This window comes from Paenibacillus anaericanus, from assembly GCF_003994475.1.
GTDB classification, from domain to species: Bacteria; Bacillota; Bacilli; order Paenibacillales; family Paenibacillaceae; genus Fontibacillus; species Fontibacillus anaericanus.
On record NZ_RZNY01000014.1, the window covers coordinates 115,344 to 173,014 of the forward strand.

General features: G+C 40.2%; 54 protein-coding genes and 2 pseudogenes (2 of these 56 cut by a window edge). 41 read left to right on the top strand and 15 right to left on the bottom strand.

Translation table 11 applies throughout. The annotated features are described in order from the left end of the window. Positions 1 to 2,524 carry the 3' portion of an Ig-like domain-containing protein gene (locus EJP82_RS16940; protein WP_170220214.1) on the top strand. Its footprint begins 1,208 nt before the window's first position, so the window shows 2,524 of its 3,732 coding nt (coding positions 1,209-3,732); its start codon lies off the left edge, out of view; it ends in the stop codon at positions 2,522 to 2,524. A gap of 205 nt (positions 2,525 to 2,729) precedes the next feature. Here the strand turns inward: EJP82_RS16940 and EJP82_RS16945 are convergent, their stop codons facing one another. Continuing rightward, positions 2,730 to 4,115 (bottom strand): MFS transporter, encoded by a 1,386-nt coding sequence (locus EJP82_RS16945; protein WP_127193261.1) that lies wholly within the window; start codon positions 4,113 to 4,115, stop codon positions 2,730 to 2,732. A gap of 112 nt (positions 4,116 to 4,227) precedes the next feature. On the opposite strand from EJP82_RS16945, the gene EJP82_RS16950 reads away from it, so the two are divergent. Together EJP82_RS16950 and EJP82_RS16955 are read left to right on the top strand one after the other, a co-directional pair. Beyond that, complete coding sequence (locus tag EJP82_RS16950) at positions 4,228 to 5,109, top strand: LysR family transcriptional regulator (protein WP_127193262.1); 882 nt, start codon at positions 4,228 to 4,230, stop codon at positions 5,107 to 5,109. Continuing rightward, a complete protein-coding gene (locus EJP82_RS16955) occupies positions 5,106 to 5,639 on the top strand; it encodes a hypothetical protein (RefSeq protein ID WP_127193263.1) in 534 nt (177 codons plus the stop codon). Before EJP82_RS16950 ends, EJP82_RS16955 begins: the two co-directional genes overlap by 4 nt. 274 nt (positions 5,640 to 5,913) lie before the next feature. On the opposite strand, the gene EJP82_RS16960 is transcribed toward EJP82_RS16955, so the two are convergent. Further along, positions 5,914 to 6,480: an NAD(P)H-dependent oxidoreductase gene (locus EJP82_RS16960; RefSeq protein WP_127193264.1), complete on the bottom strand. Its 567-nt coding sequence runs from the start codon at positions 6,478 to 6,480 to the stop codon at positions 5,914 to 5,916. 223 nt (positions 6,481 to 6,703) lie between these two features. Between EJP82_RS16960 and EJP82_RS16965 the strand changes: the two genes are divergently transcribed. Beyond that, entirely contained in the window at positions 6,704 to 7,054 is a 351-nt protein-coding gene (locus tag EJP82_RS16965; RefSeq protein WP_127193265.1) for a winged helix-turn-helix transcriptional regulator, read from the top strand. Between the two features lie 418 nt (positions 7,055 to 7,472). Here the strand turns inward: EJP82_RS16965 and EJP82_RS16970 are convergent, their stop codons facing one another. The 6 genes from EJP82_RS16970 to EJP82_RS16995 all read right to left on the bottom strand — a co-directional run bounded on the left by EJP82_RS16970 (position 7,473) and on the right by EJP82_RS16995 (position 12,739). Continuing rightward, positions 7,473 to 8,648, bottom strand: a complete 1,176-nt coding sequence (locus tag EJP82_RS16970; protein WP_170220215.1) for a DUF4179 domain-containing protein — start codon at positions 8,646 to 8,648, stop codon at positions 7,473 to 7,475. Next, positions 8,635 to 9,276, bottom strand: coding sequence for an RNA polymerase sigma factor (locus EJP82_RS16975; protein ID WP_246054208.1), 642 nt, complete (start codon positions 9,274 to 9,276; stop codon positions 8,635 to 8,637). The genes EJP82_RS16970 and EJP82_RS16975 overlap by 14 nt, the downstream gene beginning before the upstream one ends. A gap of 153 nt (positions 9,277 to 9,429) precedes the next feature. Further along, complete coding sequence (locus EJP82_RS16980; RefSeq protein ID WP_127193267.1) at positions 9,430 to 9,756, bottom strand: AzlD domain-containing protein; 327 nt, start codon at positions 9,754 to 9,756, stop codon at positions 9,430 to 9,432. Beyond that, on the bottom strand, positions 9,747 to 10,478 hold the full coding sequence (locus tag EJP82_RS16985; RefSeq protein WP_246054209.1) for an AzlC family ABC transporter permease: 732 nt from the start codon (positions 10,476 to 10,478) through the stop codon (positions 9,747 to 9,749). Before EJP82_RS16985 ends, EJP82_RS16980 begins: the two co-directional genes overlap by 10 nt. Before the next feature lie 174 nt (positions 10,479 to 10,652). Beyond that, entirely contained in the window at positions 10,653 to 12,062 is a 1,410-nt protein-coding gene (locus EJP82_RS16990; protein WP_127193268.1) for a HAMP domain-containing sensor histidine kinase, read from the bottom strand. Then, positions 12,059 to 12,739, bottom strand: coding sequence for a response regulator transcription factor (locus EJP82_RS16995; RefSeq protein WP_341191104.1), 681 nt, complete (start codon positions 12,737 to 12,739; stop codon positions 12,059 to 12,061). The genes EJP82_RS16990 and EJP82_RS16995 overlap by 4 nt, the downstream gene beginning before the upstream one ends. Before the next feature lie 163 nt (positions 12,740 to 12,902). On the opposite strand from EJP82_RS16995, the pseudogene EJP82_RS27990 reads away from it, so the two are divergent. The 8 genes and pseudogenes from EJP82_RS27990 to EJP82_RS17030 all read left to right on the top strand — a co-directional run. Next, positions 12,903 to 13,085, top strand: a pseudogene (locus tag EJP82_RS27990) (hypothetical protein); the annotation flags it as partial. 191 nt (positions 13,086 to 13,276) lie between these two features. Further along, positions 13,277 to 13,750, top strand: coding sequence for a MerR family transcriptional regulator (locus EJP82_RS17000; protein ID WP_127193270.1), 474 nt, complete (start codon positions 13,277 to 13,279; stop codon positions 13,748 to 13,750). After that, on the top strand, positions 13,734 to 14,174 hold the full coding sequence (locus EJP82_RS17005; protein WP_211350151.1) for a hypothetical protein: 441 nt from the start codon (positions 13,734 to 13,736) through the stop codon (positions 14,172 to 14,174). Before EJP82_RS17000 ends, EJP82_RS17005 begins: the two co-directional genes overlap by 17 nt. A 369-nt stretch (positions 14,175 to 14,543) precedes the next feature. Then, the gene (locus tag EJP82_RS17010; protein ID WP_127193271.1) at positions 14,544 to 14,918 is read left to right on the top strand and encodes a BlaI/MecI/CopY family transcriptional regulator; all 375 of its coding nucleotides are present in this window, start codon (positions 14,544 to 14,546) and stop codon (positions 14,916 to 14,918) included. Next, positions 14,915 to 16,438, top strand: a complete 1,524-nt coding sequence (locus EJP82_RS17015; RefSeq protein WP_127193272.1) for a M56 family metallopeptidase — start codon at positions 14,915 to 14,917, stop codon at positions 16,436 to 16,438. The genes EJP82_RS17010 and EJP82_RS17015 overlap by 4 nt, the downstream gene beginning before the upstream one ends. A gap of 123 nt (positions 16,439 to 16,561) precedes the next feature. Beyond that, complete coding sequence (locus EJP82_RS17020; RefSeq protein ID WP_127193273.1) at positions 16,562 to 16,801, top strand: hypothetical protein; 240 nt, start codon at positions 16,562 to 16,564, stop codon at positions 16,799 to 16,801. Positions 16,802 to 17,112: 311 nt separating this feature from the next. Further along, positions 17,113 to 17,352 carry a hypothetical protein gene (locus tag EJP82_RS17025; RefSeq protein WP_127193274.1) on the top strand — a complete coding sequence of 80 codons (240 nt, stop codon included), beginning with the start codon at positions 17,113 to 17,115 and terminating at the stop codon, positions 17,350 to 17,352. Continuing rightward, entirely contained in the window at positions 17,352 to 18,068 is a 717-nt protein-coding gene (locus EJP82_RS17030) for a DUF3994 domain-containing protein (protein ID WP_127193275.1), read from the top strand. The genes EJP82_RS17025 and EJP82_RS17030 overlap by 1 nt, the downstream gene beginning before the upstream one ends. An 86-nt stretch (positions 18,069 to 18,154) precedes the next feature. Here the strand turns inward: EJP82_RS17030 and EJP82_RS17035 are convergent, their stop codons facing one another. The 3 genes from EJP82_RS17035 to EJP82_RS17045 all read right to left on the bottom strand — a co-directional run bounded on the left by EJP82_RS17035 (position 18,155) and on the right by EJP82_RS17045 (position 22,017). Further along, positions 18,155 to 19,294: a toxic anion resistance protein gene (locus tag EJP82_RS17035; protein WP_127193276.1), complete on the bottom strand. Its 1,140-nt coding sequence runs from the start codon at positions 19,292 to 19,294 to the stop codon at positions 18,155 to 18,157. 277 nt (positions 19,295 to 19,571) lie between these two features. After that, the gene (locus tag EJP82_RS17040; RefSeq protein WP_127193277.1) at positions 19,572 to 21,260 is read right to left on the bottom strand and encodes a vWA domain-containing protein; all 1,689 of its coding nucleotides are present in this window, start codon (positions 21,258 to 21,260) and stop codon (positions 19,572 to 19,574) included. A 13-nt stretch (positions 21,261 to 21,273) separates the two neighbouring features. After that, positions 21,274 to 22,017, bottom strand: coding sequence for a hypothetical protein (locus EJP82_RS17045; RefSeq protein ID WP_127193278.1), 744 nt, complete (start codon positions 22,015 to 22,017; stop codon positions 21,274 to 21,276). A gap of 730 nt (positions 22,018 to 22,747) precedes the next feature. On the opposite strand from EJP82_RS17045, the gene EJP82_RS28665 reads away from it, so the two are divergent. The 5 genes from EJP82_RS28665 to EJP82_RS17065 all read left to right on the top strand — a co-directional run bounded on the left by EJP82_RS28665 (position 22,748) and on the right by EJP82_RS17065 (position 28,615). Then, positions 22,748 to 22,876 (top strand): hypothetical protein, encoded by a 129-nt coding sequence (locus EJP82_RS28665; RefSeq protein WP_281278201.1) that lies wholly within the window; start codon positions 22,748 to 22,750, stop codon positions 22,874 to 22,876. A 681-nt stretch (positions 22,877 to 23,557) separates the two neighbouring features. Beyond that, positions 23,558 to 25,819, top strand: a complete 2,262-nt coding sequence (locus EJP82_RS17050) for a sensor histidine kinase (protein ID WP_127193279.1) — start codon at positions 23,558 to 23,560, stop codon at positions 25,817 to 25,819. Between the two features lie 16 nt (positions 25,820 to 25,835). Then, the gene (locus EJP82_RS17055) at positions 25,836 to 26,456 is read left to right on the top strand and encodes a DNA-binding transcriptional response regulator (protein WP_127193280.1); all 621 of its coding nucleotides are present in this window, start codon (positions 25,836 to 25,838) and stop codon (positions 26,454 to 26,456) included. 21 nt (positions 26,457 to 26,477) lie between these two features. After that, entirely contained in the window at positions 26,478 to 27,065 is a 588-nt protein-coding gene (locus tag EJP82_RS17060) for an HNH endonuclease (RefSeq protein ID WP_127193281.1), read from the top strand. A gap of 2 nt (positions 27,066 to 27,067) precedes the next feature. After that, positions 27,068 to 28,615 (top strand): Eco57I restriction-modification methylase domain-containing protein, encoded by a 1,548-nt coding sequence (locus EJP82_RS17065; RefSeq protein WP_170220217.1) that lies wholly within the window; start codon positions 27,068 to 27,070, stop codon positions 28,613 to 28,615. Between the two features lie 782 nt (positions 28,616 to 29,397). Here the strand turns inward: EJP82_RS17065 and EJP82_RS28875 are convergent. Then, positions 29,398 to 29,757: a Crp/Fnr family transcriptional regulator gene (locus EJP82_RS28875; RefSeq protein WP_425464353.1), complete on the bottom strand. Its 360-nt coding sequence runs from the start codon at positions 29,755 to 29,757 to the stop codon at positions 29,398 to 29,400. A 263-nt stretch (positions 29,758 to 30,020) separates the two neighbouring features. Beyond that, a pseudogene (locus EJP82_RS28465) lies at positions 30,021 to 30,248 on the bottom strand (alpha/beta fold hydrolase); the annotation flags it as partial. Here EJP82_RS28465 and EJP82_RS17080 point away from each other — a divergent pair. From EJP82_RS17080 to EJP82_RS17095, 4 genes are all read left to right on the top strand, one after another. Next, positions 30,210 to 30,761: an alpha/beta fold hydrolase gene (locus tag EJP82_RS17080; protein WP_211350158.1), complete on the top strand. Its 552-nt coding sequence runs from the start codon at positions 30,210 to 30,212 to the stop codon at positions 30,759 to 30,761. The pseudogene EJP82_RS28465 and the gene EJP82_RS17080 overlap by 39 nt on opposite strands. Positions 30,762 to 30,895: 134 nt before the next feature. Continuing rightward, positions 30,896 to 31,210 (top strand): MazG nucleotide pyrophosphohydrolase domain-containing protein, encoded by a 315-nt coding sequence (locus EJP82_RS17085; RefSeq protein WP_127193284.1) that lies wholly within the window; start codon positions 30,896 to 30,898, stop codon positions 31,208 to 31,210. A gap of 84 nt (positions 31,211 to 31,294) precedes the next feature. Then, complete coding sequence (locus EJP82_RS17090) at positions 31,295 to 31,753, top strand: OsmC family protein (RefSeq protein WP_127193313.1); 459 nt, start codon at positions 31,295 to 31,297, stop codon at positions 31,751 to 31,753. A 90-nt stretch (positions 31,754 to 31,843) separates the two neighbouring features. Then, positions 31,844 to 32,389: a GNAT family N-acetyltransferase gene (locus tag EJP82_RS17095; protein WP_127193285.1), complete on the top strand. Its 546-nt coding sequence runs from the start codon at positions 31,844 to 31,846 to the stop codon at positions 32,387 to 32,389. A 120-nt stretch (positions 32,390 to 32,509) separates the two neighbouring features. On the opposite strand, the gene EJP82_RS17100 is transcribed toward EJP82_RS17095, so the two are convergent. Then, positions 32,510 to 33,349 (bottom strand): YitT family protein, encoded by an 840-nt coding sequence (locus EJP82_RS17100; protein WP_127193286.1) that lies wholly within the window; start codon positions 33,347 to 33,349, stop codon positions 32,510 to 32,512. 912 nt (positions 33,350 to 34,261) lie between these two features. On the opposite strand from EJP82_RS17100, the gene EJP82_RS17105 reads away from it, so the two are divergent. The 11 genes from EJP82_RS17105 to EJP82_RS17155 all read left to right on the top strand — a co-directional run bounded on the left by EJP82_RS17105 (position 34,262) and on the right by EJP82_RS17155 (position 45,149). Beyond that, positions 34,262 to 34,957: a stalk domain-containing protein gene (locus EJP82_RS17105; RefSeq protein WP_127193287.1), complete on the top strand. Its 696-nt coding sequence runs from the start codon at positions 34,262 to 34,264 to the stop codon at positions 34,955 to 34,957. 204 nt (positions 34,958 to 35,161) lie between these two features. Beyond that, on the top strand, positions 35,162 to 36,133 hold the full coding sequence (locus tag EJP82_RS17110) for a MerR family transcriptional regulator (protein WP_246054213.1): 972 nt from the start codon (positions 35,162 to 35,164) through the stop codon (positions 36,131 to 36,133). Beyond that, complete coding sequence (locus EJP82_RS17115) at positions 36,134 to 36,745, top strand: DUF6273 domain-containing protein (RefSeq protein WP_127193289.1); 612 nt, start codon at positions 36,134 to 36,136, stop codon at positions 36,743 to 36,745. It abuts the gene before it with no gap. A gap of 618 nt (positions 36,746 to 37,363) precedes the next feature. Continuing rightward, complete coding sequence (locus EJP82_RS17120) at positions 37,364 to 37,918, top strand: MarR family winged helix-turn-helix transcriptional regulator (RefSeq protein ID WP_054403100.1); 555 nt, start codon at positions 37,364 to 37,366, stop codon at positions 37,916 to 37,918. A 108-nt stretch (positions 37,919 to 38,026) separates the two neighbouring features. Further along, positions 38,027 to 39,835: an ABC transporter ATP-binding protein gene (locus tag EJP82_RS17125; protein ID WP_127193290.1), complete on the top strand. Its 1,809-nt coding sequence runs from the start codon at positions 38,027 to 38,029 to the stop codon at positions 39,833 to 39,835. Between the two features lie 12 nt (positions 39,836 to 39,847). After that, positions 39,848 to 41,056, top strand: coding sequence for an MFS transporter (locus EJP82_RS17130; protein WP_246054215.1), 1,209 nt, complete (start codon positions 39,848 to 39,850; stop codon positions 41,054 to 41,056). Between the two features lie 266 nt (positions 41,057 to 41,322). Continuing rightward, positions 41,323 to 42,006 (top strand): response regulator transcription factor, encoded by a 684-nt coding sequence (locus EJP82_RS17135; protein WP_127193291.1) that lies wholly within the window; start codon positions 41,323 to 41,325, stop codon positions 42,004 to 42,006. Continuing rightward, positions 41,993 to 43,087 carry a sensor histidine kinase gene (locus tag EJP82_RS17140; protein ID WP_127193292.1) on the top strand — a complete coding sequence of 365 codons (1,095 nt, stop codon included), beginning with the start codon at positions 41,993 to 41,995 and terminating at the stop codon, positions 43,085 to 43,087. The genes EJP82_RS17135 and EJP82_RS17140 overlap by 14 nt, the downstream gene beginning before the upstream one ends. 91 nt (positions 43,088 to 43,178) lie before the next feature. Continuing rightward, entirely contained in the window at positions 43,179 to 43,847 is a 669-nt protein-coding gene (locus EJP82_RS17145; protein WP_127193293.1) for a hypothetical protein, read from the top strand. A 4-nt stretch (positions 43,848 to 43,851) separates the two neighbouring features. Further along, on the top strand, positions 43,852 to 44,574 hold the full coding sequence (locus EJP82_RS17150) for a cytochrome c biogenesis CcdA family protein (protein WP_127193294.1): 723 nt from the start codon (positions 43,852 to 43,854) through the stop codon (positions 44,572 to 44,574). Between the two features lie 17 nt (positions 44,575 to 44,591). Beyond that, a complete protein-coding gene (locus EJP82_RS17155; protein ID WP_127193295.1) occupies positions 44,592 to 45,149 on the top strand; it encodes a peroxiredoxin family protein in 558 nt (185 codons plus the stop codon). Positions 45,150 to 45,290: 141 nt separating this feature from the next. Here the strand turns inward: EJP82_RS17155 and EJP82_RS17160 are convergent, their stop codons facing one another. Continuing rightward, on the bottom strand, positions 45,291 to 45,956 hold the full coding sequence (locus EJP82_RS17160) for a FadR/GntR family transcriptional regulator (RefSeq protein ID WP_170220218.1): 666 nt from the start codon (positions 45,954 to 45,956) through the stop codon (positions 45,291 to 45,293). A gap of 288 nt (positions 45,957 to 46,244) precedes the next feature. Between EJP82_RS17160 and EJP82_RS17165 the strand changes: the two genes are divergently transcribed. The 9 genes from EJP82_RS17165 to EJP82_RS17205 form a co-directional block, all read left to right on the top strand. Beyond that, on the top strand, positions 46,245 to 47,198 hold the full coding sequence (locus EJP82_RS17165) for a sugar kinase (RefSeq protein ID WP_127193297.1): 954 nt from the start codon (positions 46,245 to 46,247) through the stop codon (positions 47,196 to 47,198). 12 nt (positions 47,199 to 47,210) lie between these two features. Further along, on the top strand, positions 47,211 to 47,855 hold the full coding sequence (locus EJP82_RS17170; RefSeq protein WP_127193298.1) for a bifunctional 4-hydroxy-2-oxoglutarate aldolase/2-dehydro-3-deoxy-phosphogluconate aldolase: 645 nt from the start codon (positions 47,211 to 47,213) through the stop codon (positions 47,853 to 47,855). 13 nt (positions 47,856 to 47,868) lie between these two features. Further along, entirely contained in the window at positions 47,869 to 49,020 is a 1,152-nt protein-coding gene (dgoD, locus tag EJP82_RS17175; RefSeq protein WP_127193299.1) for a galactonate dehydratase, read from the top strand. A gap of 123 nt (positions 49,021 to 49,143) precedes the next feature. Beyond that, positions 49,144 to 52,155, top strand: a complete 3,012-nt coding sequence (locus EJP82_RS17180; RefSeq protein WP_127193300.1) for a glycoside hydrolase family 2 TIM barrel-domain containing protein — start codon at positions 49,144 to 49,146, stop codon at positions 52,153 to 52,155. Positions 52,156 to 52,286: 131 nt separating this feature from the next. Next, on the top strand, positions 52,287 to 53,999 hold the full coding sequence (locus EJP82_RS17185) for a sensor histidine kinase (protein WP_127193301.1): 1,713 nt from the start codon (positions 52,287 to 52,289) through the stop codon (positions 53,997 to 53,999). Next, the gene (locus EJP82_RS17190; protein ID WP_127193302.1) at positions 53,957 to 55,159 is read left to right on the top strand and encodes a response regulator transcription factor; all 1,203 of its coding nucleotides are present in this window, start codon (positions 53,957 to 53,959) and stop codon (positions 55,157 to 55,159) included. The genes EJP82_RS17185 and EJP82_RS17190 overlap by 43 nt, the downstream gene beginning before the upstream one ends. A 169-nt stretch (positions 55,160 to 55,328) precedes the next feature. Next, a complete protein-coding gene (locus EJP82_RS17195; RefSeq protein ID WP_127193303.1) occupies positions 55,329 to 56,651 on the top strand; it encodes an ABC transporter substrate-binding protein in 1,323 nt (440 codons plus the stop codon). A 33-nt stretch (positions 56,652 to 56,684) separates the two neighbouring features. Then, positions 56,685 to 57,569: a carbohydrate ABC transporter permease gene (locus tag EJP82_RS17200; RefSeq protein WP_127193304.1), complete on the top strand. Its 885-nt coding sequence runs from the start codon at positions 56,685 to 56,687 to the stop codon at positions 57,567 to 57,569. A gap of 14 nt (positions 57,570 to 57,583) precedes the next feature. Next, positions 57,584 to 57,671, top strand: the beginning of a protein-coding gene (locus EJP82_RS17205) for a carbohydrate ABC transporter permease (RefSeq protein WP_127193305.1). Its footprint extends 776 nt past the window's final position; only the first 88 of its 864 coding nucleotides appear in the window; it begins with the start codon at positions 57,584 to 57,586; its stop codon lies beyond the right edge, outside the window.

The window sequence follows — 57,671 nt, forward strand, 5'->3', positions numbered from 1 at the left end:
TGAATTTAGTGAAACGGTTGTAAAAGGTGCAGGCTCCATCTGGATAAAACCTATTGGCAGTAAGACTGCACAAGATATAAAGACAAACTTTTATGTCGATGGTACGAATACAACTATAGTCCATATTACTCTCCCAACTGGAGTGAGATTAGAAGGTAGTACCAATTATTATATAGAGATAGCTTCTGATGCTATTGTAAATTTGGCTGGAAATACATTTAGCGGGATTCAGAACCAAAACGAATGGACTTTTAAAACGATAGCCGTTGATACTATACCGCCAACTGTAACCAAGCTGGAATATAGCGGAAGCACGATTACGATGACACTTAATGAAGATTTAAATGGAAACTCTATTCCCGCGGTAAGCAGCTTTTATATTACGGTGGATGGCGTGAGTCGTCCCGCAACAGCGATATCAATCTCGGGCGCGACAGTGAAGGTAACGTTGTCTAGTGCCATAATGAATGGACAAGTAGTTAAGCTCTCTTATTCGAAACCGTCGAGTGGTGGTATTCAGGATTTATTGCAAAATCAAGCACTGGATATTTCTAATCGTGATGTTACACCATTAGTGGGTCCAATAGCTCCCACACTAGTAAGTGGTTCAGTCTCTGGAAATACGATTACATTGACGTTCAATAAAGAACTAGCTACTGCAAGCAGTAACGCGTATCAACAGTTCAGTGTCTACATAGCTGGAAATTATTATAGTGCGAGTTCACTCAATACAAGCGGCAGAGTTCTGACGTTAACTTTTAACGGTACAATAACGGACAGACAATCGGCATATATTACTTATTTGCCAAGCACGCATCCAATTACCGATACAGATGGCGTTAATGTCGCAGCATTTAGCAGTTATAGCTTGGCGAATGCGACTTCATCGTCTAATTCAAATTCGGTATACACGCCAGTCAGCACAGGTACAAGCTCTTTGAATAGCGCAATTGTAATAGGCAAGACGCTTACGCTAACATTTAATGAAACGTTGAATACGAACTATATTCCTTCCGTTAATTCTTTCTCGATTATGAGTCAGAATGTAATGCTTTCCGTTGAGAAAGTCACCATAAGTGGTTCTGTAGTTACATTGACACTAAATTCTTCGCCAAAGATTGGTAAAGCCGTGTACATTTCCTATTACCCAAGCGCTAATGGAATTCACACGACAAGCGGGCAGACAATTGAAGGGTTCGCATCCACTTCAGTTGCTAATCAGACGACTTTAAACTCCTTATTGGGGGAATACACTGAAGCCGTCGGAGGTGGAATTGATTTAAAGATTTCCGCAGCTACAACGACTTCAGCTGTATCGCCTGCAGGCACTTCTACAAACAAATATTCCATCTCAGCACTGCCAATCAATAATGCCTATGAAGCGGCAAAAAGTGCGGGGATGAATAAACTGCGTGTAGTATTTAAGGTTCCCGATACCGAGCGGGCTGCAATCGTAGCTGTACCTCTTAGCACCCTTCAGAACGCCGCCAACTTTGGCAAAGGAGCAAGCTTTGCAGTGCAGTATAACGATATTACGTATGAGATTCCGGTCCAGTCTTTGAATTATTCCGAAATATCCAGAATACTTGGATCAAGCGAAGTAGTGGGTGATCTTCTTATCAAGATCGACCAAGGGGAAACTGGTCTGATAAACTCACTGACGTCCGCGATCAATCGTTTAAATGCATCTATTCTAGCAGGTCCTGTTCACTTTGAGGTAGTAGCAGCCTTTGAAGCGACAGAGAAGAAGATACCAAGTTTCAGTGGTAATGTGTCTCGCTCTATGGATACTGTAACGTCGATAGAAGCAAAGTCTGCTGCTGTAGTATGGTATGATCCGGAAGCTGATGCATTGTCGTACGTGCCTACTCTATTCACCACTTCAGGGGGCAAGACGGTTGCTACCTTTAAAAGTAAAGGCAATAGTGCTTATGCTCTGGTACGAGGTTCTGCAAATTATACTGATATTGGCAAGCATTGGGCAGGGACTACTATCCAGGCATTGGCCCGTAAGTTTATTGTTGAAGGCCGAACCACGACAAAGTTTGAGCCTGAGCAATCAATGACCCGAGGCGAGTTTGCGACTTATATCTCGAAGGGCCTAGGTCTGTCCGGTAATAAGTCTGCGGCTTCCAAGTTTAAGGACGTGAATACAGGTGCTACAATGGCTGCTTACATCGGTGCTGTATCGGAAGCAGGTATTGTAATGGGGAACACAGACGGAACCTTCAAGCCTGATAGTCTGATTACACGTCAAGAGATGGCGGTCATGATGACTCGTGCGGCAGCTACAGCAGAGGTGACAGTATCATTGCCGTCTTCTGCCTCATCATATTTGGAGAAGTACAATGACCACAGTAAGATCAGTAGTTGGGCTAAGAATGATGTAGCCAAAGCGGTGTATACTGGTGTTATTTCAGGCCAAACAACCACCACTTTAAGTCCATTGACCCATGCTACTCGCGCTGAAGCGGTTGTTATGATCCAACGTTTGCTAGAATCGGTTAATCTTCTCGAAATGTAATAGATAAGAAACATAGGCTGCCCGCGATCATACGTGATCTTGGGGAGCCTTTGACTTCGATTCTGGAATAAAAACGGGTTTGACAAAATAATAGGAATCTACGGAGATAAAGAATACCGTGAGAATACAATTTCCGTGATTGGACTCAAGAAAGAAATCTTGTAGGAAATGATCGATACTCCATCTAATTTGAATTTGGTGGAACCTACGACTCATGCGATTGCCCTGACTTCTGGTGTCTCCGACTCATGAATACCAGAGACAATGCAATTACCGTGAGGATAATCCCCAGCACTTGAAAACCCTCAAAGTTGAACTTACCTCCCATTACAATACCTATCAACAAGGAAGAGAGAATAGTTCCCAGATATCTTGATGTATTAAATAATCCGGATGCTACCCCGATTATTTCTTGTGGAGAACTTTGGAACAAGGCCGCTTGCATACCTACATTGTTCAATCCGTTGCTAATACCAAATGCAGCTAAAGCGAAACACACGCTGATAACCGGTGAAGTTTGATTCAATGTCACGAGCCACACCGATCCAAATGTCATCAAAATAGCGGACACTAGCAATGCCGGCCCTGGTCCTGATTTATCGATCCATCGACCTGCTATTGGAGAAGTAACTAGTGAGCTGAGGCCTAAGCTTAGCATGAGAATCCCTGTTTGGAATTCGCTGACATGACGTACCATTTGTAAGTAAGACGGGAGCCCGAAAAAGAGCGAGTAATAAAGTACGTTAACGAGCATGAATTCGACATTAACCCAAGTCATTGCAGGATATTTGGCGAATGTGCGTAAAGGAATGAAGGGTGACGTCGCTCTTAATTCATGTCGTATGAATGCTCCCAGTAGAGCGAGACCAATCAACAAGGCAATAACATTCCCTAATGAGATATGCCCAGATGATTTTGCTGAGAGTAATGAAGCGAGCAGGGCAACCAGACCTACTGTGAAGAGCAAAATCCCTGACGCATCAATCAAATCAAACCATTTACGCAAGGACAAGCCACGTGAAACGGATGATGATGGTTTGTCTTTAGGAATATTCCTCCAAGATAATAGAAAGCTAACTAGCACGAATGGAATATTGATGAAAAATATAGCTGACCAGCCCCACCAGTGAATGATGACTCCACCAATAAAGGGACCAATGGCTGCTGCCCCGGATAGGAATATGGACAAAATGGACAGCGCAGTCGCCTGTTTCTCCGTAATATGAATTCGCACAAGTGCCATTCCAACCGCTACCATCATACTTGTTCCGATGGCTTGCATAATGCGGAACACAATGAGCCATGTAAAGTTTGGTGATAGTGGAGCTAATAATGATGCAATGAAAGCAACAACAAGACCCGTAAGAAATATCTTCCTACGACCGAATAGATCACTGGCTTTTCCCATGATAGGCTGAGCGATGCTACTTGCAATGTAGAAAGAAAAAATAATCCAGGAAACACCTGTATAGTCAAGGTGAAACACATTTTGCAGCCTTGGAATAGCAACTGAAACCATTGAAGAATTTAAAGGGTTCAATAGTATTCCAAGGCCAATGGAAATCATTAGCCACCTGCTGCGAACATTCATCTTTGGTCCCCCTATAGTGTATTAATGTCATCGTACTTGAAATCGTTTATTGATTCCAACGCATTTTATGTTATGATTTCATTGATTTGAGGGAATGAATGGAGGGTGCAAAATGGAACTTCTTCAACTGCAATATTTTCTCGCGGTAGCTCGTTTGGAACATGTGACCGAAGCTGCACGAAGTCTACACGTTACTCAATCGTCACTAAGCAAAACGATTCAGCGCTTGGAAGAGGATCTAGGGGTCCCTTTATTCGATCGAACAGGCAGGAAGCTACGATTGAATGAGTTCGGTAGCAGATTCCTTCGCCGTGCAGAAAGAGCTTTGTTTGAATTGGAACAGGGGAAGCAGGAGATTAGTGATTTGTCTAACCCGGAGCATGGCACACTCGAATTGGCGGTGACTACTGCTAGCACGTTACCCAATATCCTTCGGGAGTTTCGGAAAAAGCGGCCAGATATCCAATTTCACGTGCAGATGCTCACCATGAAGGAAATGGGTACGCTGCTACATAGGGGAGAGGTCGATTACTGCTTGTCCTCACCACCGTTACAAGGGGATGATATTGAATGTGAAATCGTGTTCGTGGACCCGATCCTTGTAGCTGTTCCAAAGGGGCATCGGCTGGCAGACCGAAGCAGTGTAACCTTGGCAGAATTAAGGAATGAATGGTTTGTCGGTGTTAAGCGAGGCTACGGTACTCGTGATCTAGTGGACAGTATTTGCAAATCGGCGGGCTTTGCTCCTAAATATGTGTATGAGGGAGATGAACCTGCAAGGCTAAGCGCTCTGGTTGAAGCAGAAATTGGCATAGCCTTCATCCCAAGCACGGCAAGGAATACACGGGAAGATATCAAATATCTCCAAGTAGAGAATCACGAATTGGTTCGGGAGATAGCTTTATTATGGCATAGGAGCCGGTACATTTCGCAGGCTGCTCTGGAATTCCGTGAGGTCGTCATAGAATACTTTGGATCGATGGAGGGAAAATGAGCAAAAAACTAATTACTTTAATTCTCATAATCTTATTAATTGCAGGTTTAGCTTTTAATTATTTTTCACCATATTCAGAGAAATTGACGAAATCTACAAACCTTTCTAATGAGTCTATTGGCGGTGTGAAAATACACGAAAGTATAAATAAAAGTAGTTTTATAACACAGTATGGCAATCCTTTAAGCAAAGAAGATAATGACTTATATGATTATTACTATTGGAAAGGCGGATTAGAAACAGCTTCTATTCATTCTGGTAAAGATAAAGGTTCTATAATGCGGTTAATAATAACTGGTACGGATAAGAACCAATTTGATAAACCTCTCCACACTGCAAAAGGAATCGAATTAGGTGATGCAAAAGAAAAAGTTCTTTCTTTGTATGGAAACAACTATTACAAGAGTAATGAGCAAGGAGTAGACATTATCGGTTATATTGATCACGAACAGGATATAACCTTAGAATTTTGGTGTACTAACGTTGGTGAAGTTGCTCAAATTCGGTTAGATGATTCAAGTGTTAAGTAAATAATGCCACTGTTGCATTTAAAGAATACTAAAGAGACAGAACCCTCTGTCTCTTTTTGAATATCCATCCTAAAGTGGTACTTGTTGACACTCATAGTTACGAGACTAATTAAACAACATCACTAATCTTTTAACAGAGCTTGCTCACTGTTGGTCAGGAAAGACTAATAGTTAGAGATGTATTGGTGGAATCGATATGGGGCTGTCCTTAAAGTCATTGATAAAGATTTGGGACGCCCCTATTGTTATTTTTTTATACAAAATGTACATAAAGTTAGGATGGGACAGCTAACACGGAAGAGCTTGGGTCACTGTTATACTTAAAGATATAGTTGATATATTCTATTGCACTTTGATTGATCTCCTCATCGCTAGCTTGAAATGAAGCTCCGAAGACAGCAAAATAGGGTAGTTCCACTGCGCCCACATGTACTGTACTGGCTTTGAAAGGCGTAGTCACTTGATCCACGGTAAAAGAAACAGAGCCCTCTGGCAGATAATTTTCTTTTTTGTCGCCGATGGACATGGCAAGCCCTAACTTTTTCCCTTTAAGCTGGTCACCATTTGATCCATAAGCCCATCCGTAAGCAAAAACATCGTCAAACCACTTTTTCAATAATGGCGGATAACTGTACCAATACAACGGGAATTGAAAGATAACATGGTTATATGCTTCCATTAGATTTTGCTCTCTAGGAACATCAATATCCCAGTCAGGATACTCTTTATAAATCTCATGAATTGTAATATCGTTTGGATATTGCAGTAGTTCTTCTTTCCAGCGCTGGTTCACCCTAGAATTCTCAAGGCCCGGATGCGCCAAAATTACCAATGTTTTCATTATGAATCTCCATTCTCAGGCTGCATATATTAAGCGTGTTTCCTCAAAATGCTTTGCCTTATTTTTATGAATATCATCATTATCTTGCAGGTTTAAAAAAAAGAAAATACACACAATAAAGTAAGATGGTTACTTTGAAGTGTGTACTGGACGCAGAAAAAAATATATGCAACAATGAAATTTTGAGTAAGCTTAATGATCAGTATGAACGAGGTGTAATTCTATGAAACAATATAATCTAGGTATAGAGGCAACACTAGAAATCATCGGCGGAAAGTGGAAATCTTTGATCATTTGCTTATTGATGTCTGGAACCAAAAGAACAAGTGCATTACAACGCAGTATACATGGCATTTCACAAAAGGTTCTGATCCAGCAGCTTCGTGAACTTGAGAGGGATGGACTTGTCAAAAGATTCGTATACCAGCAGATGCCGCCAAAGGTCGAATATAGCCTCACGGAATATGGAGTTACAGCCAATAAGATCGTGGACGTTATGTGTTCTTGGGGGAAAGAAAATATTAAAATAAGACAAGAACGAGGAGAAGAGATCGTCTTGTTGGAGGACAAGTAGCCGGAGAACTTTGATTAGAAAGCGATTACTGCCACATCAGGTTTGTCCATTTTACGCAACCCACACATGGGGAGTGCTGAATATTGATGGTTCTAAGTGAATAAATGAGATGTGACAGTATCGCTCAAGAATATTATTAATAGGTTAGTTGGGAGAGCGCATCGCTTGTGCGCTCAGTGGTTCAGTCAGCGCGGACGTTTTGCATGTGGATATTTCCTTGAATCTGCTTCATAAACGAGCACGGTGCCTTCGTTAGAGCGCTCCAAAATCAAAACACTAGAGGGGCAAGATGACTTGAGTTAGGCCAGACAAGGGTTAAAGTCATTTAAATAAAAAGACGAAGTCAATTATGGCTCCGTCTTTAGTAGGTTTGCATACCCTTTTAATCCTAGAGAATAAGGTCCTTTTTACAGATGAACTATTGCACCGAAAATACAGTCTCTAGCTCAGGGATGTATTCCTTGACCATATTTTTGTCTTCCCACAGTCCTTTAACCCCAGCTGGGGCTTGACCTTCGGATACGACTAAGTACGGTTTGATAGTTACGGTACTCGGTAGAGTCTTGAAGGGTTCAAACCGAATCTTATAAGACTCGCTAACGGGGTGATCACCGATGGGCTTCAGTTGAACGCCATGTTCATCCACAATGTCATACTGAAGAGCGATGATGCTTCCATGCTCGTTAGATTTCTTATATTTCGAAGGGATAGAAGCGAGCATTTCTTCTATGCTCTGGCCCGGTTTGGTTTTGTACTCAACGGATAACTGCGTTGTGATTGGGGTGATTTCCAGCTTACTGTTCAGTAAGTTAATGTTATCGTGATGCTTGGTCTCCTCTGAAGTTAGAACGGTAACGGGCGTTGATTTTGTAATAGGCAGAACGAATTGGAACAGGACATCGTAACCCTTTAACGTTACATTTACAGTCAAGTCAAACTCATCAGGGAACTGGACAGTCTGTGTTGTTGTGCGCGGCTCATAATAAGTACTAAGAACCTCAACCATTATGCTGGAAGCAGCCTCACCGTCCATGTGTTCGTAACTCCAGAGCAGAGGTTGACCCTTATAGAGAACCTCAAACTTATCCACCGCCCCTTTATTGGCATCGGAAGGAGGTGAATTGGGCTCCGAAGCCAGAGTGTTTCCAGGAGTGGTTATATTCATAAGAATTCGGGTCCCGTCAAATAACAACGTTGGAATGTTCATAGTCACATTGCCATGGGTCACGCTTTGGTTTACGTTTGTGATGAGTTCCTCGGCTTGTTGAAGACCGGGATCTAAGTTTTTTTCGCCCCATAATGAATAGATTTGTCCCAGAACCGGAATTTGCTTGAGTGCATCTGCCATTGCGGGTGATACAAATCCGGAAGCAATGAGGGTAAGTCCAAGGAATGCAGCGGCTGCAGTGGAAACCCACCATTTATTAAAAGTTCTTGATACATTTGTCTTTCTCTGAATGGGGGGAATGGAATTGTCGGTTTCCCTGATGATTTGGTATGTCTCATTTAGCTTGGAGCGGGTAATATCAGATAACTGATCGGGAAGTAGGCTCTGGCAGTTCTTTAATTGCTCTTCTAACTTAGTGTTCACCATGTCGCAACTCCATTTCATGATTGATTTGAGATGAATGCTTTAGCTTTTTGCGGGCGCGGTGCAGACGGGTCTTCACGGCTACCTTAGAAATTTCGAGAATGTCGGAAATTTGACTGATCGGCATGTCCTGTAGGTAATGAAGGAGAATGACAATCCGTAGGTTCTCCTCAAGATGTTGAACGGCATCCCATAATTCGATTTTCTCATAATCCTTGGAAGTGGAAGGGACGTCGGGAAGCTCTCCGTAAGGGAGGGTTCTTGAGCTGCTTTTGACCATTTTGTTGCATTCATTAATCAGAATCCGGAAGATCCACGTTTTGAAAAAAGCGGGCTCTCTGAGTGTATGGATGGACTTAAAGGCTTTAAGCATCGTCTCCTGGAGAGCATCTGCACAATCTTCGTCTTTGTTGACGATGGACCTTGCAGTTCTATATAACGGTAACTCTATCTCTTGCATCAACTGCATGAATGCTTCAGGGTCCCCAGCTTTGGCTTTGACGACAATAGGATCTGTATGCAAGGGTTCACCTGCTTTCTTGACTAGAAGTATTAGAATGTTTGTAACGTTACGTATATTAGATCGAGTAGGTAGCTGGAAGGTTACATGGAAAAAAACCAACGCATTCAAGGACTGCACCCCGTAGCTCGTGTTTACTCTGCCATAATAAATGGAGGGTTACTCTTAAGGCATTTGGAATAAACGGCCTAGGAGTAACCCTCGTGTTATTCTAATATATACAGAATTAATATGCTGCCATTGTTGCATTTGTTAGAGTCTCAATTATAAAAACATACGCAACAGCATCACCGATACAATGCCTACCAGTACTGTTCCTAATAAGCTTCGAGTTAGAATTGCGGTCAAAAAGGTTGGTGCTGCTGCGATTAACTCGATATGATTTTGAAAAGAGGAAAATTTCCCATCTACCAACAATAACTCTTCTCCCACCAAGGCTGCCATTACTGCGACTGGAACATAACTTAACCATCGCATTGCCCAATCAGGTATATTTATGCGACTGAGTACCATGAGTGGAAGCACTCTTGGGATCAGAGTCACAATTGATGCACCAATAATTATTAAAAGAATATGCCATCTTATTTCCATTTTTCCACCACCATTCCTAATGTAGCAGCAATAACGGTAGCAGCGATAATAGCCATACTTCCAGATAAGAAAAAACTTGTCCCCAAAACAATGACTACGGCACTTATAGCTACAACTATATCTTTAGTGAATTTCCCTCGACTTACGATCTGGATGACAAGAAGCCCGATAAACATAGCGGGCAATGCAAAATCCAAACCAAACTTTTCAGGGTTTGTAATCCACTGACCCAAAAATGCTCCGGCTAAAGTGGCTACAATCCAATTTAGATAAGCTGTTATATTTAGACCGTGCATCCATTTTTCACTAAGATGATTTTTGTTCGTTGTCTTATTAATCGCAACACCAAATGTCTCGTCTGTAAGTAAAGAACCTATTAGCAAAGTTTTAACTGGAGTAAGACGACTGAAATACGGTGATAAGGCTGCACTAAGTAAAAGATGCCGAAGATTTACGATAAAAACAGTGAGAATAATTGAAGCCGGCGATCCATGAGACGCGATCATTCCAGAAACGATAAATTGGGCAGAACCAGCATAGATAAGTAATGACATGAGTGTGATTTCAACAATGCTTAAGCCAGAAGTATTTCCTACAACACCCGCAGCAAATCCAATGCTTAAGTAACCCAACAATGTTGGAATGCAATCTTTTACACCTTGCAAAAAGCTATCCTCACGTATATTAACATCCTGTTTATGTAGTTGAATATTCTCTTGCACTTTAGGTTGATCTTCCTTTCACTTGTTGTCGTCTTAACATTAGCTGCGTAGTCCATTCGCTATTTTCCAAAGGTTTGTTTATTATAACATACGATATTAGAGGGTTACTCTGAAGGCGGTAGGAAACTGCCGAGGAGTAACCCTCGTTTTGTTGTAAATAGGAAAGACTTAGCGTTATTGTTCAAGCTGACGGTTTGGAAGTTGGATCTCGAACACCGTTTTTTCAAAAGGGACACTCGTCAAGGTAATTGATCCGCCATGGAAGGCTATGATTTCTTTGACAATGGACAGTCCAATGCCAAGCCCTTCGCCTTTTCTGCTGGTATCGACACGGTAGAACCGTTCAAAAACTTGTTCTTGATCCTGTAAGGGAATGCCGCGCCCTTTATCAATAACCATCATGAATAGGGTATCATCCTTTTTCGTAAGGACAATCTCAAGATAATTGCCCTCTGATCCGTAACGGATCGCGTTGTCGAGCAGGTTTCGCAGCGCCCGTTCGATTAGGGGAGCATCAATCCAAGCTTGGATATCCTCATCAGGGATATTTGCTACAAAAGTGAAGTTCTGCCCCTCAAGAAACATCAGGTATTCCGCAGCAATTTTGCGCATCAATTCAGATATACTATGCACTTCAACATGAAGCTCAAAATTCCCCTCATCCTGCTGAGTGATATCTAACAATTGATCTAACAGCTTGTCCATATAACGAGAGCGCTGCAGCAGAATCTTAGCACTTGTTTGCAGTTCTTGCTCATCCTTATACAAGCCAGCGCGAATCGTTTCTGCATATCCTAAAATCATCGTTAGTGGGGTGCGTAGATCATGGGAAAGATTAGACAGTAGCAGCGTACGCCTCTTGTCAAACTGTTTGATTTGGTTAGCCTGATTGTGAAGGCGGAGAGCCATCTCATTATAATGCGTAGTGAGTTGGCCAATTTCATCCTTGTTCGTATCTTCTAGTACGGTGATTTCACTTTGGAAGTTAAGTTGCCCCATAGCATGATTGAGCTTATTAATGCGTTTGTTCATGGAAGAGAAAAACCACAGAGATAGCAGATATGGAATTAAGAAAGCAACAATTAACGGCAACATAAAAGTTAATAAGATTTTAAAGGAGCGGATGAAAAAATAAACTTGCCCCTGTTTCATAGCGTCACTGGACAAACTTATCAATAAATAATAGGGTTGTTCATCTTGGTTAATAGAAAAAGTGAGCGTAATCGGCTCATCGCCCCCCCAAAGGTTCTGGGGCATACTAAGCATGCGATTTGCAAGCTGCCCAAAATCATAGTAATTCTTTTCCCCTAAGGTATCATATATTGTTGATCCATCTGCTGCAATCCATTCATAGCGAATATCAGGATGCTTACTATGAGCATCTTCCAAGATGGGAGTTATGTCTGCGGCGTCATAAGCTTGTTGCTTTGCTACCGTATCAAGGACTTCTTGCGAGAGGGTGTTCAAGGCATTCAAATTATAACCCTTACTTCCTACCATAACGAGGCTAAGTGAAATAAACAGCAAAATACTGATGATTGCACTAATGAGCATAAGTAGCCAAAGCTTAGTTTGATTTCTCATTGTCCATCTCCAGAGAACCGATAACCGATTCCACGTATGGTGTTAATGTAAGGAGGTGAGCCTTCTGTGGGTTCAAGAATACTTCGCAGTCTACTTATAAAGACGCTTAAATTGTTATCATCAAAGTATTCATGATTCCACACCTGCTTGTAAATTTCTCCTTTGGTTAAAACGCGGTCAGGATTTTGCATGAACATTTCTAAAAGCCTACATTCTACCATGGTTACAGGAAATGACTTACCGTCATTTCGTAGAACATAATTGTCGATATCCAGCTCTAATTTATTTAAACGTAGAACCTTAACAGGAAGGGGGCGATGTCTTCTTATCTGTGCTTGCACGCGAGCAACTAATTCCACTGGGCTAAAAGGTTTAGTGACGTAATCATCGGCCCCTAATCCGAGCGTTAAGGTTTTGTCTTGAACTTCTCGTCTAGCACTAAGCGCAATAACTAACGATCTAGCATTTGTCTCTCGTAAATATTGCAGCACTTCAAACCCGTTGCCATCATCCATCATGAGGTCTAGGATCAATAATTCTATAGTATTTTCTTGCAAGCATTGAATAGCTTGCCGCCCTGAGCTAGCTTCTAAGACTTTGAATTCCGCTTGTTCTAAATGCATCCGAATTAACTGACGAATTTCGAGTTCATCATCTACAATTAATATCTGATTGATAGGGAATCATTCCTCCTACCTCATATGGAATTAAATTCATCTTGATCAATCGATCATATCAATAATAGATTTAAAAATATATCTGTATTTTTAATAAAGTAATAATAACTATAATAATGGAATGATTTTTGAGTTAATTGAAGAGCATAGATGATGAATATGAGAGATTACCGAAGATCAGGAAATTACCGTTAAAGAACGTTTGAAGTCGAAATGGTCTCGTCTAGAAGCAATAACTGGTGCTGAATCACGAGTGAAACGACTAGCTGAAGATATTGATACGCATTATGAGGAACGACAAGAAGCGATGTTCGGTAAGTCACAATGGCACTCGGATGATGACGATTAAGCTAACAACAATACTTGTTGGCAGGTAGGTTCCATCGGTTTCATTGCAACTTTTCGATATGAGTTTTCGCAACCTGATAAGGGTTGCGTTTTTCATTTTATGTGGACTTTCCTTCCAAGATATCCGGAGGAAAATAGCAAATAAAATTGTCTTGACATTGAAGTTAACTCTAATGTTATTGTGAGTTTATGAAAAAACTTTATTCAATACAAGAGGTTTCGCAGATACTTGGAATTCCAAAGGATACGCTACGGTACTATGACCGGATTGGAATCGTATCGCCGTCTCGGGAGGATAATCGGTACCGCAGGTATTCGAAGGATGACCTCGTCGACTTGATGAATATTCAAATCATGCAGTATGCGGACTTTTCACTTGACGAAATAAGGGGGAAGTTTGGTTTCCACAGGATGGAAAATATAGCCCCCGCTTATTGCGAAGAGGTTGCCTCGTTCCTCGATGCCAAGAATGCAGAAACGCGCAAGAAGATTTCCCATCTGGAAAAGGTTAGTTGGCTGCTCAATGTAGCAGCCGAAACGTTAAGGAACTTTGATTCTGAAAGCGACCAACAGTTGGCAGGGATCGTTCGTGAAATTTACCAGAATATCCGAAAGAATGAATCGGGAATTTGCGGGGAGGAATGTAATGAACATCAAAGTTAGGAATTATTATTATCTGATTGCAGGCATTCTTGCGATGTTGTTTGCTATCACGCACGCATGGAATGGGCAATCCGCTGTGCTGCCAACGCTCGAGGTAGGGTTGATATCTCTGGAGACCCGGACGGTATTCACGTATGTATGGCACATCATCACGGTAGAGAATCTGGTCTTCGGCATCGTATTCATTCTTATGTCATTGCAAAGTGAGCGATCAAAAATTCTTATTTCCGTATGGATGATCGTGTCGATTCTAATCTTCCGACTGATGGTCATTCTTTGTGTAACGGCATTTCATGAGGCTTCTGCACTTACGGATACGTTAATCGATTCAATTACCATCGTAATCTATATCGCCATCATCATAATGGGTACGAGGAAAAATCAGTACGGAGGTCAGTCACCACAATCCAGTATCGGGCAGTGAAACTGGCTACGGCGGGGATTATGCATCGTTGCAGCGATACGGTGTTCGATCCGCGCGGACGGAGTGGATGAATAGCTTCCTTAATCTGCCTTACGCAGGAGCACGGCGTCTGAATCTACCGCTCTATATAATGAAGCTTAGGAGGTTAAGTAATAAAAGAATATTAGATTTGTATACTGGTCTAGTTCTAAAAAAAGGAAACTTCTCTCGAAAGTGAGAAGTTTCCTTTTTTTATGCTATTGAATCGTTATTCGCTATGTAATCGGAGGGAGACTTCAAACTACTGCAGTAGTGTTGACATCATCAAACTACCGTAGTAGTATGAAATCAGAACACAAACTATTGCAATAGTGTAAGGAGCTAATCTAAATGACCATTAAGCTTTTTGATTCTGAACTTAAAGTTATGGAAGTGTTATGGAAGACAGGAGATATCACTGCTAAAGAGATTTCCGATATTTTGAAGGACGAGATTGGTTGGAATATGAACACGACCTATACTGTTATCAAAAAATGCATAGCGAAAGGCGCTATAGAGCGCCGTGAGCCTAACTTTATGTGTCATGCATTAATCGCAAAGGTGCAGGTACAAGAAATGGAGACAGATGAGTTAGTCGACAAGGTGTTCGATGGTTCTGTTGATAAACTGTTTGCCTCGCTACTTGGACGAAAGAAATTGTCTACTGGGCAGATTGAGAAACTCAAACAGATTGTAAACAACGAAGAATTTAATGATGACTTATGAACACCTTTCTTAGTATGAGTTCTTCGGCAGCGTTGATGATCTTGGCCGTCGTAGTCATCAGGGCACTATTCATCCACAAGCTTCCCAAGAAGACCTTCATGATGTTATGGGGAATTGTCGTATGCAGACTGCTGCTTCCCTTCACAATCTCGTCACCACTAAGTATCTATACTTGGATCGATCGTTTACGTCCTGAAGAATTAACTACCGTTAATCAATCATCTCCACCAATAACCTCACAACTAACTATACCAATGAGCCTCCCAGATTCGACATCAGAGCTACCACCGATCAGTGACCAAATAATAGCGTTTGTTTCACCTATCGTAGTCATTTGGATTGTTGGTGCGGCTATCTGTACCTTGTTCTTTACGATTACTTATGTAAAATGCCGAAGAGAATTTCAAACCTCTTTGCCTGTTCATCACCCATTAGCTTTGAAATGGCTCGACGAACACAAGTTGACTCGTTCAATACAGATTCGACAATCGCATCGCATTCGGTCACCCCTAACCTACGGGATTAAGCATCCAGTCATACTTTTGCCTAAGAACATGGATTGGAGTAATGTCGAACAGTTACAATACATCCTTGAGCATGAGTTTATACATATTCGACGATTCGACCAGGTGTCGAAGCTACTGTTAACGGCAGTTCTCTGCATCCATTGGTTTAATCCGTTAGTATGGGTCATGTACATGCTTGCGAATCGTGATATTGAACTTTCTTGTGATGAAACGGTCGTGCGATCATTTGGTGAAACAACGAAGAGAGGCTATGCCATGTCGCTAATCACGATGGAAGAACGAAAGAATAGGATCACGCCTTTGAGTAACCATTTTTCAAAAAATGCAATTGAAGAAAGGATTGTTGCTATTATGAAAATGAGAAAAACGACTGCGGCAGCTACTGTTCTGGCCCTTGCATTGATTGTTGGTGCAACGACAGTCTTCGCAACGGGGTCATCTGGCTTGAAACAAGATATAGACACAGCTTATGCAATTGAAGGAACCGTTACTAATAAACCTCCACTTAGTGAACAAGAGCAAAGGTCAGAGATGAAAAAGGTATTAGCTCCGTATGAAAAATTCGGTTTAATCTATGATGAAGAGTCGGGGAGAAGCACCTATAACGGGAAAACGGTCCGTCAGTTTTTTGATGAAATTGCACATCTTGGTTTCTCAGAGCTCACTGGTGAAGTAGATTTGGATGCGGAATATACAAAAGGTGAGTTAAGTGGGTTAATTCCTGCAAGCCAAACTGAATTCGATTCGAGGACGAAGGAAATTCAAAGCATGCCAATCGATGCTAATGCAACTGAGGTGTCTCAGTCATTTGAGATTTCAACGCTCTCGCTCATGTCCCGAGTAGACAACGGTGCAACACAATACTCGACCGACGAAGGGAAAACGTGGATGACACAAGCTGAATTAGATGCAATGTATCCAGTACCTAAGGTAGAATGGTGGACTTATGATGAATACAAAGCATGGCTGGATAATGAAACAATAGAACTTTAGAAATTAATTGGAGAGAAATCATGGACCTCTGGGGATGGCTGGTTCACATGGTCACAGAAACGAGTAGATGATGCGATTACTGGGTATGAGGAAATTCTTTCGAATATTAAAGAGGGGATGAAGGTGTCAAAAACCGTGGATGGTCATAATGATTTTATGATGATCTATAATCCAGGTGAAATATCAAGAGCTACTAGCTATAGCCTAGATATCACATTGGACAACGGTGAGACTGCTACCTTTGGTCCATATGACACGAAGGAAGAGCTTCTTGCTAAGATAGAGCCTTACTGCGAGCAACAAGTGAAACAAGGGAATATGACGCAGCAGGAAGCGGAAGAGATATTGAATCGATATAATTAAGAAATCATCAACTTTGAAACCTCCCGTAAAACGGGAGGTTTATTCATATGGCAAGTGCTATTGGATTGTGACGGCTTTGATGACATCATGGAAGAATTAAAATATGTCAAAGCGGCAGTCCAATCGCCGTTTCAATGATCGTTTAATAAAGTCCAGTCTATATATTTAGTTTTAGAGGGTTAGAAGGGTATCTAAGTTACAAATTACGACAAATATGTTCTATTTGGTATATAAGTTAAATGTTAAGTATAATGGGGTAATCTACTCTTATATTGATAGAAGACATGTCACTGAAAAGCGAGGGATGTTTATTGAAGATATTATTCAAAGTTATGATTTTAGTAGTTTTGACAATGGTGTTGTTGGCGGGTTGTGCTGGTATAGCAAAAGATTCAGGAGTGAACCAGAAGTCAAAAGATTCGGAGGTGTCGTTGAATTTGGCTGAAGAGAAGGAAACACCACAGTTAACTAAGATCGAGTACATAGAAAAACTCAATGATTACAGCAAAGAAATGGAGCAGGAGTTTAATCTTTTGGAGAGGTTTCTGTAATGCCTGAGAAGGTCGATAAAGCATGGATTGATTTGAATATTAAGCATATCGATAGAATCAAGTCTGTAACTTCAAAGTATGCATTGTTGAATGCACCAGAAGAAATGGATCAAATTCATGCAGCCTACATAGAATCTGCGAATATGTTTTCTACTTCTTTGACGTCTATGGCTGATGCCTTAACATCAGGAGATAATGCTGCATTGCAAAATAGTTACACAGATTTATTAAGAGCCCAAGACTATTGGAATTATGCGTATGCTCTGCTCCAATCCGTTGCTGACGTACCACTGAATGGTGGAGATGGGACAATCACCAGTGATGATCTCAAATCCCTTGATAAAAAAGCAGGGATTGATAGAGATTCAGTGTTGAACAATATTTCTAAGGATGGTAGAGAGTTAGCTGGCGAGTGGGGTAAGAGGAAAGCAGATGGTTCAATCGACGTTATAGTCGTTTTTCGCGAGGATGGCGCCTATGAGGGGTACGGGAGTAACGAATACCCCAACAAAGACGATGCGATGATAGGTACGTGGTCTTATGATTACATTACACGCAGCTTGAATATTGTAAATGATACTGTATATTCGAGTGGAGTAGAGGTTGATGTTGTCAGACCTAGCATGACAATGGAGATACAGTCCTTTAATGGGTCTGAGATCCAAATGATGGATGTGGATTCGTTAAATACGTTTAAATACGAGAAAAATAATTAGCACAGCTTTGATTCATTTTGTACAGATAGAACCCCTTGGTCAGATGGTCAGATCGAGGGGTTCTGTTTGATAACTTAAGGGATACACTACAAACCCAACCGATGCCCCTTCTCCAGCCGCACGATATGCTGTTCCCCGGTTTCAGCCAGCTCCCTAAACTGATTAATGGTCTCACGCATTTTGGGGAGGGCTTCTTGCTTATATGTGCTAATAGAATCTAAAGCCGAGAGGACGTCGGTGAAAGCTTGTTTTAAAGTATCAACTGAGATACTCGTCTCAAGAGATTGTTTGTGGATCGCTGCGCCTTGATCTTTTAACATTTTGGAGGTGCCGCTGATTAGGCTGTCAGTGGTTTGATTGAGAAGTTCGATCTTTTTCAGGACAATCCTTTGATTGTAGAGGGCACTGGCGACGGTAACTGAGATTTTGAGGGCGGAAACGGTAACGTTTCTAGCTCGGTCTACGCCACGGATCAGCTCTTTGTTATTTCTGATGACAACTTCGATGGCCATGATTCCCTGTTGATTAACGACTAACATTTGTTGTAAGTCCATGACACGTTGACGCAAAGGGAACAACACTTCTTCTGTAATGAACCGGATTTTATCCTCAGACTCATTACGTAATTTTGCCGCTTCAATTTGTGTCTCAATCTCTTCGTCCATCAACATACCAAGCTGGATTTCTTTTTGTAGTTTTTTGGTCAAATCTCTGAGAGACTGCTGTTCAAACTCCAAAGTTGTATTATCATTTTTTAGTACAGACTTACCCTTATCCAAGGATATGATAATGTCCGAAATGACAGCATCAGCTTTTTGGTACTTGGCAAAGTAAGTACGAAGTGGGTTAAAGAACTTACCTAGAAGTCCATTCTTCGCAAAATCTACTACACTCGGGTCTAGATCTTTCAACTGTAGCTGCAATTCCGTCAAACCCTTGGCTACTTGCCCGCCTTCATCACCTGTTTTGGATAAATTGCCTACAGATACTTGTAAGAGCGAATTTTTATCTGAGGACGACTTCATTGAACTCATCCCGAAGCTATCGATGGACTGCAATACCGATTGTCGTTTCTCTAATGACTCGATATCTAACTCTAGGATCGCCCCGACATTGTTTGCTGCCAACGCTTTGAGTTGTTTGACTTCCTCAGGTTCAGGTTTAACCTGCTCTTCAATAACCGACTTAAGCTTTTCTGGGCTAACCACTTCCATTGAAAAAGACATCAAAATCCCCCTTTTAAGTTTTTGTGAAGGTACAGCATAAGTTTCAGATAGAGAATATACGGCGCATACCTGAAATCAGTGTTTGACAAGAACAGCGTATCAGTGGAGTTTTGGAGGAATGTGAACAAGCAAAGCGTTCGCCTTTAAATGAGAATTTCAACCACTAAAATCGTAAATTTAGGAAATTCTCATTTAACAGCGATGGTAACATCCTTCAAAACGTAACGTTACTTCCCGATTTATTTTGTCAAGCTCTGATTTTGGTTTTGAGCCTAATTTACATTTGCACATTGAGTAAATTACTAATTTTATATACAACATCATCTGTATCTGCATTGATATTCGCTGCCTCATTAATACTTGAAATGCTTTCGAGCGCCTTGATATTTGCGTTATAGCCAATTGTGTAGATAGGGATTTTGTAGGTCTCAATTAGCCCACGGATATCATTAAGTGAATGCCCTTCATTCGTTTCCCCGTCACTTAGCACAAAGATCATCGGTCTGACATCAGGGTGAAGGACTATCTCATCTTGAAGCATTTTCATGGCTACGACGATACCATCAAATGTGGCTGTGCCCCCATCAGCTTGAAGGCTGTTGATCGATCCAACAAACATGGATTGCTGATTTGTATCGTACTTCCCAATTGGAAGATTGATCGTTACATTATTCGAATAGGAAACAAAACCGATGCTATTTTCCCTACCCAAGTATTTTTGACCCGTTAATAATGACTTTTTCAATTGATTGATGGGTTCACCATTCATACTCCCGGATACGTCGGCTACAAATACCGCTGCGATCGGTTTATTTCCGTTTTTCTTTTCCTTCCATAACTTCTGAGCAGAGGATAAGAGGGATCCATCGACTTCTGCAAGCTCAGAATTATAATCATCAAGACCATTAAACCCTTTTTCCTTAGCCAAACTTTGATATTTGCCTTGTTCAACAAACTCTGCAAACTTCTTAATAATATCTAACTTTTCTTGAGGTACATCACCAATAGCATAAAGGGGGCTGTCATGCCTTACGCCAAACGGAGTAAAGACATAGCCACTCTTGAGATCTGGCGCATTGACATACATTTGATACTCTAAGACAAAAGCATCCAGCATTCCGGTCTTCGCTGCATCACGCATTTGTAAAGTGGTGGAGGCAATAAAGGGGACATTGGCTTGGAATTTCTCAAACCCTTGAACCGCTTTTTCTCCGAGTAAATCAGAGCTATCAAAAGTTCCTAGAGCTGCCACCAGAAAGTTCAAACCAGTGGAACTAGCGAATGGATCTGTGTACCCCATAGCCAACTCGTTATCCGAAATAGCATCTGTAATCGTCTTGACGTTTAAAGAACCGTATTTTTCTACTAACTGATCGTACTTGGTCTTATTGGTAACAACACCAGCAATATTCCCGACAAGACGCTTAGATACTAGTTCAGTTTGGATGCCTTGTGACTTCACCATCTCACCCCATAACTCATTGGACGGCGTAAAAGCATCTGGCACATACTTCCCGGACCTTATGTAATCTGTGGCTGTGCCTGAAGGAATATTGCGAATTTTAACAGAAACGGGTCTCCCATCGATTTCAAAGTTGGATGCATTAAAATCTGTTGCGACCTCGTTCAACCAACCATCATTTCCAGTTCCTGATTTCTCTGTGGAGGAGAAAATCTCTACGAAATTGTCCGTAGTATTTGTTACAGAAATAGGGAACTTCGAGATATCGGGTAATGAGTCACCGACAGCTACAGGATCAAGGTCGATTTGCCCCTTTATTTGTTCAGCAGTAGTTACGGAAATATTTCTATAGAGTTTATCCAGTTGTTTGCTTGCGTCTTCTGAAGTGATCTCCGTCTTGGATTTGCCAAAATTAGAGGTTAAGTTAATCCCAAAATAGACAAGTGCAAAAACGATGACCGCAATCAACCCTAACACGACAAACGCTTTACCTTTGCTAGCCATATTCATCTTCCTCTCATTGCTTATAGAATTTCGTCTGTTTGATCAATGCATCAATTTCCTGCATGCACGGCATCTCTTCAACATCTTTATAATCTGTACTCCCTAATAGAGAGATCTCCAACAGCAATTTGTCTAACTTGAGCAAAATCTCTTCATTCGCCCCAAGATACCCTGCTACGTAGGCTAAGTACTCATTGTAAAGATCCGTTTTTTCTTGGATCAGTTTTTTAGAAAATTGAGTAGGTCTTTGCGAACTGGCAAAAGTAGAGAACTCTGATGCATCGAACACACTGAGTTTGTTAAGGATTCCACGGATGTTCAGGTAAAAAAGTTTTTCGACCTCATAAATGACAGAGATGAACTTCTTATAGCTTAATTCCGCGGGATCAAATCTTTGAAGAAGGACATCTAACAAGGTTTCTTTTTTCTTAGCTATTCGCTCTAACTGATCTAAGGCAAGGGAAACATCCTTCTTAAACACTTTTTCATTTCGGAAATGGCTAAGTGCTTCTATATAATCTTCATGCGTTTTGATGTCTTTGACAGGCGTCACTACCGGAAGTTTGAAGAGTGAAGAATAACTTCCATAAAGTACAACAAGGAGACTAATAAACAATAAAGTTACGCCGAAAGCTGTCTCAAGGACATTTGCTCCGCCAATTTCCACCCCTAATAACCCAGGTGACAGGACTACAATGTTCAGAAATACAACACCAACAATAAGTCCGAGCAGTTTGATGGCTCTCGCAATATTCAAAAATACACACCTCCAACACTTATTGCGCTAACGGATAATATAGTCCACTTCCAATATATAGATTTATCAATTTATTTATGCGAACAAGGTGAACAAGGTACAAGCAATGTGGTTGTACTAGGACTTGCTTGAGAAGGAGTTTATGATCGTTCATTTTGATCAATGGGGAGCGGGAAAGCATATTACTTTTTTGAGTCTAAATAAGCAACGAGCTTACTTATTAGATGATGCATAGGCTACTCATTTGGTACGTACATAGGGGTTCAAGGTGCTGCAAAAGTACTTGTAAAATATATAGGTTATATTGAAATCTGACAGGTTGCCGACATTACAAAGAGTGAAGGAGATAGTTTTGAAAATGTCTTAAGGGAGGTAAGGACAGTTGATAACAAACAAGATATAGAAAGACTAGAATAACAGCCATCGTTAACTCTAAGAGTTTTTGCTAGAAAATTTGGAGGAGCGGGTTACTTTACCAAATTTTCTGGTTGTCATGTTCGATGTTGTGTCATCAAAAATACTCAACATTCTACTTGGAAGATGGCAGAATACTAATACGTTTGGAGTAGAGAGACTTATGGAGAGCCGAGCAATTTAGCACTTTGCCATTTATATATGATAATCACGAAATGATGGTGAAAATGATGTTTTATTGAAGTATAAGGCTTCCCTTCTGGGCTTGGTCGAGAATCTAAATTGGACCTATAGGATATATAAAGAAGTGGGGAAGATGGCAGTCAAGGATCAACTGGAAACGGTGGATTTGAAAGATCAAATTGAACAACGGGGAAGAGGAAACGGCTTTACGGAAACAGCAGAAGTTAGAGAGAAAAGTGAACTCGTAAATTATAGTTCTTAACAGAGGGTTTAAAGGTCTTTTTCGACAAATTCAGTTTGATAGTGAAATGCTAAATAGAAATGATAAAAGAGAAGGAAGATGAGGTATCAAGAAACAAAGAGGTTATTAGACTTGCGGAACAAGGACTTCATTCTAAGGAGATAGAGCAGTTGAATTCAGCTCTCCAAACTTATATCGCAGTTTGGCGAGAATTATTCAAGGATGCTTATACGCCTAATAGGAAAATGATATTTAGCACGATTATTGGATGCATCAGGGTCTACAGAGATTTAGTAGAACTAGAGCTGAAAATAGATATCAATTCATTTTAGTCAACCGTTGGTGCAAACAATATAATGAAACGTTAAAAATGACGATACGAGTAAGATTTTGTTGCATCGAAATAATGTAATTAATAGATTATTAGTGGATAGTGATAGGTCCTTGGAATCATGCGGGCTTTTTTCATACCAAAACTATCCAACCCTATGGTATAGTAGAGAAAAATAAAGGGGAATTATAGAATTTTTAGGAAGAAAATCAATTATTTTTTTAGGTACATAGTCCTTTAGATTTGATTTTTCAAAAATTAGAATGTGCTAAATTAATAATCAAATATCGTAAGAAGATTGGCCTAAAATCTGTGTAAATATAATTTGACAAATTTCTAAATTTTTAAATTTAATTAAAGGAGAGAGACTGATGCCTAAAATACCTTTTAATGTTCATGCTTATACTGCTCGACTAATAGGAAGGGAGAATGTATCAAAATTAGAAGGCGCAGTGCTAGAATTGGTAAAAAATACATATGATGCAGATGCAGCGATTTGTGTACTTTATTATGAAAAATCGACAAAGACTCTATATCTAGCGGATAATGGAATTGGTATGACAGAAGGAATCATAAGTACTCATTGGATGACTATAGGGAATTCCTCGAAAGTTAATAACTATATGACTCCTAGTGGAAGAATTCAAACAGGAGCAAAGGGAATTGGTAGATTTGCATTAGATCGGATTTCTGATGTATGTCAAATGCTTACTATTAATGGGAGTACTAATCTCGAGTGGAATGTTAACTGGAGTGACTTTAATTCCGGCAAGACTATAACTGAGGTTTACGCTGATCTAAATCCAGTAACCTATTCTATTAATGATTTTTTTAGTAAAACTAAAAACACTTCATTGAAAAAACTTGTAAGAGAGAACTTTAAATCAACAGGAACCGTATTTAAACTCAGCTCACTAAGAGACGAATGGTCGGATACTTTAGTAGAAAGAATAAAAAACAACCTAGCAACGCTAATCCCTCCGGAAATAGAGAATATTTTCAAAGTATACTTTTTTTGCGAAGATACAGAGGAAGAAAAGGCAAAAGTAAGTATGAATAACGGTCTTTTTTCTTATGATTATAAAATGGACTTTTCATGTGAACTAGATGGAAGAATCATTACTAAAGTATATCGTAATGAATTTGATTTTAAAGGACAATTTGAAACTATAATGCTTGAAGCAGGATTTAACTCTAAAGATAGGGATTATTTTAATGGAGATCCAATAATTTTTGAAAGAACAATTGGCGAAATGCTGCCCAGTAAAAATGTAGAGACACCTAACACAATAGGAAAGTTCTCTGGTGTTATGTATTTCTCTAAGCAGACCTCTACCTTAGATGAAAAAGAAAAGTACTTTTATAAGGATTTTTCTAATAGAAAGGACTATAGAGATACTTTTGGTGGGATAAAAATGTATCGGGATCATTTTAGAGTCCGTCCTTATGGTGAGCCAAAGACATCAAATTATGATTGGTTACTATTATCAAATAGAAAAACGAAGTCTCCTGCTGCGATCTCTCATACAACTGGAAAATGGAGAGTCAATTCAGACCAGATGATAGGAACGATATATATATCCAGAACAAATTTAACTTTACCTGATCAATCAAACAGGGAAGGTATAGTAGAAACAAAAGAGTTTGCTGACCTAAGAGAGATATTATTAGGAGTTCTCAAATTTTTTGAAGAGGATCGTCAATATGTATGCAGATTATTAAGTAAATACTATGATGCTACTCACTTTACAGAACAATATGAGAAAGAAATAAACGACAAAGCGAGTAAAGAAGAAAAAAACAAGAAAAAAAAGCATGGGAAATATTCATCCGCTCCAGAGTATATTGAGGTTTCAAAGGTAAAGACAGTCCTTGAAAACAAGGACATTAAAATTCGTGATCTTGAGGATGAAAATAGATTATTAAGAACTTTGGCCACTACAGGGATTGTAACAAATACCTATATACATGAAATTAAAGACTCTACTCATAAATTGAGTATGAAAATTATTATGGCTAAGGAAGCATTAGAATTTGATGATAATAAAGAAGAGGCCATTGAATATATTAACGCTGCTAATGAAATAAAAAACTCGTTCAACTCATGGTTCAAAGTAACAATTGAATCTGTCAGAAGAGACAAGCGATCTATGAAAGAAGTCAATCTTCAAACATTAATACAGGAACTTATAACTTCATGGAATGAAGTGGAAGAGGATAAGGGTGTCCATATTGGACTAGAGATGGAAGAAGTGACATTCAAGTGTTTTCCATATGAAATTGAAAGCCTATTAAATAATCTACTCACTAATAGTTTCACCTCCTTTAGTAGTGTTAGGGTAAACAATAAAGAAATCAATATAAAAGTAACATCTGCAGAAAATAATGGGATTATTATAGATTATCATGATACTGGTGTTGGTCTTAGTGCTGCGTATAAAAGCAACCCGGAACGAATCTTGGAGGCATTTGAAACTGACAAACGAAACGAACTCGGTGAACAAATAGGTACTGGTATGGGAATGTGGGTAATTGTGAAGACTGTAAATGAATATAATGGGACTATAGATCTTTCTAAAAATTCATCCAGTGAGAATGGATTTTACATTAGTATTGTACTAAACGGAAAGTGATTAAGGGGGGCAAGAAATGTGCCGAGTTGGTTTCGTAGATGATGACTTTGATGAATTCGGGAATTATAAGAAAAGACTTGCGCGTAGAGGTATTGATTTGCATTTTGTGGATAATTGTTTATCCTTGCATGATATTCTAGATTGGGTATTAAACAACACGATCGAATGCTTACTGGTTGATCATAAATTGACTGCTAAGTATGATTTTTACGGAACGAAGGTAGTTGCTTTTATTAACAATCACTTGCCAGATCTCCCATGTATCATTTTAACAAACTTTCCTGGTGACTCAGCCGACGACAAATTAGTAATGAAAAATCTTATATTTGATCGAAATATTCTATCAAGCGATGGTGAGAAATTCAATAACTTTTGTGAGATAGTCAAACAATCAACAGAGGTATTTAAAAATCGATTAAATCTTCATCTTGATGAGTATGCTGTGTTATTAGAAAAGAAGACTAATCAAGAAATCACAGCTGAAGAAGAAGAAACTTTTCTACATCTTTTTAAAATTTTAAAATCTTACGGTGAAGTCGATGATGTAGCTTCTGAACTACTAAAGCCTGACATTAATCGGAAGATGGACAATCTATTAAAGAAACTTGATCATTATATCGACCTTAATAAGGAATAGTAAGATGCTTGGGGGAAAGTCATGCGACTACATGGGGATGTTAAATTAGTTCGACGAACAAATCTAGTGCAAGAAAATGATTATGCAAAATATAGAACGTCTCTATTGGAAGATTTTGGTGATATTTGCGGATATTGCGGCAAGAGTATAAGACTTGCTAACAAAGGTTTTGAAATAGATCATTTTGTACCCGTTTCAATAGATAAAACTAGAGAAACAGATTATACCAATTTGGTTATGTCTTGTTTTGTTTGTAATAGAAAAAAAGGGAAAAAATGGCCTACCAATAACAAAGAGTTGTGCCATGACGAGAGACAAGGCTTTGTTGATCCAGTAATTGAAGAGTTCGATACTCATTTAGGACGAGATCAGTCTGGTGCAATAGAATATTATACAGATGTAGGGGCATATATGTATGGAGTTTTTAAATTTAAGCTTAGACCAACCTCACATGTTTGGAAATCTATGGAACTTGTTAAGTGTAAAGAACAACTATATCAAATTAAAAAAGAGAGCATTCAATTTTCGGTAGATGAAATGGAACAATTTATTGATATACAAGAAGAATTAGACAATCTACTAGAATATTTACTTGGTAAAGGGGAATAAAAGTGGAAGACAAGCAGACAGGGTCATTTTATACCCCAAAATCCTTAGTTAGTTATATGTCTGAGTATGCTATGCAAAAAGTAAATGCACCTACTATATTGGAACCATCGGCTGGGGATGGGAGATTTATAGATGTTCTTACTGATTATGACAGTTCAATTGATGCTATTGAAATAGATGCAAATAAAATTGAGTATTTAAAAAGTGTTTGTCCAAATAATAACGTCCAATTGATATGTGCTAACTTTATTAAGTATTCCCTTAAATCAAATAAAAAATACAATTTGATTATTGGTAATCCACCCTATATTACAAAAAAGGTTCTCACTGAGGATGAAAGAGCAATTTCAATAGAGTTGATAAAATATTGGTCACTTCCAGATTCTATTTTTCAAAATTTATGGGTATCCTTTGTTCTTGGGGCATTGAAATTACTAAATGAGAATGGTGCTATATTCTTTGTGCTTCCTTTCGAATTTCTACAGGTTCATTATGCGGAGAAGTTAAGAAACTTTCTCGAAGAAAAATTTAATTTAATAGAAATAACAACATTTAAAGAAAGTGTATTTCCAGACATCGAACAAGATGTTTGCCTAGTATATATGACAAATATATCAGGTATAAAGCCTATAGTAAAATATACAACAGTAAAAAACATAGATGATTATAACCCCATAGAATATAGTGAGATTAGAAGAAATAAACCACTTAAAAAGTGGTCTAATTCGATTCTCAACGATGATGAAATTGAGTTACTGATGAATTTATCTAACCAGTACACTAAAGTCTCAAGTTTAGGTAACATTTCTCCTGGGATAGTCACAGGTGCTAATGATTTTTTTATTATCAACGACTCAGACGCAGAAAGACTAAATTGTAAAGAATTGCTAATACCTATTATACAAAAAGGCTCAAGTGTATCTAAATTATTGCTATTTGCAAAGGATGATTTTTTAGAGTTAACAGAATTAAATAAGAAGGTTTGGATGCTTAACCTATCAAAAGTTGATATAACCAATATATCAGGTGACTTAAAAAACTATTTATCAGAAGGAATGATACGAGAGCTACATAAACGTTATAAGTGTGGACAACGAAAAAGATGGCATGATGTTCCTATAATATCTTCAGGGGATCTTATGTTTTTTAAAAGATATAACAAATTACCTAGATTAATAGTAAATAGTGCAGATGTATATACAACTGACATTTCTTATAATATCAGATTAAATAATGAATTTGATGCACATTCAGTCGCATTTTGTTTTTACAATTCTCTAACTTTGACTTTGTGCGAGTATAGTGGTCGCTTTTATGGTGGTGGAGTAGCTGAACTTGTTCCAAGCGAGTTTAAATCACTTAGTATACCCTATAAACGTATTCATAAAAGTAGTGTGAAAAAGCTAGATAGAATGTTAAGAGAAAATAAAACTATTGAAGAAATAGTAAAGTATGTAGATGGTATTGTATTAAATGATTTATCTCCTAATGATCTTGATGTACTTAAGAAAATTAGAGAGAAATATTTGATACGCCGCTTAAAACAATAATTATTAGATGTGAGGTAAGTGTAACAGTAAGTGTCACAAAGAAAAATCTTTATCTGCTTAAAATTATGTATTGAACTTAGAATAACTTCGTGAGTCTGTAAATAGGACGGATTAAATGTAAATATTGATATAACAGGATGATGAGTGGAAGAAACGTGAAGATCTAACCATATAAAGTTCATGAAGTGATTAAGTATTACGATGGAAGAGCTATAATTATGCAAGTAAGTTTATTTGAATGACTATGAACAAGTATTCAGATAAAATGGAATTTTGTTTCATATGGCAATATGACATAAAATGGGCTGTGTAAAAGCTCCGGGACTTAAAGGTAGTCAAACCCAAGGATGACAGTCCCAACGGCTTATGTAAACTGAGTAGCCAATAGATTGCCAAGGAAAAGTCGCCATATTTACTGCAACACCGCACATAACCCGGCACACTGATCTCTTGGTCAGATGAGCTTTAGAAGTCGCCGTACGCGAGAACAAACCAGCATAGCTGATGTTTATTGACCCATACGTATCTGTCATTAATGAGATGTCACAACGCGTTGCGATTGCAATAGCTCTTACTTCTAGATCCAGATTTTGCTCCTTGATGAGCAATTTGAAGCACTAGACGCTATTACGAAACGACATATGCAAGAGTCGAACATGGTGATGATAAACAAGAATGCAATCTTCCCAAGCATTGCGAACAGCGGTATCCACACTTGAGCATATGTAAAACAAAGCGATCAACATCAAATTTAAGATCAAAAGACTTGCTCGAAGTCATCGTTACTTTGAGCAAGTCTTTTGCTGTTCATAGACGTATCCTGAACCTACAATGCACGTGTGATCCAAGCAGGCTTGTTCGCATAATTCAACAAGTGCGTCGTAATCTTTTACAATCCAGGGCCTTGGGTTTGTGCTTAAGATATTACCAGCAGAGAACCGGCTCAGTACACGAGTGACTGTAACTCTCGTCGTTCCAGCATGTTTGGCTAACAGTTCGTGGATTACAGGGATCGTGATTACTATACCTTCCGTATTTGATATGCCGAATTGGCTAAGCAATCGGAGAAGATATTTAAGGACACGTGTCTTCGCACTATAATAGGAATCTCCCATATGTATAGCTAGATTGCGGTGAGTCATTTCGAGAACGCGATATAGATGAACAAGGAGCTTTGGTTCAGATTCGACCTGTTGGAGAAATTGAATTTTATCGATGACAATTACTTTGCTAGGTTGTATGGCTTGTGCATCGGCAATGTAACCAACATTGAACAATGTGTTATGACCAAGAATGTCACCGATTCTGATCTTTGTGCATGGCGGGCCAGGTTGTTCGGAAATACCAAGACTTGCTTGAGCAGAATTTTACGATAGTTCATTATGATCAACGGGGGAGCGGGATGTCCGATTCCAATATAACCAGCAAATTTGTAAGGTGCTTTTACAGCAGCCTGGATCCCTATGTAGGTACCAAATGAATGGCCTACTAGTAAAACTTTATCTTGTCCAAATTTCTCTATAACATAATCTGTTAGCTCCAATAGATCATCTATTAGTAAACCAGTTGATAGATTAGAATAGCCCTCAAAAAAATGATACGACAAGTTGCTGACACTGTACAAAGTGAACTTGATAGTCTTGAATATTCGTTAACAGAGGCAGCGCTTGCTGGAAATACAAAAGATGTGGAAAGACTAGAGCAACTACGGGGTTCAATTGAAAAGGGAGAGTCATTCACACCAAGAGATTTGGTTAGAAAATACGGCGGTGCATCCAGATTAATTGACGATAATAAGGATTATACGACAGGGTTTCTCTTCAATCGTGAGTATAACTTACTTGATGTGATTCGTTATTTAAAAGGTGTGAGTGTCTCGCAAAATATCCTGATACCCGAGTTATTCGAAAAAAATATACCAAGCATCGTCGACAATTTAGACATTCCCACGTATTTCGTAATGGGGAAATATGATTACATGACCTCCGTAAGTGCGGCACAAGAATACTTCGATATGCTGAAAGCTCCGGAGAAAGAGTTTGTTGTGTTTGATAAATCCGCTCATTATCCTCAGTTTGAGGAAAAGGAGTTATTCGCTGAGTGGTTGAATAAAACTTGGAGTGAGCTTGAGGGTAATGGGATATAAAAGCGAATGATTTAACTCTTCAAAACGGGAAAATATTCAAAAGGGAGATGGACATGTCCATCTCCTTTTTGCTATGTAATATGGTCTTTTATTTAGTATAATGATATTTCATTCTTGTTTAGGGGGATCAGAAAATGGATGTAAATGCATTTCAAAAATGGGTGAAGGATTATTATGAAGAACGTGGCTGGTCAGAACTCGATATTTTCATACGCATAGGTTTTTTGGCTGAGGAGACGGGAGAAGTAGCGCGTGCTATTAGAGCGTTAGAAATAGGTAGAGATCGTCCAGATGAAATTGTCGGTACATACGCTGAAAATAAACAAGAGCTAATAGAAGAACTTGGTGATGTACTAGGAAACGTGATAGTGATCGCAAACAAGTATGACGTTAGTCTTGAGGAGATTTTCAAGTCTCATCAAGAGAAATTACATGACCGTTATAAGTAAATGAGCAGCAGGTCAATACTTTATATGACAAGTTATAGAATGTATCCGGGACTGAACCGGAGATTATTGAAAGGAATGAGTGCGATGAAGCATCCTTTTCATCTGAAAGCGGTATGGAATGGTGGACGTAATAGTGAAGGACATATTGATACAGGCGGGTTAAAAACGATTATTTCGATTCCGAAGGAGATGGGTGGTCCGGGAACAGGTACTAACCCTGACGAAATGCTACTGGGGGCATCGTCGACCTGTTATCTGATAACCTTGGCAGCGATGCTTGAGCGTTCGGATATTACCCCACAGGATCTAACACTGGAGTCTGAAGCGATTGTGGATGTAACGAATAACGTGTTTACTTACGAACGGATCGTGCATAAACCACGGATTGTGCTCAAAGCGGGTGCAACAAAGGCTGAACTGAGCAAGGCAGAGCTATTGGCACATAAGGCAGAAGAGTCCTGTATGATCTCCCGAGCAGTAGCAGGTAATGTCTCCATAGAGACACAGCCTACTATTGAAACAGCAGGGGTTAACGCGGTGTGATGTACACTAGAGATCGATTGCTGCAGTCGAGGATGTTGTAATATATAGTTATGATTTGTCAGGATGAATGAGAAAAGGTGGAACAATTAAATGACGACCAATGCAGGAGAGATTAGAGAGGCAATTTCTGAGGATCTAGAACAAATTGAACAGATATTGTTTGAATGTAAACGTCATTTGGAACAGAAGGGGATTTACCAGTGGAATGATCAGTATCCCAATAGAGCCTATTTTTTGGAGAAACTAAAGCATGGAGAATTGTTCGTAATTGAGTATGAGAGCGAGATTGCTGGATCATTTGTAGTGGATGAAAATGCAATGCCTGAGTGGGGTCAGGTGAAGTGGCAGTATGAGAAGGGAAGATATCTCCTCTTACATGCTTTATTCATTAATCCGCTGATTCAAGGAAAAGGGTTAGGGAATAGAGTGCTGGATTTTCTTGAGGATATGGCTGTGAAAGGACAATATGATGGTATTCGTCTTGATGTATTTTCCAAGAACGAGAATGCATTAAAGTTCTATGTGAAAAGGGGATTTAAGCATCGAGGAGACATCGTTTTGCCGTTTAAACCAGTAGATAATCAAGTTTACGCATGTTATGAAAAAATATTGCGGACAAGCTCGCTGCATTCCTAATGCCTCTTTCTTAAGCAGCTGTTGTAATGAACAAAACCTAAACGGCTCCAATTCCTTCGATTTGAAGCCGTTGCATAACATAAATGAATACAGAAATGAGCTCATACCTGGATTTTTTCCTTATTTTGATAACTCTACAAAACCTTCTCCAAATACATCTCTTACATCATGAATGGTGAGGAAGGCTTCTCTATCCGCATTTTCAACGATTTTCTTGAGTGTGGACACTTCTTGTTTGCTAATGACAATGTAGAGCACTTCTTTGGGCTCCTGGGTATAGTAACCTTTTCCTTGCAGAACGGTCACGCCTCTGTCCATGATCAAGTTGACCTGTTCGGCGATTTTGTCTTGCTGCACGGAGATAATTGTGACTGCTTTTTTAGGGTTCAGTCCTTCAATAATAAAGTCCATCACTTTTGTGCCGACATAGAGCATAATGATGGTTAACATAAGTTTCTCTGTCCCGATAATGAAGAAAGAGCAAAATACAACGATTAAATCAAAAAATAGGAGGGCGTAACTAATATTCCAATTGAGATATTTATTTGCTATTTTTGCGAGAATGGTGGTACCTGCGGTACTGCCCCCAACCCGAATGATCATCCCAATGCCTGTTCCGACAAGTATGCCTCCAAATATCGCATTCACTATCAATTCATTGGATTGAATATTCCAATCGTGAGTAAGGTGCAGAAACATGGAATTCAACAACACGGCAATAATTGTATAAATAATCATCTTTTTATCCAGAAATCGATATCCGAAAATTAGCAATAAAGCATTCAATATTAAGTTGACTAGACTGGGAGACCATTGAAATAAATAATAAAAGATAATGGAAACCCCTGTAACTCCGCCCTCTCCCAGTTCATTGGGAATGACAAATACGTTGACTGCTAAGGCAAACAGAAATGAACCAAGTACTAAGTAAAATAAATCGTGAGTTAGTTTCTTTACCATCGTTACCATCCTTACATTTTGCAATAATCAAAATACTATATCTCATATTGGTGAGCTTAGGCAATCTCTTTTTTTCGAAGACTATGAACTCATAGAAATTTAAAGATCTCTAATAGATTATGAATATGCAAGGTTCTGTATAAAAGTCAAGGTAGAAGAGCAGGAAGTGAAGAAAAGAATCGGGCGTTAAAGAAGCTGGTGGACAGGATTGTGTATAAACGGGAAGAGAATAGGGTGGAGTTGACGGGTTGTTACAGGTGATAATGCATGAAGAGATATGAAGTTAAATATGAGCCTCTGGAAATATTTCCAGAGGTTCTTTATATGGAGAAATTTAGTTCTTTTGGAAGGGGGGAAGAGAACCATGTCGAATATTAAAAAGAGAATAGGATAATGGCGTTTTTTGGAATAATTTCCGCAAGAGTTTAGAACTAAAATCATATATTAATTTATTTTAGGATGAATATTAGAAATGGAACTAAATACGGTATTTACATTAGTTCAGAAGTTCATTCAGGATGTTCCTTTATTTTGATGGGTACTGCTAGAACAATTCCTTATGGTACTCCCGGCATGTTCCAACTCTCGCAAGACCTTATCCTCAACTAAGCCTAAATATAATTCGGACAAAGAATGGGTTAAATTTCAGGAGCATTTAATGGGATGATCTAGAAACAGCACTGACTGGGTTAATTTTACTGAAAGAGATTATGTATGATATTACGAGAAGTACATGGGAGTTGATCGTTTGGCGTTGTTGTTCAACTTCATGATGAGATTGTAGGAATGGGGAAATAGAGGAGAGGGGAAAATCTATTTTTACGTTCATTGATGCATGAACATCAGAACAAGGGGATTAGTCAAGGCGGCAGTTATCGAACAGATATCTTCAGGTCAAGGAGTGTGTCATTAGTGAACAAAAAGTTAATGCTAATAATTTTTCTTAGTATGTTTTCAGTATTATGCCTATCCATTACGGTCTTTGCGGCCACTGCAGGATACTCCTTAAGGGTAAACGGGATTGATATTAAAGGAGAAGCTAAGGTCATTGATGGAGTGACCTATGTACCTTTGCGCACAGTTATTGAAGGTTTGGGAGGGTCATACCACGTCATGCCTGAGTCGAATACAATCAGTATTCTGAGAAGAGACATAGGCATGTACGGCGGGTACACTGAGTCCAATCCATTACGTTCCGGTTCAAAAGCATATTTTGAAATAAATGAAAATTTTGATAAATTCGTTGGTTCAGTCTTCATTGAAGAAACGAGCACAGGAAAGGATGCTTTGAAAATCCTTCAGGAGAAAAAAGAACATGCCCCAAGCGGTTATACCTATGTTCTTGTAAAAGTGAACCTTGAAATCTTAGCATCTGAAAAAACTGGGGAATCGCTGTCAATAAATAATTATAGGTTTCAGTATATTGACCCGGTAACTCAAAAGAGAACTCCTTCTTTTATGTTCTCCCAGTATTCGCCCAGCGTATCAGAAGGAAAACCTTTCAACGGTTGGGTTGGATTTTTAATTCCAGAAGATCATCAATCTGGAATGATAGTTTTATCAAGTCCAAGTGATCGGCAGAATGCTTTATGGATGAAAGTACAATGACATCGTGAAATATCTGCGGTGTGCATATCAACGGTAGGAGAGTTTGAAAATTTATATTATCTGCACGGCAAGCATAATCTTGGTTTTCCGTGCGTTTTTTAAAACGAATTTTATTGGGTTTCTCTCTTGACTTTAACGTCGCGTTAACCTGTATATTTATACTCTGAAGGAGGGATAGTCATCGAACTTCAAACCATTAGTCAAGTGTCAAAGCACTTTTCAATTTCAACCCGTACACTTAGGTATTACGAGCAAATCGGGTTGATTACTCCTACGAAAAAGGAAGATTCCGCATACCGCGCATACGATGCTGAAGCCATCACACGTCTGCGTCAGATTATCGTTCTGCGTAAACTGCGGATCCCGCTCAAACAGATTGCGGAGGTTCTGCAAAGCGAGGAAGCGCGCGTTGCCATCGAAGCCTTTGAGCGTAATCTTGCGGATATTGAGGACGAAATCACTGCGCTCTCCACCATTCGCAGCGTGATCAAAGCCTTTGTCGAATATCTGAATCTCGGAGGGGCGAAATTTGCGCTGCCTGACGACGCAAGCTTGCTGGAGGTTGTGGATTCCTTGACTGTCTCGAAAATCAATTTCAAGGAGGAGAAGTCAATGGAAGATTTAAACAAGGCCAATGAAAATTTAAACAAATTGGCGGACAAGGATGTGCGGATTGTCTATTTGCCGCCTATGACGGTGGCTGCTGCTTACGCTTCGGGAGAGGGCTGCGAAGGGAAAGCGGGTGACATGATATCGCAATTTGTTAATGACAGCGGATTGCTTAGAATCAAACCGGACGCCCGGAGTTTTGGCTTTGACTGCTCTAAGGAGGCGGTGGTACTCGGAGAACCTTCGCATGTCTATGAGGTTTGGGTATCCATTCCGGCCGACATGGAGGTACCCGCGCCTTTAGTCAAACGGACTTTTGACGGAGGGGTATATGCCGCCCATGTGCTCAGGGCGTGGGACTTCGAGGACTGGCGTTTGTTAAGAGAATGGGTGAACGCAAGCGATAAATATGAGAACGACTGGAATTCCCCACGCTGGACATCGCTGGAAACGGTTGCGGGGCAAGGCTTTGAAGAAACGTTGAATTTTTTTCATTTTATCCAAAAAGGCAGTAAAATGGAAGATTTGCAGCTTGATTTATTATTTCCAATTAAGGAGAAGGCTTAAATGGAAGAGATAAAAATCGGCTCAGCCTTATCATTCGGCGGTTATAATTGGCGTGTGCTTGACTTACATAACGATAAGGCTTTAATTATCACTGAGGATATTATCGAACAACGCCCTTACCATAGTGCTTATAAGGATATTACATGGGCTGACTGCGCGTTAAGAAACTATCTTAATGGTGAATTTTATGAGAAATTTAACGTAACGGATAAATCCAGAATCATTCCGGTCATTAATAAAAATCCTGACAATCAGTGGTATGGTTCAAAAGGCGGAGCAGATACGCAAGACAGTGTATTTTTATTATGCATTGAGGAAGTGTGCAAATATTTCGGTGATAGCCGTTCAAACCTGCAAAACCGAGGAAAAAATCAAAGATATTGGTTTGAAAGAAAAGATGAAAACAACAGTAAGCGATTAGCAAAACTTCTGGGTAAAGAGTGGGGTTGGTGGTGGTGGCTTCGGTCGCCCGGCCGCGTTAATGTAAAAGCCGTGTACATCTTTGGGACTGACGGTAATATAGGTATCCAAGGCAACAATATATTGAAAGGCAACCTCAGCGATGGCAAATGTACAGGCGGTGTCCGTCCTGCTTTGTGGTTGAAGCTATAATTTGAATCATGTCTAATAAGCAAACCACAAAGTAGGACTAAAATACGGCACAACGCGTGATTAATTGGATTAGAACGCTCCCCCATAGGACAAGGCTTTTATGGCTTAGTCCTTTTTTTTATGCTCGAATGGTGCTGTTTCCACCGCTTGTACCGCCCTTGTTCGCCTTTTTTACATATCAATGTCCATATTTACCCGCACGGAAAGAGGATAAAGGCCATCACAGGCCGATATATTCCCCGACTTAAAAAGTTCCTCGTGACAAAAAAACTAAGGAGTAGTTGCTGGGACATCGGCACCATTTAACCGCATCGTACCTATCACTACGTGACCTTAAGGTGGTGGGGCGCCGGGAATGCAAAAACGTTGTCTAAACCATCTAAAGGAGACTGTTTTATGAAAGCAACTCGGAGATATCATTTTTGTACCTGCTAATGAATTCAAAATTACAGATAACATAACAGCATATGAATTTGCGGGTGAATCTATGATCTGAGGTTAGGTAAGTCTGCCTCAAGGGTTACCTTTGTTTCTTAATTTGGTTTGCAAAAATAAAAGAAATCAGTTATATTCAATGTAATTAGATAATCTAACTATAGGAGTAAGGAGGTATACAAATTGAAAAGGAAGCCTGCCAAGGAATATACGACCGAGCAACAATTACCGAGACTTGGAACATCACCTTATTTAAAATTGATGGAACGTACAGCCTCATCCGATACAAATCTAAATTCAGCGCATCTGGGACTAATTATGCTCTGGCTGGGAGATAACATTTTAGACATGGTGGATATTGATTTAGCTGCTTTTGACATCACGGAGAGCAAGCTGGATCTATTACTCCTATTATCCCTTCACGCAGATCAGGAGTTGGTTACACCTTCATCCATAGCAGACCGATTGGGGATTCGTCGATCGTCCGTAACATCCTTGTTAATATGGCTGGAGAAAAGAAATTTGATTGTTCGTGAACCGTATGCCAAGGATGGTCGCATGACTCACGTTCGTATTAGCGCTGAAGGCAGTACGCTTGTGAATCAAATATTGCCTACGTTCTGGTCTACTTGCGCATCCCTTGTTGATGAATTAGATAAAGAGGAGCAAGCGGTGTTCCAAAAAGTGTTGGTTAAACTAAATGCAAGCTTAGAAAAACGACTTGGATCGGGTAGATAATTTTTTTGGTCATATAGTTAGATAATCTAATTACATGAGATCAGAGATGGATATGATCTGATTTGATAACCGTGATGGATATTACAACATGAAGGTATGTGATTCAAAATGAAACAAACTCGGCATTCCGGGGACCAGCAGCAGAGTCGTGAACAGTATTTTATTTCGCTGCGCATCATGTTTAAGGAGATGTTCTTGCACACAAGGACGCAATGGGTCTTGCTTATGCTTGGTGCCGTCACAGTGATAGCCATTTCCATTCTTGAATTTATGATCCCTCAGTTAACTAAAGTGATCATAGACCAGATCATCCCTGATAAAAGGTATTACGCGCTACTAGAAACGGGAGGTCTTATCCTGCTAGCTGCATTGCTGCTGGGGATATTTAACTTCAGTAGCAGTTATGTAATGACAATTGTTAGTCAGAAGGCAATTCTCCAGTTGCGAAACAAATTGCACAAACACACATTAAGTTTGGATTTGAAATTTTTTGATCGTAATCGGACCGGGGATCTTATGGCAAGGTTAACGAGTGATGTAAATCAACTACAGGAACTGGTTTCTGCCGATAGCCTGTCCATTATAGCGGATGTCATAACCTTCGCCGCGATCGTGGGGTACTTATTATATACGGACTGGCAACTAGCATTAATTACACTTATTACCTTGCCTTTCTTATTTGTAACATCACGATATTTCAGTCTACGCATGAAGAATGCCTATCGAGCGGTTCGTCACATATCAGCTCAGTTAAACAACTCACTTCAAGATACGTTGTCAGGCATAAGGATGATCAAGTCTTTTGCAAGTGAAGATGCGGAAGCTAAGCAGTTCGAGGCATTGAGTGAACAGCATCGGATCGCCGCAGTCTCTGCTTCACGGTTGTCGGCGACTTTCTCGCCAATTATCGATTGGCTGAATTATGTAGGTATGACGTCGGTGCTCTTGTTCGGAGCATGGCAGGTTATGCATGGAAACATGACCGTTGGTGATATCGTAGCTTACTTAGCTTACTTGCGCTTGTTGCAAGCGCCCATCCGCTCCTTTAGCAGAATGATTACCAAAGTGCAGCAATCGGCAGCAGCATTCGAGCGCATTCAAGAAGTCTTAGCAACCGTTCCAGAGGTTTACGATAAGGAAGGAGCGATTGTTCTACCGCCAGTAAAAGGACTAATTGTGTTTGATGATGTCGAGTTTGCATATGAAGAAGGACATCCCATTCTACAAAACTTTCAATTGCGGCTTCCATGTAACCAAACTACGGCTTTGGTTGGTTCGTCAGGATCAGGAAAGTCAACGATTGCTTATTTGATTGCCCGTTTGTACGACGTTCAGCGAGGGGACATCTATATTGACAGTTATCCGATAACGGAAGTGACGGTGAAGTCGCTTCGTCAGCAGATGGGGATCGTATCTCAGGACGTAATCCTCCTCAATGGCACGATACGTGAAAATATTGCGTACGGTAAACCTCAGGCCACAGATGATGAGATTAAAGCGGCCGCCCATGCCGCAAATGCCCATGAGTTTATTTCAGCTTTTCCAATGGGATATGATACGCCCATCGGTGAAAGAGGGGTCAAGCTTTCCGGTGGACAAAAGCAAAGACTGTCTATCGCCAGAGCTTTCTTGACCAACCCTCGCATTCTTATTTTGGATGAAGCTACGGCTGCCCTGGATACGGAATCTGAACAACATATTCAGCATGCGTTATCTGTGCTTCTACCAGGCCGTACTTGTCTGGTTATCGCCCATCGTCTTTCCACGATTCAAAATGCCGATCAAATTGTTGTGTTGGAGCATGGACAGATTGTGGAGCTGGGAAATCATGAAAACCTACTCCGCCGGAATGGGCGATACAAGGAACTATACGAAATGCAATTTCCAGCGAAATCTAACTTTGAACAAATTTTATAATTGAGGTGTAATATGAACAATCCAATCAATGCTACGGATGCAACTAGAAATTATCCGCTTATGACCATCATTCTTTGCTGGACCGGCCTTGTAGTCATGTCCAGTTTATACGTAACGATTCCGCTAATTACATTGTTTGCACAACTTTTTGGAATTTCCACGACGAATGCTGCCGCTGCGGGAAGTACTTTTTCGATAGGTTTTGCCATTGGTTGCTTAATCTATGGCGCGCTGTCCGATAAATACGGACGGAAGACTGTTATATTTGCAGGGCTCCTTTTCCTGACATTGATCTCATTAATTTTGGGAACCGTTCACAGCTTTGCATGGATCTTGGTTTTAAGAGGACTACAGGGAGCAGCAGCAGCAACCTTCTCTCCAGTAGCGCTTGCCTATGCGGTGGAGATGTATCCAGCGGAAAAACGGGTAACTACCATTGGTTTTATCAGTACAGGATTTCTGATTGCAGGTATTGTTGGTCAAGTGGTTAGTAGTATGCTCAGTGAGCATTATGGCTGGAACGCTGTTTTTTATATTCTTGCCGTTGTTTATGCGGTGACCGCCACATTAGTGTTCTTCTTCCTTCCCAAAGGAGGTATCCAGCAGGCACACGCCAATATCTGGGAGCCTATTAAGCAGATTGGCAAAGTGTTTGTTCAAAAACAATTGGTATTATGTTATCTAGTGGCATTCGTTCTGCTTATGTCTTTTGTAAGCATGTATACAGTGCTGGGTAACTATCTAAGTACAGCTCCATATGAGCTAAGCAAGCAAGAAATTCTTTCTGTCCGTTTAATCGGCATATTAGGCATGCTCGTTTCTCCATTCGCGGGAAGAATATCCAAGCATGTAGGCGTAGGTATAACGCTTCGCGGTGGATTGTTGCTAGCGATCATTGGTTTGGCGTCGATGGGGATGATTTCTAATCTGCCACTTCTTATTGTGATGAGCATCCTTTTTGTGGGGGGAATCGCACTAGCCGTTCCTTCACTTGTTTCGCTTGTTGGGCAAGTGGGCGGCAAGATGCGCGGGATAGCTGTATCCGTATATACTTTTATATTGTTTACAGGCACAAGCTTCGGTCCGATTATCTCGCTTCAATTGATGAATAGTGTAAGTTATTTAACTACGTTTCTTCTATTGGCATGTATTCTGTGTATTGGGTTGCTAGCAGCATGTCTTATTCATCATGAGGAGGCAGGGGAGTTAAACAGCCAGTAAATTTGTGATCAATAAACAAAAAACGATGAAATGACATCATAACGATTGCTTATTAATGGTAACTTCATTTGAAGTTACCTTTTTTATTCCCTTGCTGAGATTAACGATTACTCATCTGATTTCAATTCAACAACTGGACAAAATCCTGGATGGGTCATGCGCTCTGGCTTGTTAAATTTTTTTAAGTTTTTCAATTTTCCGTCTTTAACATTTCTTTAAATTAGTCTTGTATAATGAACCTTTAGTTCAAGAAAGGGTGAAATAGTTTGCAGAAAGATATCTTAATCGTCGAGGACGATATGAAAATAAGAAAGCTCTTAAGGATATATTTGGAGAAAGAAGGTTATGGCGTATTGGAGGCTCAGAATGGGGAAGAAGCCAGAGCGATATTTCAACAAGATGAACCCTGTTTCGTGATCACTGACCTGATGATGCCCAAGTTCAGTGGTGAACAATTATGTAAGTGGATTCGGCATGAACTGAAAAGCGATATCCCTATTATTATGCTCACAGCTAAAATTACGGAATCCGAACGTATCGCAGGTCTGCAAATGGGTGCGGATGATTACATTATCAAGCCATTTAGCCCTCAAGAAGTAGTTGTACGGGTAAATACGGTACTCAAGCGGATGGCCAATCGCTGCAGCAAGATTAGTTACAGAGGTCTAACGATCAAGACGCTATCCGGAGAGGTTAAGTATAAAGGGGTCGATATTGCTTTAACACAGCATGAATTTAGATTGCTGCATTTCTTTATGAAGCATCCTAATCAAATCTTGTCCCGTGAACAAATTTTAAATGAGCTCTATCCCAATGATGAGAGATCTGTGATTGACCGTACGGTTGACGTCCACGTCGGCAAGCTGAGAGAGAAGATTGAGGCATCCTGCCAGGCACCGACCTTCTTTCAAACGGTTCGTGGAATGGGGTATCGCTTTGTTACCTACTAAGAAACTGCAAATACGGAAGAATTATGTCGCTTGGAAGTTGGTTGCGGTTAATGCGTTGGTGATGCTCATTGTGATCTGGTTGGCAGGTGTGTCAGTGAAAGATTTTGCGTGTGTGCTGGTGGAAAAGTATCAGCTTGTGGGTGACGCTAAAACCGATTTTTTTCAACGCACCATGCAGTTCTATCTGATTAGGGCAAGTCTGCTTGCTGTCGTTGTTGCTACACTCATTCATTTTTTCTTTATCAAGAAGATTCTGTCTCCTTTGAAAAAATTGACAGAGTCGACACGTCAGTTAATAGAAGGATCCTATCCTGAACCTATTGAAGTAAACTCTGAGGATGAGATCGGAGAATTAACGAAACGCTTTAATGCGATGACACTAACCCTGCAGCGATCGGAACAAAATCGTAAAGTAATGCTTAGTAATGTATCACATGATTTAAGAACACCGCTCAGTAATTTAAATGGTTATTTGGAGGCGTTAAGTAACGGTGTGATTGAGGGAGACCGAGAATTGTATTTATCCCTGTTGGAAGAGTCACAGCATATTACACGACTTGTTGAGCAGCTCCACCAACTATCCCTTTGGGAGGACAAGGGAACTGACAGTATGATTTTCAACCGGATACCCATCGATGAGTTCATTACACGTAGTTTGCAATCTTTTCAACTAGAACTCCAGCACAAAGAGATAACATTAGATATTTCGCTTGAAGCACTTGACATAATTAGCTCTGAAGACGGCTTACGTCAGGTCTTAACCAATCTGATACAGAACGCAATTACTTATAATTCTGGACATGTGATTTGGATTTCTGGAGTAGCCGACCGGGATGATTATCGACTTACAATAAGCAATTTGGGAGAGTCTTTGCCAGAAGAGCAGCAGGATTTGGTCTTTGAACGTTTCTTCCAAGCGGATGTGTCCAGACAGAGTAGAGATGGGATAAAGGGCAGCGGACTTGGTCTAGCTATAGTGAAGGAGATTATGGCGAAGCTTGGAGGTCAGGTAGAGCTCAGTTCTGACATGAACAAGTATTCTTTTTCAATAACGATACCTCTCAAACCAAACAAGACATAAAGGATCATTTAAATTGAAGTAATCAAGGTTACTTTATCATATCTTTATAAAAGTCTGACAAGCTGATAGGAGAGAAAGGAGGTCAGAGGATATGGGGAATATCCAACTGGGATCACTATTACTAAATGGACGACTCGTAATGTACCTGATCTTTGGGGCAATAGGATGGCTTGTGTTGCATTATCGGCTACGACATAATCCAGAACAAAACCGCTTCATGTCCTATGCTAGCAATGCATTCTTGATATGGATGCTAGTATGGAAAGGGAGCTTTATATTTTTATATCCTGTTGAATTTATAGAGACTCCCGTTAGTTTACTGTATTTTGATGGCGGTAAGCGTGGAGAGTGGCTGGCGAGTATAATTGCGATTTGTTACCTTTGGTATCGTTCGAGAAAATTGCACTTGTCTATGAATGTATGGATGGATATCGGGCTGTGGTTCACTTCTGGATGTTGGTTAATCTATCCAATCTTGCAATTTATAACAGGGAATGAACCTGCTTTATATGATAGCTTAAGCATATTATGGTCGGGTCTGTTTCTGTTGATCCTGTTTCTGACACGGAGAACCTCACGGTTTGGTGACCGGACTGGTTATGCCATCTGGTTTCTGATTGGACATGTACTTCTTCAGTTTCTGCATCCGGACCGTACGTTGTGGCTGCTGTCATTTAGCAGGCTGCAAATAATTTGTATTGCAATAGCCACAGGTTTAGCGGGATGGTCATTATTCCGCGAGAAGAACGAGAAAGGGTAATTATATGAATCAAATTACGATTATAGTAGCTTTTACTGCAGGGATGTTGTCCTTTCTATCCCCGTGCATATTTCCGCTGATTCCTGCATATTTGTCACATTTAACAGGGTCATCACTGCAAGATGGCAAACTTGTGGTACATAGGGGGAAATTAATCATCCAATCCCTATTTTTTATTTTAGGATTTAGCTTGATTTTTATCGCCATGGGTGCTTCGGCAAGTTTCGTTGGCCAATTTTTTGCTCAGCAACGAGAGTTGGTACAGAGAATAAGCGGCCTCTTCATTATTATCTTTGGCTTGCAAATGATCGGATGGCTCAATCTGTCTTTTCTAATGTCAGGAAAAAGCTGGGGTACTAAAGGGGGTAGGAGTAGTGGAGCGGTTCGTTCTTTGCTCACGGGATTTGCGTTTGGAGCAGGTTGGAGTCCGTGTGTTGGACTGGCATTATCCTCGATTCTACTCATGGCGGGTTCAGCAGAAACGTTATGGAGCGGTGTAGGAATGTTAGCAGTCTATTCCCTTGGCCTCGGCATTCCATTCCTCCTGATTTCCTGGATGTTAACGTACTCTATGAACGTGCTGCAAAAAATGAATAAATGGATGCCCCTGTTATCGAAGGTGAATGGGATACTGCTGATAGGGATGGGGCTTCTTTTGTTCACAGGGCAACTGCAAAGACTGAGCGCTTGGCTGGCTAAATATAGTTTCTGGGATATTAATTTTTGATAGATAGGGGTAATTGAATGAAGAAAAACATCATTGCAATCATCTTTATAATTGGATTAGTACTATATGGCGGATATGAATACTTTAGCAAAAATTCCGGGCAGCCTCTACAAAGTGCAAACTCAGAAGAGGAAAGTCGTGATATTGGTATTGAGAAAGGACAATTAGCTCCTGATTTCTCACTTCAAGATCTGAATGGTAATCAGGTACGGCTATCGGACTATAAGGGGAAAAGAATATTGCTAAACTTTTGGGCTACATGGTGTCCTCCCTGTCGTGTAGAGATGCCGCATATGCAGAACATTTATGATCATTATCAATCGGAAGATGTGGTCATTCTCGGAGTGAATATGACAATAACTGAAGATTCGATAGAGGATGTCCCCGCATTTGTTCAAGAGCAAGAACTTACTTTCCCGATTGTATTGGATGAGGAAGGGGACCTTATGCAAACCTATCAGGTCGTTGCCTACCCGACCACCTATGTATTGGATGCCGATGGAGTCATTCGGGAGAAGGTACGAGGCGCCATGAATTATGAGATGATGGAAGACCTGCTTTCAAAAGTGAAATAGGGGAGAAATTATTAAAAAGGGAGTTCGGAAATGTCCGAGCTCCCTTTTGAAGCAGTAGATATATTCTTCAACACTCAATGACCCGTAAAGCTGGACACTTTGAACAAGGTGACATCTTTACGGGTTATTTGTATGGCTATGCTACTTTTTCAAAGCTTCAAGCATGTCATTGATATGAAAATGCATCAGTTGTTTGGCTTGTTCACTATGTCTTTCCTCGATAGCAATAGCAATTAGAATGTGGAAATTGGAGGCTTTGGTACGCATATGAGGTAAGGTATTCGTCTGCTTACGTCCTTCTGCCAGTAGCGGATAGATCGATTCCAGCATACGCAACAGGACAGGATGCTGTGCTGATTCGGCAATGAGCCGATGAAAGGAGAGATCCGTATCAAGGAAAGGGCCGCCTTCTTCCATCTGATTGACCATCGCATCCGCCAGTACCCGAAGTTGCTTGACTTGGGCGAGTGTAGCCCGCTCCGCACTTAATCCAGCAAGTACAGGCTCAATCAACAATCTTGCCTCGAGCAATTTGACGAGCGAAATATCCCCGAGCTCTTTAAGATTTGCAGTAGGATCCTCAAGCAACAATGGATCATTACGCACATACATACCGCGCCCATGTTCAATACTTACGTTTCCCTGACTCTCCAGCGTTCTCAATGCTTCTCTTATTGTAGTGACACTGACTTCTAATTCTTTGGATATTTGTTGAAGAGTAGGTATGCGTGAACCTGGTGGCCACTCTCCGTCGATAATTTTTTTGTTAAGTTGCTCTACGGTAGTTAAGAAAGCGGTCTTTTTCATGATCATAGTCTCCTGAAATTTCTCATAATAAAGTTATTTTAACATAGTCATTCAGTTCGTCGCTAATTGTATTAGGATATTGACATCTCTAAAAAAAGATACTATGATACCTCCATAAAGATCATATCTATTTACTCATTATGGCTAAATATCAGTAGAATTATGCTTAAAAAATGAATATTGATCGTTTGTATTTTGTTTTATTAGGATTATAACATAAATAGATATGATCTTTCGTACGAAAAAATTAGACGTCACACTGGTTGCTGAGTCAAGGGAGGAATTAGGATGGAGGTTGTAACTTTTGGTGAATCTATGGTCCTGTTTAGTGGAGATCAAAATTTGCCGCTTGAATATGTGCATCAATTCAATAAACAGATGGCTGGGGCTGAGTCTAATGTAGCGATTGGACTGGCCAAATTGGGTCATTCTGTAGGTTGGTTCAGTAAGTTGGGACAGGATGCCTTTGGACGTTACATACTGCAAAGTGTAAGAGGCCAGGGAGTGGATACTTCCCGTTGTTTATTTACTGATAAGGCTCCCACAGCTGTATTTTTTAAAGAACGTCAATCAGGTGGGAGAACACAGGTCTATTATTATCGCTATGAATCCGCAGCAAGCTTGCTGAAGCCCGAAGATTTAGATGAGTCCTATTTGGCTCAAGCCAAAATTTTACATGTAACAGGCATTACTCCTGCACTAAGCCCGAGCTGTCTAGAACTGGTATTGCATGCGATGGATTTGGCCAAACGGAGTCATTTGAGCGTTGTGTTTGACCCTAATATAAGATGGAAGCTTTGGAATCGTCCGGATACCAAACAGATATTGCTCGAACTAGCTAGTAGGGCCAATTATATCTTACCTGGTTTGGATGAAGGTGAATTCCTCACAGGTCAGAAAGAGCCAGAGAAAATTGCTGAAGAACTGCTCAAGCTGGGGCCAGAAGCAGTAATTGTAAAGCTTGGCAAGGAAGGCGCGTACTATCAGTCTTTGACTGAGAAAGGGTGTATTCCTTCTTATCCCGTTCAAGAGATTGATCCTGTCGGGGCTGGTGATGGGTTTGCCGCAGGGTTTATTAGCGGACTACTGCGGCAAGAAGATCTGGCGATGGCTGTGTCCAGAGCAAATGCGGTCGGTGCTATTGTTGTAGGGGTTAATGGCGATACAGAGGGACTTCCAAGCGATGAGGAGCTCACGTTGATGATGTCCGGGCAAGTGAATTATCAGAATGTAAAACGCTAAGGAGTGATGGATATGAAGAAATATGAAAAGTTACAACTGCTAAAGGATTCTGGTGTCATTGCTGTCGTACGTAGACCTCCATTTGACCAAGCAGTACTCATTACCGATGCACTGGTTGCCGGTGGGGTCCAAGCATTGGAGATTACGGTTGATACAGACCGGGCTTTTGAGCTTATTACTTTGCTAAAAGATAGGTACAAAGATCGTGTACTTGTTGGAGCGGGCACAGTTCTGAATGCGGAGGTTGCGATGACGGCGATAGAAGCCGGGGCTGATTTTATTTTTTCACCCATTTTGGATGAGGAAACAGTAAAAGTGACCATTAGATCTAACTGTATATCGATTCCAGGAGTTATGACTCCTACAGAGATTGTAACGGGTTATCAATATGGCGCAGATATGCTCAAGATTTTCCCTGGATCTTCTCTGGGCGTTAACTATATTAAGGAACTGTCAGCACCTTTGGGACATATTCCAATGATGCCAACAGGTGGTGTTACATTGGAAAATGTAGGGCAATTCATTAAAGCCGGAGCAGTAGCTGTTGGTCTTGGAGGATCGCTGATCGATAAGAAAGCGGTAGAGGAAGAGCAGTACGATGTAATAACATCCCGGGCACAACAATTTATTAAAGAAATTCAAAAAGCAAGAGAATAGGGAGAGATCATTCGTGAAAATTGCAAAGTTTAGCACTTATATCGTACCACCGCGCTGGTTATTTCTAAAAATTGAGACGGATGAAGGAATTGTAGGTTGGGGAGAACCGGTAATTGAAGGCAAGGCCCACACGGTGAGAGCCGCGGTAGATGAACTGATGGATTCGTTGATTGGTAAAGATCCTCTTTGTATTGAAGATCATTGGCAGGTCATGTACCGCAGTGGATTTTATCGTGGGGGTTCCATTTTAATGAGTGCTATTGCTGGAATTGATCAGGCTTTGTGGGATATAAAAGGGAAGTACTTCAATGCGCCAATCTATCAATTGCTGGGTGGGGCATGCCGGGATTCCATGCGTGTGTATTCTTGGATTGGTGGAGATCGGCCGAGTGATGTTGGACAAGCTGCACTTGAGAAACAGCAGGCCGGTTTTACTGCAATCAAAATGAATGCTACGGAGGAAATGCAGTATATTGATAGCTATCACAAGGTGGACGAAGTTGTAGAACGTGTAGCGGCGATTCGCACTGCTACAGGTCCGGATTTTGGCATTGGGGTAGATTTTCATGGCCGTGTTCATAAGCCGATGGCCAAAGTGCTAGCAAAAGCACTGGAGCCTTATAGACTCATGTTTATTGAAGAGCCTGTGCTCCCGGAGAATAACGAAGCATTGCGAGATATCGCCAATCACACAAGCACCCCCATCGCAACTGGGGAGAGAATGTTCTCGCGATGGGACTTTAAATCTCTCTTGGAAGATGGATATGTTGATATCATTCAACCGGATTTATCACATGCAGGTGGCATTACTGAATGTAAGAAAATCTTTGCGATGGCTGAGGCTTATGACGTAGCCGTAGCACCTCACTGTCCATTGGGACCGATTGCGTTGGCAGCTTGTTTACAGGTTGATGCAACAGCACACAATGCGGTTATACAGGAGCAAAGCTTGGGGATTCATTATAATCAGGGTAATGATTTGTTGGATTATATCACCGATCCCGGTGTGTTCGCTTATGACGACGGATATGTAAAAATTCCGCAAGGTCCGGGACTAGGAATTACGGTCAATGAGGAATATGTGATTAAAATGTCATTAGAAGCGCCACATCGCTGGAGGAACCCACTTTGGAGACATAAGGACGGATCTGTAGCCGAATGGTAAGAAGAACTGATCAGGCCAAATCAAACAAAATGACCCTGTAATCAAACAAGAGTCGGTTTGAAAGCCTTTTCATATCCGATACAATAGAGCTGACTAAATATGAATGATGTGAGGGGAATAGATATGATCAATATACCGAAATATTGGGAAGATCTGAACGTACTTCAAAAAAATAGAGAAGCTCCACGAGCTTATTATATACCCTATGGAGATGCGGAATCAGCTCTCAAGCAAAAGCGGGGAAAATCCCCGTTCTATCGCACACTTAATGGGAATTGGAAGTTTAAATATAAGGAGTCGGTTCAGCAAGTACAGGATGACTTTTATCAGACTGATGCTGATGTCAGTGATTGGGATGATCTGCTTGTACCATCATGCTGGCAAGTCAATGGATATGATCAGCTTCATTACACAAACGTAAATTATCCATTTCCTTGTGATCCACCGTATGTTCCAAATGCAAATCCCGCTGGTTTATACGTAAGAGATTTCAATATCTCTAGCGATTGGGAGGCGAAACAGAAGTATATTGTATTTGAGGGTGTGAACTCATGCTTTTATTTATGGATAAATGGAACATGGGTCGGGTACAGCCAAGGTAGTCGGATGCCTGCTGAATTTGATATTTCACCGTATGTTCATTCTGGTAATAATAAGATTGCCGTTATGGTGCTGAAATGGTGTGATGGTTCCTATATAGAAGATCAAGACGTGTGGAGATTCTCGGGTATATTTCGGGATGTGTATTTAATGGCTCGCAACCCTGTTCATATCGTGGATGTATTTAATCGGGTGGAGTTGGAGAATGATTACCAAGATGGAATCATAACCTGTGAGTTGGATACTAATGGAGAAATAGAAGCCCGGGTCCAGCTTGTTGATGCAGACGGTCAGAGTAAGGCGGATGAAGTTGTCAGCGTCAATGGGAAGGGAAGCGTTACTCTACACATCGACAATCCAAGTCTATGGAATGCCGAAACACCTAATTTATATCAAATGTTTATTACGGCTGGCGATGAGGTATTGCACTTTGCGATCGGTTTCAGAAAGGTAGAGATTATTGACGGTATATTCCAAATTAATGGTATGGCGGTCAAGCTAAAAGGAGTGAATCGACATGATTCACATCCTGTATTAGGACAGACTGTACCTATTAATCATATGATTCAAGATTTAAAGCTGATGAAATTGCACAATATCAATACGATTCGAGCTTCCCATTATCCAAATGATTCACGTTTCCTGCAACTCTGTAATGAGTATGGCTTCTATGTAATTGACGAGGCTGATCTTGAATGCCACGGGGTATTTCATGCCATTGGAGATTTTAATATGCTAACACGTATCCCAGAATGGGAGCATGTTTTTGTAGAACGTGCTGTTCGTATGGTGGAGCGTGATAAGAATCATCCTTCTGTAATTATATGGTCAATGGGGAATGAATCAGGCTACGATGCGAACCATATGGCGATGGCGAGATGGACAAAATCAAGAGACAACTCGAGACCTATTCATTACGAAGGCTCTGACCCTAGGCATTTTGGAAGTCCTGATGTAGAAGTGCTAGATATGGAGAGCCGGATGTATTCCTCACCTGCCTATATCGAAGCCTATGCTAAGGATGAGAATAGCACCAAACCTATGTTTATGTGTGAATACAGTCACGCCATGGGCAATGGACCTGGTGATCTAAAGGATTATTGGGATGTTATCTATAAATATCCGAAGCTGATGGGTGGGTGTGTATGGGAATGGTCGGATCATGGCATCTTGGCGACGAATCATGAAGGTACACCATATTACGCTTACGGAGGAGATTTCGGGGATAAACCGAATGATGGAAATTTCTGTATCGATGGACTTGTCTCGCCTGATAGAATTCCGCATACAGGACTACTTGAATTAAAGAAGGTTATTGCTCCAGTCAGGATCGAAGTAGATAATTTGTTAGAAGGGACTGTCCTAATTACAAATCTCTATGATTTCATTGATCTTTCTCACTTGACGTTATATTGGAAGATTGAAAAGAATGGAGAACTTGTCCAGCAAGGACAGACCATGTTAACTCAGGTTGCTCCACATACTTCAAGAAGCGTAAAGCTAGATTATTTCTTCCCGGAACCCTCAACAGACACGTATTACCTAACCATGTCTTGCCGATTGCAGCAGAATACGGTTTGGGCGGATTCGGGACATGAAGTGAACTTCGAGCAGTTCAGACTGCCGGTTGAGGTTCTGGAAGTGTCTAACGCTAAGACAGCCAAACATACTTTGCAGGTTACGGAACATAATGAACAATTAATAGTTGAAGGTTTTGATTTCCGGCATGTGTTTGATATGTATAACGGAACATTTATCTCTGTATCCAAGCACGGAGTAGAAATGATGCAAAAGCCACTCAGTTTCAATATATGGCGAGCTCCAATTGATAATGATCACAAGGTCAAATTGCAGTGGATTGAAGAAGGTTATGACCGGGCACATATGCATGTATATGAAGCAATCGTAACGCAGCAAAAAGAATCGTCTGTGGAACTACGTGTCAAGTTTTCTTTGGGCGGGTATATCAAGCCGCCATTGTTACACGGAGTAGCGTATTGGCGAGTAACAGGCGAAGGTGAAATCAAGTTGAAAGTTGAAATAACGGTCCGTGAGGATTTGTTGTTCCTACCTAGATTTGGTCTACAGCTTACGATGCCATCAGGCACAGAGGAAGTAGAGTATTTCGGAAATGGACCTCATGAGAGCTATATTGATAAAAGTCAAAGCACACTGAAGAATAAATACTTAACTACAGTAGACGAGCTTTTTATACCTTATATCATGCCGCAAGAAAATGGCTCTCATGATAATACGGATTGGGTCATTGTATCTAATGAGCAGGGGATGGGGCTGAAGTTCACAGGTGTCAAGCCATTCTCATTCAATGCTTCACACTATACTCCAGAAGACTTAACAGTGGCTCAACATGCATATGAGCTAGTTCGCAGGAATGAAACGATTGTACATCTAGATTACAAGATGAGTGGAGTGGGTTCCAACTCCTGCGGTCCTGAATTGTTGGAGGCTTACCGTTTGGCTGAGAAACAGTTCACATTCGAATTGAATATATTACCATTATTTAAAGAAGACTAGTAAGTACCTCTTAAATGGTGTCCCTAAAGTGAGCAATTCGGGGACACCATTTATTCAAATTTAATAGTTTTTTTGATATACTGTGTAGATTCAATAGATCAATTGCTAGAAGAATAACTAGAAGAGGTATTATGATGAGCAACTTAGATAGAATGAGATCCCGTATCAGAAAAGCAGGAAGTGTCAGAACAAAGCTAACGCTAATTATTTTTATAGTTGCTATTTTGCCAGTATGTACACTTGGATTTTTTTCATATCATCGATCTTCCAAGGTTGTAAATGAACAGTTTGGTAGTTATGGTATGTATGCCGTTGATCAACTTAAGCTGCATGTTGATAGCAATCTAAGGCAGATGGATCAAATTACTGGTAATATCCTATCCTATCTCATTGCCTCATCCATATTAGTTGAAGATAAAGCTCCTTCTACCTTTGAACAATTTGTTGAGGAACGGGATTTTCAAAACTATATTTCCTCACTGGAAAATTCAAATATATTTAATATTGCAGTGATTACTCCTTCAGAAAGGGTAATCGGGAAGAATCTAATTAATGAGGAGAGCCTTACTAACTCCCAGTTCTGGTCTATTGAATCTCTTAATAATGACAGGCATGTGATGATTCATATTCCTGATTATTATTCAGTGCCTAGTAACGACTACATGATTAGTTTACTGGTTCCTTTAAAGAATTCGTTTGGATTACCAATGGGTAGTAAATTACTGATTGATATGAAAGCGGATACAATTCTTAGCTTAATTAAATCATTCGAAAGAGATACCAAATCCCACTTGCAAATTAAAGATGCATCTGGACACTCTTTGTTGCCAACATCTTCGGATTATACGAGTCAACACAATGATATTGTATGGTCACGTTCTCTGGATACGGAGGATTGGGTCGTGGAAGCAAGAGTTCCCTATGCAACGTTTTATGAATCATCTACCGTTATTTTGAAGTATTCTGTTTTTATTTCCGGTTTAGCAGTGTTTCTAGGCGTGATTATGGCAAGCTTTTTTTCAATTCGTTTTACGATGCCAATTAAGAAATTAGCGCATTCCATGCGCAGGTTTGGTGAAGGCGATCTGCTTATACGTACCCCTGTGATGTCATCGGATGAGCTTGGGTTTCTAAGTGAAGCCTTCAACAAGATGACAGAACAAATCGTGGAGCTTGTTAACGAAATTAGCCAAACCGAGAAGCTTAAAAGTGATGCTGAGTTGAAGATATTACATTATCAAATTAATCCACACCTTTTATTTAATACGTTAAATTCAATTCAATGGAAAGCGAAGCTGGCCTATCAACCCGAAATTCAAAAGATGCTCCAGCATCTCATTGTCGTTCTGGATGGAAGCTTTAATTTCAAACAAACACTGCTCCCCTTGACGAAGGAAATTGAAATAGCACGCCATTTTATTGAGATTCAGCGTTTTCGTTATGACGATGTATTTACCTTTAACCTTGAGGTACAACCTGGCCTTGAACATTGCCTGATTCCGCGAATGGTGTTTCAGCCTTTGCTCGAAAACATTTTTTTTCATGGATTTCGAGATGGTCATGGGAACATCGATATGAAAATATTCGAGGAAAAAAATAAATTATATATGGTACTTGAAGACGATGGAATGGGTGTCAAAACAGAGCATATGAAGTTTATTGGCTCAGGACAGAAGGTACCGAACAAGCAAGGTGGATTAGGTTTGCGGAATGTGGATGAGCGATTTAAACTGCACTATGGTGATGTCTACGGATTATCAATAGAATCAGACAGAAATAAAGGAACGAAGGTGACTTTAACATGGCCAAAAACAGTAGAGATCCATTCCCAATCAAAGTTCTAATTGTTGATGATGAGCAGCTGGTGAGAAAAGGGCTTCGGATGACCATTAATTGGGAAGAACATCAGATGGTTGTAGTGGATGATGCAGCCAACGGAAGTATAGGGTGGCAAAAATTTTTGGAGCATCAGCCTCAATTAGTTATTACAGACATTGTCATGCCAGAAATGACGGGTATTGAACTCGCACAAAAAATAAGAAAAGAAGCCCCGGAGACGGCGATACTATTCCTGAGCTGCCACAGGGACTTTGACTATGCCCAGCATGGAATCCAATTGGGTGTACATGATTATATCGTCAAGACAGATATGGATGACGATCATATAAATGACTCATTAAATCGTGTTTACTTACAATTCGAGGAACAACTTACGAAGCAACAAACTGCAGTGGACTTGGTGAAAGAGCATCGGGATCAGACTAGAGAGGCAGTGGAAGCTTGGCTTAGTAAGCATAGTTATGAAGCTAGAGAGTATTTATTGGAACGTGTTCGGACAAAGTGGAACTGGATGCAATCCTATTCTTGTTTAATTCACATGTATATTCCTCGTGACAGTACTAACAGCAGGGGTATCAATCTTAATCAATGGAAGGATATGTCAATAACTAACCCTAATCAATTAATGCTACTTGAACTAGACGAATATTCCGCATTTATTGCATGTACACCAGCGCTTCAAGATCTTGTAAGATCCAAGCTTGTAGATATGAAATTAATGAACACTATATTAGAGTGGCGTCAAAGCAAACCTATTGTCAGTGCTGAAGACTGGATGGATTCCTTAAGCAGGTTATATCGCATGAGGCTTGTAGAATGTAATACCAACTTGTTAAGCCTGACGCATAAAGAGGATATTATACTAGCCATTGATTTCATTGATGAGCATCTCGATACTGATATCAGGGCAGCAGATGTGGCTGCAAACATTGGAGTGAGTCGAAGTTACTTTAGCACGATCTTCAAGGAGGCAACGGGATATAGCATCATTTCCTTTATATCTGACCGCAAGCTACAGAGGGCTAAGGAGTTACTAAGTGTTACTACAATTCGTATAGAGGAAGTTGCCGAGAAGATAGGCATTCAAGATGTGAAATATTTCTCGAAATGGTTCAAGAAACATGTGGAGATTACACCCGGTCAATATCGTCTTCAAACAAAATGACCCTTTCTCTGAACAAATGTACAACTGTGCCTAGGTAGCCTGGGCATTTTTTTTATTTATTGGAAAAGATCACACTTTAATCAAACAACAGACCGTTTGAAAGCCCTTTCAAAAGTTTTATCATAATGAATGTAAGCTACAATTTATTAATTACAGGGGGTTGAAGTTCGTGAAAAGAAAAAGCTTGTTATATGTACTCATTACTTGTCTGATGGTTTCTTTACTGGCTACTGCTTGCTCTTCAGATAACAAGCAGAATGCATCCACTGCACCAGCTAATGGTGACGAGAAGGTTAAATTAGTGGTCTGGATTTGGGAAACCGCAAAAGACGGACTCGATTTGAATATGGAAGCTTTCAATGCTAAATATCCAAACATCGAAGTAGAATTTCAGACTATGAAGTCCACAGATCTGTATTCGAAATATCTAATTACTTCAAATACGGGGGATACGGTACCGGATATTATCACTGTAGAATCTACAAATCTATCCCAGATCGTAAAAATTGATTCTTTACTTGATATTACCTCTCGTGTAGAACCATACAAGGACAAGATGAGTGCTTATAAATGGGAAGATGCAACCAAGGATGACAAAGTCTATGCAATGCCTTGGGATAGTGGTCCGGTAGTCATGTTCTACCGCAACGATCTATTCGCACAAGCAGGTCTACCAACAGATCCAGATGAAGTTGCTCAAAAGATTCAGACCTGGGACGACTATTACGAGGCGGCCAAACTAATTAAAGAAAAAACGGGAGCTATGATGTACGGGGATTCCAAAACGAACTCTAGCAACCGAATGTTTGAATCGATGATGTGGCAACGTGGTTTATGGTACTTCGATGATGAAGGAAATGTTGCTATAGATTCACCGGAGATTAAGGAAAGTGCAGATTTCCTGATTAAAATGCAAAATGAAGGACTTGTATTCGATGCACGAGCTAATTCTGATCAATGGGGGAACGGCATTCGGGATGGGAAAATTGCCACCGTTGTCGGCGGTTCATGGCATGATGCGATTATCGAAAATCAGTATTCTCCAGCAGATAAAGGCAAATGGTCAGTAGCAATGATGCCAAAATGGTCCAAAGATGATAAATATACTGGTGCGAATCAAGGTGGAGCAAATCTAGCGATTAACAAAAAATCCAAACATCCTGAAGAGGCATGGAATTTTATCGAATTTATGCTCGGCAGTGAGGATTCTCAAGTGAAAATGATGGCGGAAGCCGGACTATTTCCTGCAATGCTAGTTAATAATGATGCCTCGTTGGATGAAAAGTCAGCTTACTTCAATGATCAGGCTATCCGCAAAGTATACTCACAGTCACTGGCGAACACTTATCCGTTGGCGTATACTTCCGACTTTCCTATGGCAAACAAACTCATGACGGATGTATGGGCAAAAGTATTCTTGAATCATGTGAGCTCAGAGAAAGCATTACAAGAAATGGCTGACGAACTACGCAGCAAAACAAAGAGAAACTAAAAAATTTATCCTGATAGGAATGGAGGGAACGATATGAAAACACCCAAATGGAACAAGCAAATGTTGTTTGCTCCCTATCTTTACATATCACCCTATTTCATTTTGTTCTTTGTCTTCTCGTTATATCCCATTTTGTATTCATTTTATATCAGCCTTACGGATTGGAATGGATCTGGGGAGAAAGTAATAATTGGTTTTGATAACTATATTCAGTTGTTCGGAGATAAAACCTTCTGGTTATCCCTATGGAACAGTTCATTGATCTTCCTGATGTATGTGCCGCTTATGTTGTTTCTGGGTCTTATATTTGCTTCCATACTCAATTCCAATTGGATGGTAGGTAAAGGATTCTTTAGAATGGCACTGTTTGTGCCCAACTTCGTATCTGTTGTGGCCGTATCCTTCGTGTTCATCTTACTCTTGAATACGCAGGATGGTCTGGTTAACAGTATTCTCAGAAATATTGGTCTGATTGATAGTCCGATACCTTGGCTCGAATCGCCATGGTGGGCACGTATTTCCGTAGCCATGATGGTGTTGTATCGCTGGCTTGGGTACAATATGCTTCTGTTGTTGACAGGCTTGCAGAACATTTCGAAGGATTTGTACGAAGCCGCTTATGTGGATGGAGCAACAAAATTAAAAAGCTTCTTCTACATTACAATTCCGTTGGTCAAAAAAATGTTGTTGTTCTGTACAGTGCTCTCGACAATTGGAACATTCTCGCTCTTTACAGAGCCCTTTATTCTTACACAGGGTGGACCGCTAAATTCTACGATGACCCCGGTATTGATGTTGTATATTGAAAGCTTCCAAAACTTTAATTTCGGTTACGCATCTTCCATCGCCGTCTGCTTCTTTATTTTGATGATGGCAATCTCATTGTTGCAAATGCGTATATTTGACGATAAAGAGTAGGGCGGGAGGATATTATGGAAAAAACACTTAAAATACAAGCTATTGACACTTCTAGCAGCAAGAGCATATGGTCCTCATCTTTAGCCTTTATATTGATGGCTT

Excerpts from the sequence above, each read along its gene's own strand:
- EJP82_RS17095 (WP_127193285.1), top strand. The coding sequence starts at position 31,844 with ATGACGACCAATGCAGGAGAGATTAGAGAGGCAATTTCTGAGGATCTA.
- EJP82_RS17160 (WP_170220218.1), bottom strand. The coding sequence starts at position 45,956 with ATGAAAAAGACCGCTTTCTTAACTACCGTAGAGCAACTTAACAAAAAA.
- EJP82_RS17060 (WP_127193281.1), top strand. The coding sequence starts at position 26,478 with ATGCGACTACATGGGGATGTTAAATTAGTTCGACGAACAAATCTAGTG.
- EJP82_RS17165 (WP_127193297.1), top strand. The coding sequence starts at position 46,245 with ATGGAGGTTGTAACTTTTGGTGAATCTATGGTCCTGTTTAGTGGAGAT.
- EJP82_RS17085 (WP_127193284.1), top strand. The coding sequence starts at position 30,896 with ATGGATGTAAATGCATTTCAAAAATGGGTGAAGGATTATTATGAAGAA.
- EJP82_RS17155 (WP_127193295.1), top strand. The coding sequence starts at position 44,592 with ATGAAGAAAAACATCATTGCAATCATCTTTATAATTGGATTAGTACTA.
- EJP82_RS17090 (WP_127193313.1), top strand. The coding sequence starts at position 31,295 with ATGAAGCATCCTTTTCATCTGAAAGCGGTATGGAATGGTGGACGTAAT.
- EJP82_RS17185 (WP_127193301.1), top strand. The coding sequence starts at position 52,287 with ATGATGAGCAACTTAGATAGAATGAGATCCCGTATCAGAAAAGCAGGA.
- EJP82_RS17035 (WP_127193276.1), bottom strand. The coding sequence starts at position 19,294 with ATGTCTTTTTCAATGGAAGTGGTTAGCCCAGAAAAGCTTAAGTCGGTT.
- EJP82_RS16980 (WP_127193267.1), bottom strand. The coding sequence starts at position 9,756 with ATGGAAATAAGATGGCATATTCTTTTAATAATTATTGGTGCATCAATT.
- EJP82_RS17055 (WP_127193280.1), top strand. The coding sequence starts at position 25,836 with ATGTGCCGAGTTGGTTTCGTAGATGATGACTTTGATGAATTCGGGAAT.
- EJP82_RS17015 (WP_127193272.1), top strand. The coding sequence starts at position 14,915 with ATGAACACCTTTCTTAGTATGAGTTCTTCGGCAGCGTTGATGATCTTG.
- EJP82_RS17115 (WP_127193289.1), top strand. The coding sequence starts at position 36,134 with ATGGAAGAGATAAAAATCGGCTCAGCCTTATCATTCGGCGGTTATAAT.
- EJP82_RS16965 (WP_127193265.1), top strand. The coding sequence starts at position 6,704 with ATGAAACAATATAATCTAGGTATAGAGGCAACACTAGAAATCATCGGC.
- EJP82_RS16970 (WP_170220215.1), bottom strand. The coding sequence starts at position 8,648 with ATGGTGAACACTAAGTTAGAAGAGCAATTAAAGAACTGCCAGAGCCTA.
- EJP82_RS17010 (WP_127193271.1), top strand. The coding sequence starts at position 14,544 with ATGACCATTAAGCTTTTTGATTCTGAACTTAAAGTTATGGAAGTGTTA.
- EJP82_RS16960 (WP_127193264.1), bottom strand. The coding sequence starts at position 6,480 with ATGAAAACATTGGTAATTTTGGCGCATCCGGGCCTTGAGAATTCTAGG.
- EJP82_RS17200 (WP_127193304.1), top strand. The coding sequence starts at position 56,685 with ATGAAAACACCCAAATGGAACAAGCAAATGTTGTTTGCTCCCTATCTT.
- EJP82_RS17000 (WP_127193270.1), top strand. The coding sequence starts at position 13,277 with ATGAAAAAACTTTATTCAATACAAGAGGTTTCGCAGATACTTGGAATT.
- EJP82_RS17190 (WP_127193302.1), top strand. The coding sequence starts at position 53,957 with ATGGCCAAAAACAGTAGAGATCCATTCCCAATCAAAGTTCTAATTGTT.
- EJP82_RS17040 (WP_127193277.1), bottom strand. The coding sequence starts at position 21,260 with ATGGCTAGCAAAGGTAAAGCGTTTGTCGTGTTAGGGTTGATTGCGGTC.
- EJP82_RS16950 (WP_127193262.1), top strand. The coding sequence starts at position 4,228 with ATGGAACTTCTTCAACTGCAATATTTTCTCGCGGTAGCTCGTTTGGAA.
- EJP82_RS17100 (WP_127193286.1), bottom strand. The coding sequence starts at position 33,349 with ATGGTAAAGAAACTAACTCACGATTTATTTTACTTAGTACTTGGTTCA.
- EJP82_RS28665 (WP_281278201.1), top strand. The coding sequence starts at position 22,748 with ATGGCAGTCAAGGATCAACTGGAAACGGTGGATTTGAAAGATCAAATT.
- EJP82_RS16990 (WP_127193268.1), bottom strand. The coding sequence starts at position 12,062 with ATGAGAAATCAAACTAAGCTTTGGCTACTTATGCTCATTAGTGCAATC.
- EJP82_RS17080 (WP_211350158.1), top strand. The coding sequence starts at position 30,210 with ATGATACGACAAGTTGCTGACACTGTACAAAGTGAACTTGATAGTCTT.
- EJP82_RS17150 (WP_127193294.1), top strand. The coding sequence starts at position 43,852 with ATGAATCAAATTACGATTATAGTAGCTTTTACTGCAGGGATGTTGTCC.
- EJP82_RS17170 (WP_127193298.1), top strand. The coding sequence starts at position 47,211 with ATGAAGAAATATGAAAAGTTACAACTGCTAAAGGATTCTGGTGTCATT.
- EJP82_RS17180 (WP_127193300.1), top strand. The coding sequence starts at position 49,144 with ATGATCAATATACCGAAATATTGGGAAGATCTGAACGTACTTCAAAAA.
- EJP82_RS17030 (WP_127193275.1), top strand. The coding sequence starts at position 17,352 with ATGCCTGAGAAGGTCGATAAAGCATGGATTGATTTGAATATTAAGCAT.
- EJP82_RS16945 (WP_127193261.1), bottom strand. The coding sequence starts at position 4,115 with ATGAATGTTCGCAGCAGGTGGCTAATGATTTCCATTGGCCTTGGAATA.
- EJP82_RS17005 (WP_211350151.1), top strand. The coding sequence starts at position 13,734 with ATGAACATCAAAGTTAGGAATTATTATTATCTGATTGCAGGCATTCTT.
- EJP82_RS28875 (WP_425464353.1), bottom strand. The coding sequence starts at position 29,757 with ATGACTCACCGCAATCTAGCTATACATATGGGAGATTCCTATTATAGT.
- EJP82_RS17125 (WP_127193290.1), top strand. The coding sequence starts at position 38,027 with ATGAAACAAACTCGGCATTCCGGGGACCAGCAGCAGAGTCGTGAACAG.
- EJP82_RS16955 (WP_127193263.1), top strand. The coding sequence starts at position 5,106 with ATGAGCAAAAAACTAATTACTTTAATTCTCATAATCTTATTAATTGCA.
- EJP82_RS17145 (WP_127193293.1), top strand. The coding sequence starts at position 43,179 with ATGGGGAATATCCAACTGGGATCACTATTACTAAATGGACGACTCGTA.
- EJP82_RS17130 (WP_246054215.1), top strand. The coding sequence starts at position 39,848 with ATGAACAATCCAATCAATGCTACGGATGCAACTAGAAATTATCCGCTT.
- EJP82_RS17050 (WP_127193279.1), top strand. The coding sequence starts at position 23,558 with ATGCCTAAAATACCTTTTAATGTTCATGCTTATACTGCTCGACTAATA.